This window comes from Streptomyces sp. Root1310 (genome assembly GCF_001426425.1).
Lineage (GTDB): Bacteria > Actinomycetota > Actinomycetes > Streptomycetales > Streptomycetaceae > Streptomyces.
The window spans coordinates 2,027,977-2,084,980 of the sequence record NZ_LMEQ01000001.1 but is presented as its reverse complement, the minus strand read 5'-3'; the positions used below and the strand labels follow the sequence as shown (position 1 = coordinate 2,084,980).

49 protein-coding genes and 3 pseudogenes (2 of these 52 running past the window's edge) are annotated in these 57,004 nt (G+C 72.5%); 29 read left to right on the top strand and 23 right to left on the bottom strand.

The genetic code is table 11. The features are described 5' to 3' along the window. The 4 genes from thrC to groL form a co-directional block, all read left to right on the top strand. A protein-coding gene (gene thrC / locus ASD48_RS09000; protein WP_057600818.1) for a threonine synthase crosses the window boundary here: on the top strand, positions 1-511 show its end. It extends 791 nt beyond the left edge of the window; only the last 511 of its 1,302 coding nucleotides appear in the window; its start codon lies beyond the left edge, outside the window; the stop codon is at positions 509-511. Between the two features lie 134 nt (positions 512-645). Continuing rightward, complete coding sequence (locus ASD48_RS08995) at positions 646-921, top strand: MoaD/ThiS family protein (RefSeq protein ID WP_057600817.1); 276 nt, start codon at positions 646-648, stop codon at positions 919-921. Between the two features lie 453 nt (positions 922-1,374). Next, positions 1,375-1,581, top strand: coding sequence for a cold-shock protein (locus tag ASD48_RS08990; RefSeq protein WP_007493268.1), 207 nt, complete (start codon positions 1,375-1,377; stop codon positions 1,579-1,581). A 378-nt stretch (positions 1,582-1,959) separates the two neighbouring features. Continuing rightward, positions 1,960-3,582, top strand: coding sequence for a chaperonin GroEL (gene groL / locus ASD48_RS08985; protein WP_020130284.1), 1,623 nt, complete (start codon positions 1,960-1,962; stop codon positions 3,580-3,582). A gap of 100 nt (positions 3,583-3,682) precedes the next feature. Here the strand turns inward: groL and ASD48_RS08980 are convergent, their stop codons facing one another. Then, complete coding sequence (locus tag ASD48_RS08980; RefSeq protein WP_057600816.1) at positions 3,683-4,363, bottom strand: methyltransferase domain-containing protein; 681 nt, start codon at positions 4,361-4,363, stop codon at positions 3,683-3,685. Between the two features lie 179 nt (positions 4,364-4,542). Between ASD48_RS08980 and ASD48_RS08975 the strand changes: the two genes are divergently transcribed. The 4 genes from ASD48_RS08975 to ASD48_RS08960 all read left to right on the top strand — a co-directional run bounded on the left by ASD48_RS08975 (position 4,543) and on the right by ASD48_RS08960 (position 9,872). Beyond that, positions 4,543-5,670 (top strand): NADH:flavin oxidoreductase, encoded by a 1,128-nt coding sequence (locus tag ASD48_RS08975; protein WP_057600815.1) that lies wholly within the window; start codon positions 4,543-4,545, stop codon positions 5,668-5,670. Positions 5,671-5,711: 41 nt separating this feature from the next. Next, entirely contained in the window at positions 5,712-6,566 is an 855-nt protein-coding gene (locus ASD48_RS08970; RefSeq protein WP_057601093.1) for a metallophosphoesterase, read from the top strand. A gap of 125 nt (positions 6,567-6,691) precedes the next feature. Then, positions 6,692-8,182, top strand: a complete 1,491-nt coding sequence (locus ASD48_RS08965; RefSeq protein WP_057600814.1) for an MFS transporter — start codon at positions 6,692-6,694, stop codon at positions 8,180-8,182. Positions 8,183-8,297: 115 nt separating this feature from the next. Next, positions 8,298-9,872, top strand: a complete 1,575-nt coding sequence (locus tag ASD48_RS08960) for a carboxylesterase family protein (RefSeq protein ID WP_057600813.1) — start codon at positions 8,298-8,300, stop codon at positions 9,870-9,872. A 23-nt stretch (positions 9,873-9,895) separates the two neighbouring features. On the opposite strand, the gene ASD48_RS08955 is transcribed toward ASD48_RS08960, so the two are convergent. From ASD48_RS08955 to ASD48_RS08940, 4 genes are read right to left on the bottom strand one after another with little or no spacing between them, the layout of a single operon-like run. Next, entirely contained in the window at positions 9,896-10,471 is a 576-nt protein-coding gene (locus ASD48_RS08955) for a hypothetical protein (protein WP_057600812.1), read from the bottom strand. Beyond that, positions 10,468-11,889, bottom strand: coding sequence for a PTS transporter subunit EIIC (locus tag ASD48_RS08950; protein WP_242432533.1), 1,422 nt, complete (start codon positions 11,887-11,889; stop codon positions 10,468-10,470). Before ASD48_RS08950 ends, ASD48_RS08955 begins: the two co-directional genes overlap by 4 nt. Before the next feature lie 16 nt (positions 11,890-11,905). Continuing rightward, entirely contained in the window at positions 11,906-12,841 is a 936-nt protein-coding gene (gene murQ / locus ASD48_RS08945) for an N-acetylmuramic acid 6-phosphate etherase (RefSeq protein WP_057600811.1), read from the bottom strand. A gap of 53 nt (positions 12,842-12,894) precedes the next feature. After that, positions 12,895-13,788 carry a MurR/RpiR family transcriptional regulator gene (locus tag ASD48_RS08940; protein ID WP_063887408.1) on the bottom strand — a complete coding sequence of 298 codons (894 nt, stop codon included), beginning with the start codon at positions 13,786-13,788 and terminating at the stop codon, positions 12,895-12,897. A 55-nt stretch (positions 13,789-13,843) separates the two neighbouring features. Here ASD48_RS08940 and ASD48_RS08935 point away from each other — a divergent pair, with 55 nt between their 5' ends. Both ASD48_RS08935 and ASD48_RS08930 read left to right on the top strand, forming a co-directional pair. Continuing rightward, entirely contained in the window at positions 13,844-14,227 is a 384-nt protein-coding gene (locus tag ASD48_RS08935; RefSeq protein WP_057600809.1) for a hypothetical protein, read from the top strand. A 7-nt stretch (positions 14,228-14,234) separates the two neighbouring features. Beyond that, entirely contained in the window at positions 14,235-14,507 is a 273-nt protein-coding gene (locus tag ASD48_RS08930; protein ID WP_057600808.1) for a DUF4031 domain-containing protein, read from the top strand. 112 nt (positions 14,508-14,619) lie between these two features. Here ASD48_RS08930 and ASD48_RS45095 read toward each other — a convergent pair. Both ASD48_RS45095 and ASD48_RS45090 read right to left on the bottom strand, forming a co-directional pair. Next, a pseudogene (locus ASD48_RS45095) lies at positions 14,620-15,114 on the bottom strand (GNAT family N-acetyltransferase); the annotation flags it as partial. Positions 15,115-15,125: 11 nt separating this feature from the next. Next, positions 15,126-15,770: a hypothetical protein gene (locus ASD48_RS45090; protein WP_057600806.1), complete on the bottom strand. Its 645-nt coding sequence runs from the start codon at positions 15,768-15,770 to the stop codon at positions 15,126-15,128. Between the two features lie 104 nt (positions 15,771-15,874). On the opposite strand from ASD48_RS45090, the gene ASD48_RS08915 reads away from it, so the two are divergent. Further along, positions 15,875-16,585 carry a copper homeostasis protein CutC gene (locus tag ASD48_RS08915; RefSeq protein ID WP_057600805.1) on the top strand — a complete coding sequence of 237 codons (711 nt, stop codon included), beginning with the start codon at positions 15,875-15,877 and terminating at the stop codon, positions 16,583-16,585. 374 nt (positions 16,586-16,959) lie between these two features. Here the strand turns inward: ASD48_RS08915 and ASD48_RS08910 are convergent, their stop codons facing one another. Further along, positions 16,960-19,032 carry a UvrD-helicase domain-containing protein gene (locus tag ASD48_RS08910; RefSeq protein ID WP_057600804.1) on the bottom strand — a complete coding sequence of 691 codons (2,073 nt, stop codon included), beginning with the start codon at positions 19,030-19,032 and terminating at the stop codon, positions 16,960-16,962. A 383-nt stretch (positions 19,033-19,415) separates the two neighbouring features. Between ASD48_RS08910 and ASD48_RS08905 the strand changes: the two genes are divergently transcribed. Continuing rightward, on the top strand, positions 19,416-19,607 hold the full coding sequence (locus ASD48_RS08905) for a hypothetical protein (protein ID WP_057600803.1): 192 nt from the start codon (positions 19,416-19,418) through the stop codon (positions 19,605-19,607). Between the two features lies 1 nt (position 19,608). Here ASD48_RS08905 and ASD48_RS08900 read toward each other — a convergent pair whose 3' ends face one another. After that, entirely contained in the window at positions 19,609-21,255 is a 1,647-nt protein-coding gene (locus tag ASD48_RS08900; protein ID WP_057601091.1) for a DNA repair helicase XPB, read from the bottom strand. Between the two features lie 161 nt (positions 21,256-21,416). On the opposite strand from ASD48_RS08900, the gene ASD48_RS08895 reads away from it, so the two are divergent. Continuing rightward, positions 21,417-21,971 carry a hypothetical protein gene (locus tag ASD48_RS08895; protein WP_199875685.1) on the top strand — a complete coding sequence of 185 codons (555 nt, stop codon included), beginning with the start codon at positions 21,417-21,419 and terminating at the stop codon, positions 21,969-21,971. A gap of 10 nt (positions 21,972-21,981) precedes the next feature. Here the strand turns inward: ASD48_RS08895 and ASD48_RS08890 are convergent, their stop codons facing one another. After that, positions 21,982-24,693, bottom strand: a complete 2,712-nt coding sequence (locus ASD48_RS08890; protein ID WP_057601089.1) for a helicase C-terminal domain-containing protein — start codon at positions 24,691-24,693, stop codon at positions 21,982-21,984. 206 nt (positions 24,694-24,899) lie between these two features. On the opposite strand from ASD48_RS08890, the gene ASD48_RS08885 reads away from it, so the two are divergent. Further along, positions 24,900-25,901 carry a hypothetical protein gene (locus ASD48_RS08885; RefSeq protein WP_057600802.1) on the top strand — a complete coding sequence of 334 codons (1,002 nt, stop codon included), beginning with the start codon at positions 24,900-24,902 and terminating at the stop codon, positions 25,899-25,901. A 23-nt stretch (positions 25,902-25,924) separates the two neighbouring features. After that, the gene (locus tag ASD48_RS08880) at positions 25,925-26,572 is read left to right on the top strand and encodes a haloacid dehalogenase-like hydrolase (RefSeq protein ID WP_057600801.1); all 648 of its coding nucleotides are present in this window, start codon (positions 25,925-25,927) and stop codon (positions 26,570-26,572) included. On the opposite strand, the gene ASD48_RS08875 is transcribed toward ASD48_RS08880, so the two are convergent. After that, positions 26,548-26,799: a hypothetical protein gene (locus ASD48_RS08875; RefSeq protein ID WP_020130261.1), complete on the bottom strand. Its 252-nt coding sequence runs from the start codon at positions 26,797-26,799 to the stop codon at positions 26,548-26,550. The two genes, ASD48_RS08880 and ASD48_RS08875, sit on opposite strands and share 25 nt — an antisense overlap. A 181-nt stretch (positions 26,800-26,980) precedes the next feature. On the opposite strand from ASD48_RS08875, the gene ASD48_RS45920 reads away from it, so the two are divergent. Continuing rightward, positions 26,981-27,364 (top strand): cold-shock protein, encoded by a 384-nt coding sequence (locus tag ASD48_RS45920; RefSeq protein WP_020130260.1) that lies wholly within the window; start codon positions 26,981-26,983, stop codon positions 27,362-27,364. Positions 27,365-27,404: 40 nt separating this feature from the next. Here the strand turns inward: ASD48_RS45920 and ASD48_RS08865 are convergent, their stop codons facing one another. From ASD48_RS08865 to ASD48_RS08850, 4 genes are all read right to left on the bottom strand, one after another. Continuing rightward, a complete protein-coding gene (locus tag ASD48_RS08865) occupies positions 27,405-28,286 on the bottom strand; it encodes a 1,4-dihydroxy-6-naphthoate synthase (RefSeq protein WP_057600800.1) in 882 nt (293 codons plus the stop codon). Continuing rightward, positions 28,276-28,971 (bottom strand): futalosine hydrolase, encoded by a 696-nt coding sequence (locus ASD48_RS08860; protein ID WP_199875683.1) that lies wholly within the window; start codon positions 28,969-28,971, stop codon positions 28,276-28,278. The genes ASD48_RS08865 and ASD48_RS08860 overlap by 11 nt, the downstream gene beginning before the upstream one ends. Before the next feature lie 23 nt (positions 28,972-28,994). Continuing rightward, positions 28,995-29,507: a hypothetical protein gene (locus tag ASD48_RS08855; RefSeq protein WP_057600799.1), complete on the bottom strand. Its 513-nt coding sequence runs from the start codon at positions 29,505-29,507 to the stop codon at positions 28,995-28,997. A gap of 74 nt (positions 29,508-29,581) precedes the next feature. Then, positions 29,582-31,015 (bottom strand): MFS transporter, encoded by a 1,434-nt coding sequence (locus ASD48_RS08850; RefSeq protein ID WP_199875682.1) that lies wholly within the window; start codon positions 31,013-31,015, stop codon positions 29,582-29,584. Positions 31,016-31,402: 387 nt separating this feature from the next. Here ASD48_RS08850 and ASD48_RS08845 point away from each other — a divergent pair, with 387 nt between their 5' ends. The 4 genes and pseudogenes from ASD48_RS08845 to ASD48_RS08830 form a co-directional block, all read left to right on the top strand. Further along, on the top strand, positions 31,403-32,365 hold the full coding sequence (locus ASD48_RS08845) for a DUF3027 domain-containing protein (protein ID WP_057600797.1): 963 nt from the start codon (positions 31,403-31,405) through the stop codon (positions 32,363-32,365). Positions 32,366-33,328: 963 nt separating this feature from the next. Beyond that, complete coding sequence (locus ASD48_RS08840; protein ID WP_057601087.1) at positions 33,329-36,502, top strand: hypothetical protein; 3,174 nt, start codon at positions 33,329-33,331, stop codon at positions 36,500-36,502. 222 nt (positions 36,503-36,724) lie between these two features. Continuing rightward, positions 36,725-37,654 (top strand): hypothetical protein, encoded by a 930-nt coding sequence (locus tag ASD48_RS08835; protein ID WP_057600796.1) that lies wholly within the window; start codon positions 36,725-36,727, stop codon positions 37,652-37,654. Positions 37,655-37,805: 151 nt separating this feature from the next. Beyond that, a pseudogene (locus ASD48_RS08830) lies at positions 37,806-37,988 on the top strand (hypothetical protein); the annotation flags it as partial. A gap of 34 nt (positions 37,989-38,022) precedes the next feature. Here ASD48_RS08830 and ASD48_RS08825 read toward each other — a convergent pair. Together ASD48_RS08825 and ASD48_RS08820 are read right to left on the bottom strand one after the other, a co-directional pair. Continuing rightward, complete coding sequence (locus tag ASD48_RS08825) at positions 38,023-40,389, bottom strand: HAD-IC family P-type ATPase (RefSeq protein WP_057600794.1); 2,367 nt, start codon at positions 40,387-40,389, stop codon at positions 38,023-38,025. Between the two features lie 131 nt (positions 40,390-40,520). Further along, a complete protein-coding gene (locus ASD48_RS08820; RefSeq protein WP_057600793.1) occupies positions 40,521-40,802 on the bottom strand; it encodes a DUF2530 domain-containing protein in 282 nt (93 codons plus the stop codon). A 117-nt stretch (positions 40,803-40,919) separates the two neighbouring features. Here ASD48_RS08820 and ASD48_RS08815 point away from each other — a divergent pair, with 117 nt between their 5' ends. Next, on the top strand, positions 40,920-42,371 hold the full coding sequence (locus tag ASD48_RS08815; protein ID WP_057600792.1) for an NCS2 family permease: 1,452 nt from the start codon (positions 40,920-40,922) through the stop codon (positions 42,369-42,371). A 45-nt stretch (positions 42,372-42,416) separates the two neighbouring features. On the opposite strand, the gene ASD48_RS08810 is transcribed toward ASD48_RS08815, so the two are convergent. Further along, complete coding sequence (locus ASD48_RS08810) at positions 42,417-42,599, bottom strand: ribbon-helix-helix protein, CopG family (RefSeq protein WP_057600791.1); 183 nt, start codon at positions 42,597-42,599, stop codon at positions 42,417-42,419. A 151-nt stretch (positions 42,600-42,750) separates the two neighbouring features. Between ASD48_RS08810 and ASD48_RS08805 the strand changes: the two genes are divergently transcribed. Continuing rightward, complete coding sequence (locus tag ASD48_RS08805) at positions 42,751-43,188, top strand: MarR family transcriptional regulator (protein ID WP_057600790.1); 438 nt, start codon at positions 42,751-42,753, stop codon at positions 43,186-43,188. A gap of 30 nt (positions 43,189-43,218) precedes the next feature. Further along, the gene (locus tag ASD48_RS08800; RefSeq protein ID WP_107104245.1) at positions 43,219-44,583 is read left to right on the top strand and encodes an MFS transporter; all 1,365 of its coding nucleotides are present in this window, start codon (positions 43,219-43,221) and stop codon (positions 44,581-44,583) included. 60 nt (positions 44,584-44,643) lie between these two features. Here the strand turns inward: ASD48_RS08800 and ASD48_RS08795 are convergent, their stop codons facing one another. After that, positions 44,644-45,189 carry a GNAT family N-acetyltransferase gene (locus ASD48_RS08795; RefSeq protein ID WP_057600788.1) on the bottom strand — a complete coding sequence of 182 codons (546 nt, stop codon included), beginning with the start codon at positions 45,187-45,189 and terminating at the stop codon, positions 44,644-44,646. 51 nt (positions 45,190-45,240) lie between these two features. On the opposite strand from ASD48_RS08795, the gene thpR reads away from it, so the two are divergent. After that, positions 45,241-45,813, top strand: coding sequence for an RNA 2',3'-cyclic phosphodiesterase (gene thpR / locus ASD48_RS08790; protein ID WP_057600787.1), 573 nt, complete (start codon positions 45,241-45,243; stop codon positions 45,811-45,813). Positions 45,814-45,941: 128 nt separating this feature from the next. On the opposite strand, the gene ASD48_RS08785 is transcribed toward thpR, so the two are convergent. The 3 genes and pseudogenes from ASD48_RS08785 to ASD48_RS08780 form a co-directional block, all read right to left on the bottom strand. Continuing rightward, on the bottom strand, positions 45,942-46,934 hold the full coding sequence (locus ASD48_RS08785) for an aldo/keto reductase (RefSeq protein WP_057600786.1): 993 nt from the start codon (positions 46,932-46,934) through the stop codon (positions 45,942-45,944). 60 nt (positions 46,935-46,994) lie between these two features. Beyond that, positions 46,995-47,126: pseudogene (locus ASD48_RS44130) on the bottom strand (Uma2 family endonuclease); the annotation flags it as partial. Between the two features lie 50 nt (positions 47,127-47,176). After that, entirely contained in the window at positions 47,177-47,851 is a 675-nt protein-coding gene (locus ASD48_RS08780) for a GDSL-type esterase/lipase family protein (protein ID WP_057600785.1), read from the bottom strand. Between the two features lie 101 nt (positions 47,852-47,952). Between ASD48_RS08780 and ASD48_RS08775 the strand changes: the two genes are divergently transcribed. Continuing rightward, positions 47,953-48,969 carry a hypothetical protein gene (locus ASD48_RS08775; RefSeq protein ID WP_057601086.1) on the top strand — a complete coding sequence of 339 codons (1,017 nt, stop codon included), beginning with the start codon at positions 47,953-47,955 and terminating at the stop codon, positions 48,967-48,969. Positions 48,970-49,141: 172 nt separating this feature from the next. Continuing rightward, positions 49,142-50,668: a cellulase family glycosylhydrolase gene (locus ASD48_RS08770; RefSeq protein ID WP_057600784.1), complete on the top strand. Its 1,527-nt coding sequence runs from the start codon at positions 49,142-49,144 to the stop codon at positions 50,666-50,668. A 149-nt stretch (positions 50,669-50,817) separates the two neighbouring features. On the opposite strand, the gene serC is transcribed toward ASD48_RS08770, so the two are convergent. Then, positions 50,818-51,936 carry a phosphoserine transaminase gene (serC, locus tag ASD48_RS08765; RefSeq protein ID WP_057600783.1) on the bottom strand — a complete coding sequence of 373 codons (1,119 nt, stop codon included), beginning with the start codon at positions 51,934-51,936 and terminating at the stop codon, positions 50,818-50,820. Between the two features lie 249 nt (positions 51,937-52,185). Between serC and ASD48_RS08760 the strand changes: the two genes are divergently transcribed. The 3 genes from ASD48_RS08760 to ASD48_RS08750 form a co-directional block, all read left to right on the top strand. After that, positions 52,186-55,098, top strand: a complete 2,913-nt coding sequence (locus ASD48_RS08760) for an FAD-binding and (Fe-S)-binding domain-containing protein (protein WP_057600782.1) — start codon at positions 52,186-52,188, stop codon at positions 55,096-55,098. A gap of 310 nt (positions 55,099-55,408) precedes the next feature. Next, positions 55,409-56,377: an EamA family transporter gene (locus ASD48_RS08755; RefSeq protein ID WP_057600781.1), complete on the top strand. Its 969-nt coding sequence runs from the start codon at positions 55,409-55,411 to the stop codon at positions 56,375-56,377. Between the two features lie 538 nt (positions 56,378-56,915). After that, positions 56,916-57,004, top strand: the 5' end (the start) of a protein-coding gene (locus ASD48_RS08750) for a TIGR03084 family metal-binding protein (RefSeq protein ID WP_057600780.1). It continues 706 nt past the right edge of the window; only the first 89 of its 795 coding nucleotides appear in the window; its start codon is at positions 56,916-56,918; its stop codon lies off the right edge, out of view.

The window sequence follows — 57,004 nt, the reverse complement described above, 5'->3', positions numbered from 1 at the left end:
CTCCCAGCTCACGAAGATCGACAAGGGCCTGCAGGAGCTGATCAGGCTCGGGCTGGTCGAGGACAAGCCGTACAAGATCTTCGGTGCGCAGGCCGAGGGCTGCTCCCCGGTGTCGGTGGCCTACAAGGCCGGGCACGACGTGGTCCGTCCCCAGAAGCCGGACACCATCGCCAAGTCGCTGGCCATCGGCAACCCGGCGGACGGTCCCTACGTCCTCGACATCGCCCGGCGCACCGGCGGCGCGGTGGAGGACGTGAACGACGAGCAGATCGTCGACGCGATCAAGCTGCTGGCGCGGACCGAGGGCATCTTCGCCGAGACCGCGGGCGGGGTGACGGTGGGCGTGACGCGCAAGCTGATCGAGAACGGTCTTCTCGACCCGTCGAAGACGACCGTCGTCCTCAACACGGGCGACGGACTGAAGACCCTGGACGCGGTGGCCGGCACCGGGCTGACCGCGACCATCCGCCCGAACCTCGAGTCCTTCCGAGAGGCCGGCCTCGCGTCATGAGCGGGGCGCTCCGCCACGAGTCCGTATGTGCGCCGCGGGCGGGCGTGGTCCGGCCGCGCCCAGGCGGCGGCGGTCGCACGATCCAGACAGCCCCGCGTCCCTGAGGCCGACTACCCGACCGGAGATCACCAGACATGAGCGTCAACGTCCGCATCCCCACCATCCTGCGCACCTACACCGGCGGCCAGGCCGAGGTGAAGGCCGAGGGGGCGACCCTCGGTGAGGTCATCGCCGACCTGGAGAGGAACCACACCGGCATCGCCGCCCGGGTCCTGGACGACCAGGGGAAGCTGCGCCGGTTCGTCAACGTGTACGTGAACGACGACGACGTCCGCTTCGAGCAGGGTCTGGAGACGGCGACCCCGGACGGCGCCGGCGTCTCGATCATCCCGGCCGTCGCGGGTGGCTGACCGTAGTTCAGTACCCATCGGTAGTAACCGTCGGTAACAGTGATTACCGAGCGTTCATCGAATTGCCCTCTCCGCGATAGAAGCGGAGGGGGCAATTCAGTGTGGTTGAGCGCGGTACAGTTGGGGAACCCGGTCCGGATCATCGGATCCGGAGTCTTTGCTTTCTGCTCCGCGCCCGACAAGAAGCAGCCAATGTGTGCGCCTCTTTCGTGGCTTTTGCGGCTTATGCAGGGCCCGACTTGCCCTTAATTCAGGCGAATTCTCGCCACATTCCGGATCCCGCGCGTCCGGAATTCTCGTCCGACTGACCTGTTGCAGACGGCAGTTGGACAGATACATTCAGCCGCGGTCGACGCGTTCCGGCGCACGCCCCCAAGCCAACCGGGGGGTGAGGTCTGACCCGGATCCGCGAAGTGTGGATCCGTGCAAGGGCCAGTAATAGGGGAGTTAGGCATGGCTCAGGGCACCGTCAAATGGTTCAACGCGGAGAAGGGGTACGGCTTCATCGCGGTCGACGGTGGTGCGGATGTTTTCGTCCACTACAGCGCGATTCAGATGGACGGCTACCGCACCCTGGAAGAGGGTCAGCGGGTCGATTTCGAGATCTCGCAGGGTCAGAAGGGGCCGCAGGCGGACATGGTCCGGCTCGCGACCGGCTGAAGCACGCGCCGACTGAAAGCGTCGTTCTTCTGTACAACTGACGAAGGGCTCGCACTCCCACGGGGGGCGAGCCCTTCGGTCTGTCCGGGGGCTTCCGCGGGACGCCGGTGGGGCGTCGGTGGGACGTCGGCGGGGCGTCGGTGAGACGGTCGCGAAGGGTGTCCGGAAGGGCACGGGTCCGGCGGAGGCGCTTGCACTCTCATGGGTCGAGTGCTAATCATTGGCGTTAGCACTCTGAAGGTGAGAGTGACAACGAGGACCGGGTCGGTGAGGCCCGCAGGCCAGGTGGGGCAAGGAACCACGAGGCCGGCGAGCCGTCCGTCGCGGGCGCCAGCGCGGTCCGGAGCAATCCACCCCAGTCCGGGAGGACCACTTCACATGGCCAAGATCATCGCGTTCGACGAGGAGGCACGGCGCGGCCTCGAGCGCGGCATGAACCAGCTCGCGGACGCCGTGAAGGTGACGCTCGGCCCCAAGGGCCGCAACGTCGTCCTCGAGAAGAAGTGGGGCGCACCCACGATCACCAACGATGGTGTTTCCATCGCCAAGGAGATCGAGCTCGAGGACCCGTACGAGAAGATCGGCGCCGAGCTGGTCAAGGAAGTCGCCAAGAAGACGGACGACGTCGCCGGTGACGGTACGACCACCGCGACCGTCCTCGCCCAGGCCCTGGTCAAGGAAGGCCTGCGCAACGTAGCCGCCGGCGCCAACCCGATGGCCCTCAAGCGCGGTATCGAGAAGGCCGTCGAGGCCGTCTCCGGTGCCCTGCTCGAGCAGGCCAAGGATGTCGAGACCAAGGAGCAGATCGCTTCCACGGCCTCCATCTCCGCCGCCGACACCCAGATCGGCGAGCTCATCGCCGAGGCGATGGACAAGGTCGGCAAGGAAGGCGTCATCACCGTCGAGGAGTCCCAGACCTTCGGTCTGGAGCTGGAGCTCACCGAGGGTATGCGCTTCGACAAGGGCTACATCTCGGCGTACTTCGCCACCGACATGGAGCGTATGGAGGCCGTCCTCGACGACCCGTACATCCTGATCGCGAACTCCAAGATCGCCAACGTCAAGGACCTGCTGCCGCTCCTCGAGAAGGTCATGCAGGGCGGCAAGCCGCTGCTGATCATCGCCGAGGACGTCGAGGGCGAGGCTCTGTCGACGCTGGTCGTCAACAAGATCCGCGGCACCTTCAAGTCCGTCGCGGTCAAGGCCCCGGGCTTCGGCGACCGCCGCAAGGCGATGCTGAACGACATCGCCATCCTCACCGGTGGCGAGGTCATCTCCGAGGAGGTCGGTCTCAAGCTCGAGAACACGACCATCGACCTGCTCGGCAAGGCCCGCAAGGTCGTCATCACCAAGGACGAGACCACCATCGTCGACGGTGCCGGCTCCTCGGACCAGGTCGCCGGCCGGGTCAACCAGATCCGTGCCGAGATCGAGAACAGCGACTCGGACTACGACCGCGAGAAGCTGCAGGAGCGCCTGGCGAAGCTCGCCGGCGGTGTCGCGGTCATCAAGGCCGGTGCCGCCACCGAGGTGGAGCTCAAGGAGCGCAAGCACCGCATCGAGGACGCCGTCCGCAACGCGAAGGCCGCCGTCGAGGAGGGCATCGTCGCCGGTGGTGGCGTGGCCCTCATCCAGGCGTCCTCCGTCTTCGAGAAGCTGGACCTCGAGGGTGACGAGGCGACCGGCGCCAACGCCGTGCGCATCGCGCTCGAGGCCCCGCTGAAGCAGATCGCCGTCAACGGTGGTCTCGAGGGTGGCGTCGTCGTCGAGAAGGTCCGCAACCTGCCCATCGGTCACGGCCTGAACGCCGCGACGGGTGACTACGTCGACATGATCGCCGAAGGCATCATCGACCCGGCGAAGGTCACGCGCTCTGCCCTGCAGAACGCCGCCTCCATCGCCGCGCTGTTCCTCACCACCGAGGCCGTCATCGCCGACAAGCCGGAGAAGGCCGCCGCGCCCGCCGGCGGCGGCATGCCGGGCGGTGACATGGACTTCTGATCGACCTCTGGTCGATCGCCTGTCCTTCGGACCGAGGGCGGCACCTCCCGGAAACGGGCGGTGCCGCCCTCGGGCGTTCTCGGGGCGCCGCGGCGGAGGGTCAGGTGGCGGTGTAGTAGGAGGCGACGGCGGGCTGGCCCGTGTAGTTGCGGCCGGCGGCCGGGTCGGCGCCGAGGTAGCGGAACGGAAGGCGGACGGCTCGGGGGCCCCGCAGGGTGAGGCGGTGCCGGCGGGGGCTGTAGTCGTAGCCGGCCGCGCGCAGGGCGGACACCGCCGGTCTCGCGGCGGTCGAGCCGTCGGCGTGGCGCACCGACTCCGGGTCGAAGTGCGCTGCCAGCAGGCCGTCCTCGGTCAGCCAGGACGCGGCGCGGGTGAGCAGGCCGAGCTGGTCGCCGACGTAGTGCAGCCCGTGGACGCAGGTGATCAGGTCGTAGGTCCGGGCCGGGGTCCAGGAGGAGACGGAGGCGACTGTCTCCTCCAGGGCGGGCGGGGCGGGTCGCGGGGCGAGCGGGCCCACCAGGTCGACGGCGGTGAGGATCGCCCCGGCCGGCAGGGCGGACGCGGCCTCGCGCAGGGCGCGGCCCTCGCCGCTGCACAGGTCCAGCCAGGAGGGTGCGGGGCGGTGCGCCAGGTGGGCCAGGAGGTCGATGCCCAGTTCGCGGGCGTAGCTGTTCACGCCGGTGAGGCCGCGCTCGCGGTTCATGGTGTTGTTGGCCACCACGCAGGACCGTTCCAGCTCGGAGGAGGAGAGCAGGGAGGGGAGCGGCGGGGGCTTCGGCATGGCGTCATTCTCGCGGCCGGGACGGCAGGCGGGGATGCGCGGTCCGGGCGCGTGGCCGGGATCACAGGGGCTGTCCTCCAGGGCTCGGAATGGCGCGAGGCGCCGGACGGTTTCACTGGGACAGGCACTCAATGCATGTGCACATACCCACTGGTCAATCGTCACGAGGAGCCCCCCACGTGAGCATCACCCCGCCCGCCGCCACGCGCGCCGCCGAGATTCTCGCCCGCCCGGTGTCCATCAACGGACTCACCGTGCCGAACCGCATCGCCATGGCGCCCATGACGCGCATGTTCTCCCCGGGCGGCGTTCCCGGCGAGGACGTCGTGTCGTACTACGGCCGTCGGGCCGCCGCCGGCGTGGGCCTCATCGTCACCGAGGGGACGTACGTCGGGCACGAGTCGGCGGGGCAGAGCGACCGGGTGCCGCGGTTCCACGGTGCGGAGCAGCTCGCGGGCTGGGCGAAGGTCGCGGAGGCCGTGCACGCGGGCGGCGGGACGATCGTGCCGCAGCTGTGGCACATCGGGATGGTGCGCAACCAGGGTGAGCCGCCGTTCGCGGACGCGCCCGCCGTCGGCCCCTCCGGTATCCGTGTCGACGGTACCGAAGGCACCGGCAAGGCGATGACCCAGCGCGACCTGGACGACGTCATCGGCGCGTTCGCCGAGGCCGCGGCCGCCGCCGAGCGCATCGGCTTCGACGGCGTCGAGATCCACGGCGCCCACGGATACCTCGTGGACCAGTTCCTGTGGGCCGGCACCAACCGCCGCACCGACGCCTACGGCGGCGACGCCGTGGCCCGTGCGAAGTTCGCCGCCGAGGTCGTGGCCGCCGTGCGCGAGACCGTGTCGGCCGAGTTCCCGATCATCTTCCGCTACTCGCAGTGGAAGCAGGAGGCGTACGACGCGCGACTCGCCGAGACGCCGGAGGAGCTGGAGGCCATCCTCTCCCCGCTCGCCGCCGCCGGTGTCGACGCCTTCCACGCCTCCACCCGCCGCTACTGGCTCCCGGAGTTCGACGGCTCGGACCTCAACCTCGCGGGCTGGACGAAGAAGCTCACCGGCAAGCCCACCATCACGGTCGGCTCGGTCGGACTCGACGGCGACTTCATCAAGGCCTTCGCGGGCGAGGGCTCCCCGGTCAAGGGCATCGACGACCTCCTCGACCGGCTGGAGCGCGACGAGTTCGACATGGTGGCCGTCGGGCGTGCGCTGCTCCAGGACCCGCAGTGGGCCGCCAAGGTGCTCGAGGGCCGTCTCGACGAGCTGAAGCCGTACGACGCCGCGGCGCTGCGCACCCTCAGCTGAGCGACACCTCCTCGCGTCAACTCGCGGGTATGGTCCGGGAGATGAGAATCCTTCATCTCTCGGACACCCATGTCGGCCGCGTCGACGGGCCCGACGGCCGCCGTGTCGACGCCGCCGACTCCCTGCGGCTGCTGCTCGGCGAACTGCGCCACCTGCGGGCCGTGGACGCGGTCGTCGTCACCGGCGACCTCGCCGACGACGGCTCGGTGGCCGCGTACACGACCGTGCGGGAGCTGATCGGCGCTTTCGCGCACGCTCTCGGCGCGCCCGTGTTCTACACCACCGGCAACCACGACGAGCGGGCCGCCTTCACGAAGGTGCTGGGCAGTGGCCACCCGGATGCCGTCCTCGACTTCCCCGGCGCCGAGCGGGCCGCCGTCAGCACGGTGGGCGGCTTCCGGCTCGTCACCCTCGACTCGCTGGTTCCGGGAGAGGTGTACGGCCGGCTCGGCGCGGGCCAGCTGGAGTGGCTGCGGGACGTGTTGAGCACCCCGGCCGGGCTGGGCACCGTCGTCGCCTTCCACCACCCTCCGATCAGCCTCGGCATCTCGGCGACCCAGCGGGTCTTCGGGCTGCGCGACCCCGAGGGGCTGGCGGAGGTGATCCGGGGGAGTGACGTCCGCGTGCTGCTCACCGGGCACTTCCATCTCCAGCTCTTCGGACTGCTGGCCGGCGTGCCGGTATGGGTGACGCCGGGGGTCGTCAACCGCATCGACCTGACCACCGCGCCCGGCACAGAACGGGCGGTGCGTGGGGCGTCGGCGTCCCTGGTGGAGCTGGGCGGGGCGACGGGGCCGATGTTCCACACCCTGCACGCACGGGATCCGCGTGCCCACGAGACGGTCTACGAACTGGACGAGGAGCGGACCCGGGAGATCATCGCGCGCCACGGCTGAGGCCCCCTCGCCCGGTGGCGGGCTGGCCCGTTTGGGGAATTTAGCTTGCTTAACTCAATCAATCTACATAAGCTTGCTTGAGTCAAGCAGTTCATATCCCTGGTGCATTCGACGGAGGCCCTGTCATGTCCGACGCCCTTGCCCGACCCGCTGCGGCGGGGACATCCGCCCCACCGAGGTCGAACGCCGTGGTGGCGGTGCTGGCCCTGGCCGGGATCGTCGTCTCGCTGATGCAGACGCTGGTCATCCCGATCGTCCCCGAGCTGCCCAAGCTGCTGGACGCGCCCGCCTCCGACACCGCCTGGGCGGTCACCGCCACGCTGCTCGCCGCCGCCGTGGCCACCCCGGTCGTGGGGCGGCTCGGAGACATGGTCGGCAAGCGGCGGATGCTGCTCACCAGCATCGTGCTGCTGGTGTCCGGCTCGGTGGTCTGCGCCCTCGCCGACTCGCTCGTCCCGATGATCGCCGGCCGTGCGCTCCAGGGCCTGTCGGCCGCCGTGGTGCCGCTGGGCATCAGCATCCTGCGGGACACGGTGTCCGCCGAGAGGCTCGCCGGTTCGACGGCGGTGATGAGCGCCTCCCTCGGCGTCGGCGGCGCGCTCGGTCTGCCCACCGCCGCGTTCATCGCGGACAACTGGGACTGGCACATCCTCTTCTGGACCTCCGCCGCCCTCGGCGTCGTCTCCTTCCTGCTCGTGCTGGTGTTCGTCCCGGAATCGCGCAACCGCGTCGGCGGCCGCTTCGACCTCGTCGGCTCGCTCGGCCTGTCGGCCGGTCTGGTCTCCCTGCTGCTGGCCGTGTCCAAGGGCGCCGACTGGGGCTGGACCTCCGGCACGACGCTGGGCCTGGGTGCCGCCGCCGTCCTGATCCTGGCCGCCTGGGGCGGGTGGGAGCTCAGGGCGAAGCAGCCGCTGGTCGACCTGCGCACCACCGCCAAGCCGCAGGTGCTCTTCACCAACCTCGCCTCGATCGCCCTCGGCTTCTCGATGTTCGCGATGTCCCTGGTCCTGCCCCAGCTGCTCCAGCTGCCGGAGCAGACCGGCTACGGCCTGGGCAGGTCGATGCTGACCGTCGGTCTGGTGCTGGCCCCGCAGGGCCTGGTCATGATGGTCATGTCCGCCGCGTCCGCCAGGATCACCAAGGCCAAGGGTCCCAAGGTCACCCTGATGATCGGCGCGCTGATCGTCGCCTCCGGCTACGGCCTCAACATCCTGCTCATGTCCGAGGTCTGGCACCTGATCCTGGTGTCCTGCGTCATCGGCGCCGGTATCGGCTTCACCTACGGCGCGCTCCCGGCCCTGATCATGGGCGCCGTGGACCCCTCCCAGACGGGCGCGGCCAACAGCCTCAACACCCTGATGCGGTCCCTGGGCACCAGCTTCGCCAGCGCCATCGCCGGTGTGATCCTCGCTCAGATCACCACCGACTTCGGCGGCTACGCCCTTCCCTCGGAGAACGGCTTCAAGGTCGTCATGGCCATCGGAGCCGGCGCGGCCCTGGCCGCCTTCCTCCTCGCCACCTTCATCCCGCAGCGCAAGGCCCCGGCCGGGCTCTCGGTGGTGGAGGACGCGGCGGGCACGGACGGCGCCGAGGAGGCCGCCCCGGTCAAGGCGTGAGCCCCAACTGACCTGCCGGAGGCGGCTGTCACCCACACGAGGGGTGACAGCCGCCTCCGGCACTTTCGCCGATCACCGTCCGTTCCCCGAGCAGCCGCCATTTCAGGAGTGATCAATGACGACACCCGACGGAACCGACACCACCGACCGGCTCGTCGCCCGCACCGCCGCCGGCGCCGTACGAGGCCGCCGCGAGGAGGACCTGACGGTCTTCCGCGGTATCCCCTTCGCCGCGCCGCCGGTCGGCGAGGCCCGCTTCCAGGCCCCGCGTCCACCCCGGCCCTGGGAGGGGATACGGGACGCGTACGCCTTCGGCCCGCCACCCCCGCAGGAGGCGGGCATCCAGGGCCGGGCGGGGATCCCGGACGCCCCGGGCGGCGACGACTGGCTGACGGTCAACGTCTGGACCCCGGACACGGCGCCGGACCCGTCGGCCGCCCGGCCGGTCATGGTGTGGATCTACGGCGGGGCCTACAAGCTCGGGCACTCCGGCAGCCCCGGCTACGACGCGCGGCACCTCGCCCGCGCCGGTGACCTGGTCATCGTCACCTTCAACTACCGGGTCGGCATCGAGGGGTTCGCGCGGATCGACGGCGCGCCCGCCAACCGGGGGCTGCTGGACCAGGTCGCCGCGCTGGAATGGGTGCGGGACAACATCACGGCGTTCGGCGGCGACCCCGGCCGGGTGACCGTCTTCGGCGAGTCGGCGGGCGCCGGTTCGGTGGCCTCGCTGCTGGCCATGCCGAGCGCCCGGGGCCTGTTCGGGCGGGCCATCGCGCAGAGCGTGCCCGGCACGTACTTCTCCGACGAACTGGCCCGCGACCTCGCGAGCGCGATCGCCGCGGAGGCCGGCCTGCGTCCGACGGCCGCCGACCTGGCCACCGTGGACCCGCGCACGCTGACCGAGGCCGGCGCGGCGCTGGGCGCGAAGATGGCGCAGCGGGTGGACCGCTGGGGGCAGGTCGCCCCCACCGTCACCCCGTTCTCTCCCGTGGTCGACGGCGAGGTCCTGCCGACGCCCCCCTGGCAGGCGCTGGCGGCCGGCGCCGCCCGGGACGTCGAGCTGATCGTCGGACACAACGCGCAGGAGTTCCGGCTGTTCCTCGTCCTGGGCGGCCTGCTGGGCAAGGTGACCGAGGAACAGGCGACGGCCGTGCTGCGGCTGTTCGCCCCGGGCGGGGGAGCGCAGGGCGAGCAGGCCTACCGCTCGGCCTTCCCGGACGCGGACGCGAGCGAGCTGTACGAGCGGGTGCAGTCGGACTGGCTGTTCCGCATACCCTCCCTGCGGCTGGCCGAGGCGCAGGCGGCGGGCGGCGGCCGGGCCCATGTCTACGAACTGACCTGGCCGGCCCCGGGAGCCGGCGGAACCCTGGGCGCGTGCCACGGCCTGGACATCCCGCTGCTGTTCGGCACCTACGCGGCGGACCTCGGGAACCTGCTGTTCGCGGGGGCGGAGGTGACGGACGAGGCCCGGGCCCTGACGGCGCGGTTCCAGCGGTCGTGGACGTCCTTCGCGCGGACCGGGGACCCGGGCTGGCCGGCGTACGACCCGCAGCGGCGGCTGGTACAGGTGCTGGACGCGGAGCCGGAGGTCCGCCCGTACCCGGAGGAGACGTCCCGTCGGCTGTGGGAGGGCCACGGCTTCCCGCCGCTGCCCCTGCCGGACGGGGGTGTGCGCGACAGGGCCTGAGGGCCGGACGTACGGCGGCGGTCCTAGAGGTTGCCGAGGGGTTCGATGTCGACCTTGACCGGGGTGCCCCAGATCCGCAGCACCTCGTAGTCGGTGAACTCGTGCACCAGACGGTAGGCCATCGCGGCCCGGGACCCGCGGCGCAGGGCGGCGATGTAGAGCTCGGCCTCGCGGCGGTCCCTGCGCGGCGTCCCGCAGAGCTGCCACTCCTGGCCGGTCCACAGCTCCGCCAGCCAGCGCTGCTGGGGCTGCGGGCGGTCGGCGCGGGTGCCGTAACGGGAGGTGGAGGGGGTGGGGGCGGTGTAAGGCGCCTGTGGGGCGGGGCCGTTGAACTCGGCGCGGCGGGCCGCCCGGCGGCGGGTCTCGCAGAGCAGGCACAGGTCGGGGGCCGCCTCGTCGACCGGGCCGTGCGGGTGCTCCGCGCAGCGGGTGGTGGGCGTGGCGCCGACGACACTGTCGTCCAGCAGGTCCAGGGCACGCCGCAGATCGGCCTTGACCTCGTGCAGCCGGGTGTCCGGGGTGTCGCCGGTGAGCGCTTCGCCGTGCTCGCCGAGAAGTCGGAGGGCACGGCCGAGCGCGGTGAGCTGGGCGTGGTTCATGGCTCCAGGGTAGGGCGGGCGCGGCGGGAAGGGGCGCCGGCCGGTGTGCGGTCGGTGACACCGAAGGCGTAGGTCGCCGCGAAGCCGACCGCGTACCCCGTGAGCAGCCCACCGGCGTAGACCGCCGCCGTCAGGCCCAGCCCCCGGTTGCCCGCCAGCAGGGGGAACAGGGCCCAGCCGGACGGGCCGATCGCCGTCGCCCCCACCTTGTCGCCGAGCATCGCGAAGAACCCGACGAAGGCGCCGCCGGCCGCACCGCCCGCGCAGGCGGTGAGGAAGGGACGGCCCAGCGGCAGCGACACCCCGTAGATCAGGGGCTCCCCGACGCCCAGCAGCCCCGCCGGGAGCGCCGACCTGATCGTCGTCCGGACGGACGTGTCGTGCCGCAGCCGGACGTACACCGCCACCGCCGCGCCGACCTGGCCCGCGCCCGCCATCGCCAGGACGGGCAGCAGCACCGTGTACCCCTGCTGGTCGATGAGGGTGGTGTGGATGGGGATGAGGGCCTGGTGCAGGCCGAGCATCACCAGCGGCAGGAAGAGGCCGCCGAGCACCAGACCCGCGAAGGCGCCCGTCGTCGCCAGCAGCCAGTTCGCCCCCGTGCCGATGGCCGAGGACACCAGACCGGCCGCGTACATCAGGCCGTACAGCGTGCCGAGCCCGGCGACCAGGACCGTCAGGGTCGGGGTGAGGAGCACGTCCAGCGCCTCCGGGATCCGGCCGCGGCACCACTTCTCGACCCGGGTCGCGAGCAGCGCGGCCGCCAGTGCGCCGAGGACCCCGCCCTGGCCGGGGGCGAGGGTCACCCCGAACGCCGTCACCTTCGCGACCCCCGGGTAGACGACGATCGCCGCGACCGCACCGCCCAGGACCGGGGTGCCGCCGAACTCCTTCGCCGTGTTGTGGCCGACGAAGACGGCGATCAGCGCCATGAAGGCGGAGGCGACGGCTGCCAGGGCGGGGCGGAGGCCGGGCAGCCACCCGGCGTTGAGCAGCAGACCGTTGATCCCGGCGAGGATCCCGCAGCCGATGAGGGCGGGGATCAGCGGGACGAACACGGCGGCCAGCCGGCGCAGACCGGCCTTGAACGGAGTCGCGTTGTCCCTGCGCCGCCGCTCCCGCAACTCGGCTCCCCGCGCGCCCAGTTCCTCGGCGGTGGACGGCCGGGCGAGCAGCTGCTCGAAGTCGGCCGTCACCCGTGTCACCACGCCCGGCCCGAGGACCACCTGGTACGAGCCGTCGTCCACGACGACCCCGAGCACCCCGGGGAGCGCCCGCAGCGCCTCCTCGTCCGCGCGGGACGGATCGGCGAGGCCCAGCCGCAGCCGGGTCATGCAGTGGGCGACGGACGTGACGTTCGCCGGGCCGCCCACCAGGGGCAGGATCGCGGCGGCTGTGGAGGAGGAGTCGATACGCACCCCCCGAGCGTGCGGCTCAGCCGCGCGCCGCACCGAGCGCGGCGCGCAGATGTCCCCCGGACTCCTCCAGAAGGCGGGCGGCCGCCGGCCCGTCCACGCCGGCCAGCAGGGCGAGGATCGCGTTCTTCACCTCGCCGTCGGTGGCCGCGAGGGCGGCCTCGATCTCCGGTTCGTCCGCCCCGGTCGCCAGCGCCACGATCCGCCGGGAGCGGGCGCGCAGCTTCTCGTTCGAGGCACGGACGTCGACCATCAGGTTCCCGTACGTCTTGCCCAGCCGGATCATCGTGATCGTCGAGATCATGTTCAGGACCAGCTTCTGCGCCGTGCCCGCCTTCAGCCGGGTGGAGCCGGTGAGCAGCTCCGGCCCCACGACCACCTCGATCCCGTGCTCGGCGGCGGCCGCCAGCGCGCTGCCCGCATTGCAGGCCAGCCCGACGGTCAGGGCGCCCCGGGCCCGCGCGTACCGCACGGCGCCGACGGCGTACGGGGTGCGACCGGAGGCGGAGACGCCGATCACGGTGTCGTCGGGGGTGAGCGCGAGGGCGGCCAGATCCGCTTCCGCGAGTTCCGCGGAGTCCTCGGCGCCCTCGACGGAGGTGACCACGGCCGACGGGCCGCCGGCGATCAGTCCGACGACCTGGCCGGGCGCGGTGTTGAAGGTCGGCGGGCACTCGGAGGCGTCGAGCACCCCGAGCCGCCCGGCGGTACCGGCACCGGCGTAGACCAGCCGCCCGCCGCGTGCCATGCGTGCGGCGACCGCGTCGATGACGGCGGCGATCTGCGGAAGCCGCACACCGACGGCGGCGGGGACGTCGGCGTCCTCCTCGTTCATGAGGTGGGCGATGTCGAGGGTGGGGAGCCGGTCGATCTCGGCGAGGTCGGGACGGAACGCCTCGGTGGTGAGGGATTCGAGCGCGGCGCGCAGCTCACTGGGGTCGGGCTGGGAGGTCATCGGGGAGAGCTCTTTCCGGTGCGGGGCGGGACAACTGTCTGCACCTCCACGGTCTACCGGTGCCGGTGCGCCAACGCCTCGTACGACGCGGCCAACGCCGGCGCGGCCGTCGCGTAGGTCCGCTGGGCCACGCCCACGAACAGGCAGTCGACCACCAGCAGCTGACTCGTCCGGGACGACATCGCCGCCGGACGCAGCTCGCTCTCCCGCGCCGTCGAGGTGGCCAGCACATGATCGGCGTACTGCGTCACCGCGCTCCTGGGCCGTCCGGTGAGGGCGACGGTGGTGGCCCCGTGCTCGAACGCCACCCGCAGCGGTTCGACGACGTCCCGCGTCGCACCGGAGTGCGTGATGGCGATCGCCAGGTCACCGGAGGCCAGCTGGACCGCGTTCGTCACCGCGAGGTGGGTGTCGCTGTGGGCGTGCGCGATGAGCCCTATGCGCAGCAGTTTCTGGGTGAGGTCCTGGGCGACGAGCCCGGACGCCCCGACGCCGTACACGTCGATCCGCCGCGCGGCCGCCGCGGCGGTGACGGCCGCCTCGAGCTGGGCGGTGTCGAGGGCGGCGGCGGTGTCGGCGAGGGTCTGCCGTTCGTCGTGGGCGAGTTTGGCGACCACGTCCGCCAGCGGATCGTCGACCGCGATGTCGGTGGTGAGGGCGGGCGCCCGCCCGGACCGCTGCTGCGCCGCCAGCCCGGCCAGGGCGAGCCGCAGATCGCGGTAGCCGGGGTAGCCGAGCAGGCGGGCGGTGCGCACGACGGTCGCCTCGCTGGTGCCGGTGAGTCCGGCGAGGCCGGTGACGGTGAGGGCCGCGCAGCCCGCCGGGTCGTTCGCGACGGCTTCGGCGACGCGTCGCATGGAGCGGGTCAGGGAGGGCGCGAGGGTGCGGACCTTGGCCGCGAGGGCGGCAGGATCGGGACTGAAGGTTTCCTTCACTGCCTTGGTCACCCCTGAAAGCTATTTTCTGTTCGGGCTCGGGGTCAAGCGTGCGCACAATGGGTGCATGGACCCCATCAGCCCTCTGGAACAGGCGTTGCACACGGCACGCGCCCTCGTGCTGGCCGATCTGGCCTCCGGCGAGGTCGCCGCGGCGGATGTGGTGTCGCTGGTCGAGGACTCCGTGGTGCAGCGGCGCTGGTGGGTCGAGCAGTGGCCGGACGGCGTCGCGTTCGTGGCGGGACTGGTGGCGCAGGACGTGCAGGACGCGCTGCTGGAGCGGTACGGGCGCTGGCCGATCTGCCCGGTCTGCGGCTCGGGAGACCCGCACGCGCTCGAGGTCGAGCCCGAACTCGGTCCCGACCCGCACTGGGTGTGCCACAAGGCGGGCGTGAAGGTCGCCTCGGTGGGCTCGCTGGGGCCTGCCCTGGGAGGCGACCCGTCCGCGTGAGGCTCTCGTGACCGTCTACATCGATCCGCCGGACTGGCCGGGCCACGGCCGTATGTGGTCCCACCTCGTGAGCGACCTCTCGTACGGCGAACTGCACGTCTTCGCCGAGAAGTTGGGCGTCCCGCGACGCGCCTTCGAGCGCGATCACTACGACATCCCGTCGCACCGCTACGCCGAGGTGGTGGCGGCCGGCGCGGTCGAGGTGAGCAGCCGCGAGGTGGTGCGCCTGCTGACGGCGGCCGGCCTGCGCAGACGCAAGGGCGCGGGCCGGGAGGGGTAGGGCGGCGGAGGCAGGCACGGCGGGGCACGGCGCACGGCCGACAGGGCGGCCGGGGCGGCCGGGGCGGACACGGCAGCCGGGGAGAGCGGGCAGGGAGGGCGGGCGGGCGTATCTACGTCAGGTGCTCCCGCCCGCGCAGCTCGTACGCGTCCTCCGTGTCGCCCGCGGCGACCTTGACGAACCCGGCCCGTTCCAGCACGCCGCGGGAGGGGGCGTTGGCGCGCTCGACGACCGCGAACAGGCGTCGTACGTCGTCGCGCGCCAGCGCCCAGCCGGCCAGCGCGCGCAGCGCCTCGGTCGCGTAGCCGTGGCCGCGGGCGGCCTCGACCAGGTCGTAGCCGATCTCGGTGCGGCCGTCCTCGTCCGGAGCCGTGTGGAAGCACACGCTGCCGACGGCCCGGCCGTCCGCCCGCCGTACGAGGACGTACATGCCGAACTCCGGCCGGTGCACGCCGGACACGAACGCCCGCACCATCATTCCCGCGGCGTCCCGCGTCCCCTCGAACGGTCCGCCGTCGAGCCACGTGAAGCCTCCGCCGCCGCCCGCCCGCAGTCCGGCGGCGGCGCTGGGTGTGACGCCCTCCAGGGTGAGGCGTTCGGCGGGGATGCGCGGGGTGCTCACGAGGCGAGCAGTTCCAGTTCGCCCCGCAGGTTGTAGCGGGCCGTGGCCTCCCACCGCTCGTTCGCGTACGACGTCCTGAACAGCCTCGGCAGGGCGAGGAGTTGGCGCAGGATGTCCGCCCGGCCGGCCCGGAAGGCGTCGCTGGGGACGAAGTGGTACTCCTCGCGGACGGCGGCGGTGTAGGCGGCGTAGGCGGACGGCGGCGAGGCGAGGATCGAGAGGTCGGCGTCGCACAGGACCTGGCCGTCGAGGTCGTCGTCGGCCGGATCGTGGGTGACGGTGAGTCGGACGAGCCTCGCGACCTCGGCGGTCCGCTCGGGCGACACACCCGCCTCGGGCAGCGCCCGCTCGGCGAGGCGGGCGGAGCGCTCCTCGTTCTCGGACCGGTCGGGCAGATACACGGCGTCGTGGAACCAGGCGGCCAGCCGGACGACGTCCGGGTCGGCGGCGTACTCCGCGAGGACGTCGACGCGGTCGAGGACCTCGGTGAGGTGCGTGAGCGTGTGGTAGCGGCGCTGCGGCTCCTGCCAGCGGGCGAGGAGGTCGTCGGCGTACGGCTCCGGGTCCGGGCCACCGGCCGGGCCCCGGGTCCTGTCCAGGGTGTGGCTGAAACGGGTGCGCAGGGCGTCGAGATCGGCCATGGGCCCATTGTCGCGCGTACGGGCGGGGTTCTCCGGCGTATTCTTGAATTGGACTAGACCTGTAGTCGCCCGATGAAGCCGACGTAGCCGATGAATGGGGTGCCATGAGCAAGCGTGCAGTTCTGGAGGTGATCGCCCTCGACGCCGAGGACGCCGTCGCCGCCCAGAGGGGAGGCGCGGACCGCCTCGAGCTGGTCACCGACATGGCCGCCGACGGGCTCACCCCGCCGGTCGCGGTCTTCGCCGGGATCCGGGCCGCCGTCGACCTCTCCCTGCGCGTGATGCTCAGACGCTCCGAAGGCTTCGCGGCGGGGGCCGCCGCGGAGGTCGACTCCCTGGTACGGGTCGCCGGTGAGCTGCGGGCGGCCGGCGCGGACGAGTTCGTGCTCGGGTTCCTCGACGCGGAGGGCGGGGTGGACCTGGCCGCGGTGGAGCGGGTCGTCGCCGAACTGGACGGCTGCCGCTGGACCTTCCACCGCGCCCTGGACCACTCCGGCGACCGCGACGCCCTGCGCAAGCAGCTGGACGGCCTGCCCGGCCTGGACACCTATCTCACGGCCGGTTCCGCCACCGGCGTCGACACCGGCCTGCCCACCCTGCTCGCGGAGGCCGCACGGCAGGGGGAGCAGGGCTACGAGCAGCAGCTCCTCGTCGGCGGCGGGCTGCGCCTCGACCATGTGCCGGTGCTGAGGTCCGTCGGCATCGACGCCTTCCACATCGGCGGCGCGGCCCGACCGGACGGCTGGACCGGGCCCGTGTCGGCGGAGGCCGTGAGGCAGTGGCGACGCACGGTGGACGGCGAACCGGCCGCGTAGGGCGAGCAGGCCGCGGCCCGGCCCGGCGTCGGTGCTGCGGGGGCCGGTGCCGGCCGGTCCCTGCCGGTGCCGGGGCCTGCCGGCCGAACGGCCCGGCCGCCCCGGCCCCGAGGCCGTGCACGGCACGATGAGTCCCCGCTACCGGTCGGTCGAGTGGGCCGACGGCGGTGCCTCGCGGGCCCGGGGCCCGGTCCCCGGTCGGTCGGGGTGGGCCGACGGCGGTGAGGCTGTGCGTCCGGGGCCCGGTCCCGGGGGTCGGTCCCGGGGGTCGGGTGTCGCGGGTCCGGGGGTCGGCCTCGGGCCGGGCACCTGAGCTGGGGTGGCCGTGGGGCCGGGTGGGGCGCGTCAGCTGGGTGGCCGTGGGGCCGGGTGGGTCAGGTGAGCTGGGGTGGCAGTGGGGCCGTGTGGGTCACGATCAGGCCGGAGACCGCTCGGGTCAGGGCCACGTACAGCCGCCGCAGGCCGGTCCGCTCGTCCGGTTCGCCGTCGACCACCGCCTGGGGTTCGTCCAGGACGACGTAGTCGTACTCCAGGCCCTTGGCCAGTGAGGCCGGGACCAGGGTGAGGCGGGTCTCGGCCGTGGTCTCCTCGCCGGGGGCCAGGTGGCCGATGCCCGACGCGGTCAGCGCTTCGGCCAGTGCCGGGATCCGGGCATCGGCCGCGATCAGCCCCGTCGAGCCCTCGTTGCGCAGCAACTCCTCGCAGGCCTCGACGGTTTCGGCGACGCCGGCGACCGGCCGGAGGTCGAAGAAGCCGGGGTTCTCGCGGACCGAGGCGACGGGCGTCAGGCCCGGCGCGATGTGCGGGAGCAGCCGGGAGGCGTAGGTGATGACATCCGTCGGCACGCGGAAACCGGCCGTCAGTTCCTCGATCACCGCGTCCGCCTTGCCCAGGTGAAGGAGAGCCTCCTGCCAGCTCCGGGTGGCCCACGGGGTGGTGCCCTGCGCCAGGTCGCCGAGCACGGTCGCCGAACCCGTCGTGCAGCGACGGCCGACCGCCCGGTACTGCATGGGGGACAGATCCTGCGCCTCGTCCAGGACCACATGCCCGAGGGAGGGGGTGCGCTCGACGATGTCGGTCGCCTCGTCGATCAGCACCGCGTCCGCAGCCGACCATCTCGCCGCCTTCACGGACCGGGCCGGCCTTCTGCCCGAGCCCGCCGACCCCCACAGGATCGTCTTCTGCTCGTCCTCGCTCAGCACACCCTTCGCGTGCTCGGCGAGGAAGTCCGCGTCCGTGAGCAGCCGCAGCACCAGCTTCGCCGGATCGACGGCCGGCCAGACCTCCTTCACGGCCGCCTTCACCGCGCTGTTGCGGGCGACGGCGTCCTGCACCCGGTCGTCCGGGGCCTCCCCCGAGCGTTCCATCTGCACCAGGACGGCGTGCGCGATGCGCTGCGGCAGAGCCTCGCGGGCGGCGCCGTAGCGGATGTCCCGGTCCAGCAACTCCCGCACCATCTCCTCGAGTTCGTACGCCGGAAGCCGCCACCGCCGCGAGCCGCGCACGACGACGAGCGGTTCGCTCGGCATGGCGACGTGCGAGTACACGGCACGCCGCAGCACCTCCGCCATCCTCGCGTCACCCTTGACGACCGCCGCGGCCGCCTCGTCCGTGCCGCGCACCTCCACATGGGCCACCAGGTCGTCGACCGTGCCTTGGCGCACCGCCAACTCACCCAGTGCGGGCAGCACTTGCTCGATGTAGTGGAGGAAGGACCGGTTCGGCCCGATGACCAGCGTGCCGGTGCGGGCGAGCCGCTCGCGGTGGGCGTACAGCAGATACGCCACCCGGTGCAGACCGACGGCCGTCTTACCGGTCCCCGGCCCTCCCTGGACACAGACGGTGCCGCCCAGCCCGCTGCGCACGATCTCGTCCTGCTCGGGCTGGATGGTGGCGACGATGTCCCGCATCGGTCCGACACGGGGCCGCTCGATCTCCCGCTGGAGCAGCTTGCTGGTCCGCGCCGCCTCCGCCGGGTCGGACAGGTGCTCGTCCTCGTAGGCGGTGAGGTCGCCACCGGTGTAACCGAAGCGCCGACGCAGGCCGACGTCCATCGGATCCTTCTTCGAGGCCCGGTAGAACGGCTGCGAGACCGGCGCCCGCCAGTCGATGACCATCGGGTCGCCGTCGCCGTCGTGCACATGCCGACGCCCGATGTAGAACTGCTCCCCCTCCGCGCCCTCCGCCTGCTCGGCGCCGGGAGCGTGCAGGTAGTCGAGCCGGCCGAAGAACAGCGGGGTGTCGCTGAGGTCGGCCAGCGCCTTGATCCGCTCTCCGATCTGGCGCTCCAGGATCTGGGCGTTGACCCAGTTCGCGGTGACGTCGCTGATGTCGAGGGACTCGGCGTCCTCGCGCATGGCACGCAGGGCAGCCCGGGAGGAGGCGAGGTGGGCGCGTTCGCGGGCGAGCGGATCGTCGTCGACAGGCGTGGACGGCGTGGACGGCATGGACGGCGTGGACGGCGTGGACAAGGGGGTGCCTCCGGACCGGCTGAGGGGGGCGCTGCGGTGGGTCCGTCCGGTTTCCGTCCGGACGGCGGCACTCCGGGAAGGGAGGCGGGCAAGAGCGGAGATTGTAGGTGAACGGCGGAGGGGCGTGCCAACGCATTTATCCGCTCGAGCCCCCGAGGGGACTCGCTCGCGCCCCCGAGGGGACCCGCCCGAGCTCCGGGGTGGGGATCCTCGCCGAGCCCGTGGAAGCGCTTCGTACCCCTACCCGACCTCGCCCGTCCCGTAGGGGAGACCCCCGCCCACAGGTGTACCGGAGTAGTACGCCGAAAGGGGACCTGGGACCGATGCCCGCTTTATGCCCCGGAGTCCATCATGGAGACATGAGTGCAGCGACCCTCACCCCGGCCCCCGGTCGCCCGTCCGGCGCGACCTCCCTGTCCGACACGCCAGACCTGCACCGCCACCGGCTCGGCGACGCCCTGCGCGCCGTGAAGGTCTTCGCGGGCGCCGCCTTCGACGTGATCATCCTGGGCGAGTACGGCGAGGAAGCGGGCGTCCGCCGCCGCAGGTGACTCAGGCCTCACCCGCGAGCAGCTCGTCCGCGTCCATGATCCGGTACGCGTAGCCCTGTTCGGCCAGGAAGCGCTGGCGGTGCGCGGCGAAGTCCTGGTCGAGGGTGTCCCGTGCCACCACCGAGTAGAAGTGGGCCTGGTGGCCGTCCGCCTTGGGGCGCAGGACACGGCCCAGACGCTGGGCCTCCTCCTGGCGGGAGCCGAAGGTGCCCGAGACCTGGATGGCGACCGTGGCCTCCGGCAGGTCGATCGAGAAGTTCGCGACCTTGGACACCACCAGCACGCTGATCTCGCCCTCCCGGAAGGCGTCGAAGAGCTTCTCGCGCTGGGCGTTGGAGGTCTCGCCCTTGATCACGGGGGCGTTCAGGTGCTCGCCCAGCTCGTCCAGCTGGTCGATGTACTGGCCGATGACCAGGATCTGCTGTCCCGCGAAGCGGCGGACGAGCGCCTCCGTCACCTTCCGCTTCGTTGCCGTCGTCGCGCAGAAGCGGTACTTCTCCTCCGCCTCGGCGGTCGCGTACGCCAGCCGCTCGGAGTCCGTCAGGTTGACGCGGACCTCGACGCAGTCGGCGGGCGCGATGTAGCCCTGCGCCTCGATCTCCTTCCACGGCGCGTCGAACCGCTTCGGCCCGATCAGGGAGAACACGTCCGACTCGCGGCCGTCCTCGCGCACGAGCGTCGCGGTCAGCCCGAGGCGGCGGCGCGCCTGGAGATCCGCCGTGAACTTGAAGACCGGCGCCGGCAGCAGATGCACCTCGTCGTAGAGGATGAGCCCCCAGTCCCGGGAGTCGAACAGCTCCAGGTGCGGGTAGACGCCCTTCCGCCGGGTCGTCAGCACCTGGTAGGTGGCGATCGTGACCGGCCGGATCTCCTTGCGCGTACCGCTGTACTCGCCGATCTCCTCCTCGGTCAGCGACGTCCGCTTCACCAGCTCGTGCTTCCACTGCCGCGCGGACACGGTGTTCGTGACGAGGATCAGGGTGGTCGACTTCGCCTGGGCCATCGCCCCGGCGCCGACGAGGGTCTTGCCCGCACCGCACGGCAGCACCACGACCCCGCTGCCGCCGTGCCAGAAGTTCTCCACCGCCTGCTTCTGGTAGGGCCGCAGCGCCCAGCCGTCCTCGTCCAGCTCGATCGGGTGCGCCTCGCCGTCGACGTACCCCGCGAGGTCCTCGGCCGGCCAGCCCAGCTTCAGCAGCGTCTGCTTGATCTGCCCGCGCTCGGAGGGGTGCACGGCGACGCTGTCCGGGTCGATCCGCACGCCGACCAGCGGAGCGACCCGCTTGGAGCGCAGGATCTCCTCCAGTACCGGCCGGTCGGTGGTGGTGAGCACGAGCCCGTGCGCCGGGTGCTTGCTCAGGGTCAGACGGCCGTAACGGTCCATCGTCTCGGCGATGTCGACGAGCAGCGCGTGCGGTACCGGGTAGCGGCTGTACTGCACGAGCGCGTCCACGACCTGCTCGGCGTCGTGGCCGGCGGCCCGCGCGTTCCACAGGCCCAGCGGGGTCAGCCGGTAGGTGTGGATGTGCTCCGGCGCCCGCTCCAGCTCCGCGAACGGCGCGATGGCGCGACGGCAGTCGTCCGCCTGCTCATGGTCGACCTCCAGGAGCAGAGTCTTGTCCGACTGGACGATCAGCGGTCCGTTCACGTACGCCATCCCTTCCGCACGGGCCAAACCTCCAGTGTGCCGTACGGCGCGCCGTAGCGGTGGCGCGCTTCTTCCCGGCGGCCCCGCGCAACCCTGACCTGCGTTCGTGGGTCTGACCGGGGGAGCAGCGCGATGGGCGCGACGCGGTGGGGAGTCACGGTATGTCGGTCCTGTCGTTCCGCAGGGGTGCGGTCGGCGTGGGAGCCGCGGCGGTGCTGGCGGCCACGGGCACCTGGGTGATGTGGCCCGCGGACATCGACGGGCGGCTGTGGAGCGAGGTACGGCCGGTGATCGAGGCCAGGATCGCGGCGGAGTCCTCGGGGAGCGGTTACGGCGAGACCGTGCCCGCGCTCGAGGCGCGCTGGTTCTGCCGGGCGGAGGCGCTCGAACTGGAGGAGCACGCGGGCGTGGTCCGGGCCGGCGTCAACACGCTGTGCGTCGAGTACGGGGTGCGGGACGACAGCCTCGTCGAGTGCGGGGCCGGACAGTATCCGCAGGTGGTGCGGCTGGAGCGGGACGAGGCGGCGGCCGGGGGCTACCGGGTCGTCGCCCGGGAGGAGCCGCCGGACGGCGACGGATACGGGCGGTGGACGGAGTCCCACTTCGGGGTCTTCACCCGGTCCTCCCTCCAGGACCCGATGTCGTCCCACGCCCTGGAGGCCACGGCCCGCGCCCACTTCGGCCTGCCGGCGGACGCCTCGATCGGCGAGTGCTGACCGGCCGGGTTCAGTCGTCCGCCAGTTCCGCCACGCCGGTGATCCGGTGCAGTGGATAGGTGCGGACCTCGTCCGCCGTGTGGTCGTACGCCGTCACGAAGCCGCCCTCCACCCGGACCGGGGCGATGACGCGCTGGCTCGAGGTGCCCTCGGCGTTGACGTAGCCGATCCACAGGGCCTCGCCGGTGAGGACGGCGGCCTGCATGGTGGCGAGGGTCTCGGCGGAGCTGGTCCGGGGGAGTTCGCCGGGGGCGAGCGGGGCGGCGTCCTCCGTCGGCTTGCGGGGGGTCGTGGCGGCCAGGTCGCCGGCCCTGATCGCGCGGATCGCCGCGGTGAGCAGCGTGCTGTCGGGCACCGGCGGACCGTCCGGCACCGGCTCGGGGGCCGTGCGGGGCGGGGTGCGGTGGGCATGGGCGCGGGTGATCAGGACGTCCCCCTCGGCCGACTCGGCGGCGGGCGCGAAGCCCATCGCGCGCAGGCCCTCGAGGAGGGCCGCCGGGTCGGCCTGGGTCGCGAGCACCGTCGGCGCCAGGCGGCGCAGGCGCAGGGCGGCGGCGCGCTTGTCGGCGAGGATCTCGTTCAGCAGGGCGTCGTCGTCGCAGCGGACGTAGGCCGAGGCCGCGCCCACCCGCAGATGCCCGTGCCGACGGGCCACGTCGTCGATCAGGTACGTCAGTGGCTGCGGCACCGGCGTACGGGAGTGCTCGGCGAGGAAGGCGTGCAGGTCGGAGGCGCTGCGTCCGGCGTCCAGAGCGCGGCGCACCGAGCCGGGGGTGAAGCGGTAGACGGTCGCGCCGCCCTTGGACTCGACGTCCGCGAGGACACTCAGCACGTCGGCCAGCGGGCGCCGCAGCGGGCCGGGGGCGACCGCGGTCAGGTCGGCCTGGAGCAGGACGTGGTCCAGCGGCTCGGGGAGCAGCGGGGCGAGCAGACGGGCGGCCGCCGCGGTGGCGACGGCCTGCTCGGGAGGTGAGAGGGGCGTGGCCGGGGATCCGGCGGCGGCCGCGCGGTGCCGTGCGGGCAGCTTGTCGCCGGGGCCGAGCTCCTGGGCGTGACCGGCCGGGTCGTCCTGCGCGGCGGGAGTGAAGGTGGGGGTAGGGGTGGTGGCGGCCCCGGCGGTGGCCGGTTCGGGCGCGGGCCTCGCCCCCAGCAGGGCCCGTCCGTGCGCCGACAGCGCGCCCCGGCCGGTCACGCCCAGGAGTTCGGCCTCCGTCAGGGTCCAGCGGGCCAGCCGGGAGCGCAGGTCGTCGTCGCCCTGAGCGCCCTGAGTGCCCTGCACACCTTGCTGTCCCTGCCCCTGCTGGGCCTGCTGGGCCTGCTGCCCCTGCTGTGCCTGCGCACCCTGGGGGCTCTGCCGGCCCTGCGGTCCGCGCAGCGGGCGCTCCCAGCGCAGCCGGGCCAGCACCGCCTCCGGGTCCGGGACGGCACCCTCGGGCAGCCCGGCCAGCAGGGTCAGCACCCGATGGCGCACCTCGGGCGCGGCCGACCGGTCCAGGCCCGGTCCCAGCGCCGACAGGGCCCGCTCCTTGAGGTCACGGCCGCCGACCACCCCGGACGTCCGGGTCGCCGACAGCCACGCCTGCGCGAGCTGCGCCCACCGGTCGGCGGGCGGCCGCTGCAGCCACTCGTCGTACTCCGGGGTGGCCGCGTACCGCTCGTCGGCCTCCCCGTCGGAGGCGAGCAGCCCGGCCGCGTACGCCAGCTCGACCCAGAACGCGGCCATCGGCTCGGACACGTCGAGGGCGACGGCCGTCCGCTTCAGGTCGCGCACGCTCAGCCCGCCGGCCCGCAGGACCGCGGGGCCGCCCTCGTGCCAGTCCTTCAGCAGCTCCTCCACGGTCGCCAGCGTCGTGTACGCCTGCCCGGCGGCCGTCGCGTCCACCACCTGGGGGCGATGCGTGGCGACCGCCTCGACGGTGGGCGGCACGGGTTCGGCCGTGCGGTGGGCCCGGCCCTCGCGCAGATGCAGGGCGACCTCGCGGGGCAGTACGACGGTCCCGGGCGCCGTCGGCAGCAGCAGCCCGCGATCGAGCAGCCAGCGCAGTCGCGCCGCCGGATCGGCCGTGATCTGCCCGTACGGTGGCCCCCACATCAGCCGTCTCAGGACGTCGACGGAGTCGGCGGGCGCCTTCGCGAGCAGGGCGGTCATCTTCTTGCGGTGCGTGAACAGGGCGGTGAGCGCGCCGACGGCGGACACCGAGTCGTGCGTGGACGGCAGCCCGGCGGTCGCCACCAGCTCCTGGATCCGGCCCGGCGACATGCCCGCGGTCGCCTCCCGCACGCTCGGCCCGAGCCCGGTGGGGGACGGGTGCTGCGCGGACGGCGCGAGCAGTTCACGGGCGGTGCGGACGAGGCGGAGGCTGCCTTCGTCGCCCCAGACCAGGGCCTGTTCCCGCAGGGCCGTCAGGGCGCCGGGCAGGGCGTCGGCGACCGCCTGGTCGCCGTCGTCGCCGGCCATCAGCCCGAGCAGTTCGGTGTACGTCGCCGGGTCGCCGGCCACGGCCAGCGCCTCCGCGGTCTGGAGGGCGAACCGGTCGAGCCGTTCCAGCGCGCGGACGACGGAGGCGCGGGTGCCGGCGCGGGTGGCGAGCTGGGTGAGGTCGGTGGGGACCGGGGTGATGAGGTCGGGGCGGGCGCGCAGCAGTGCGGCAAGGGAAGTGTCGTCCCGGGCGCGGAGCGCTGCCGCTAGGGAGCGGGGGGCCCGCTGGTCCTCGGTGCTCATCTTGCCCACGGTAGCGGTTGGCGTCCCCCGGGGGCTCCGCCCCCAGACCCCGGTATCGGCCCTGAGCGGGCCTCGTCCGCGATCGCCGGACGGGCTGGAAGGTCCGGACCCGTGCTCGACCGCGGGCGTTCCGCCTCTCCTCGACCCCCGGGGCCTGTCGGTCCGGAGGAAGCGGTGGGAGTGAGGGGAAGCGGTAGCTTCTTCCCGTGGGGATCGAGAGCGACCAAGTCGTCTACGAGTATCTGAGCCGGGTCGGGGACGTCGCGCAGCAGCGGCAGTTGTCGTCGGCCGCGCGGATGCGGCTCGTCTCCGAGCTGCGCAACGAGATCGACCGGCGCCGCGCGAAGGCGGTCGTCGACTCGCCCGCCGCCGTGCGCCGCATCATCGACCGCCTCGGCAGCCCGGACGACATCGTCGCGGCCGCGGCCGACCGCGCCGGCGACGCGCCGCAGACGCCGGCGCCCTCCGTGCCCGCGCAGCGCGACCGCGAGGAGGAGCCGGAGCGGCCGAAGGGGATCCGGCGGGTCGTGCCGCGGCCCCGGACCGGCGCGCCGCCTCCCGCCGCCCCCTCCGACGTGGCGTCCCCGCCGCACCGCGCCCCCGCGCACGAGTTGGGCGACAGCCGTGAGACGCCCGACTGGTGGCTGAACGAACCGACTCCGCTGGGCATCGGCGAGGACGTGCCGGGGTTCGTCGGCGGAGTGGAGATCCCGGACCTGCTCAAGCCTCCGCGGCCCGGGAAACCGGAGGAGGAGCGGGAGGTACCGGAGGAGGACGAGGGCGAGGGGGAGCCGGGGGCGGACGAGGGCGACGCCAGGCCTCGGCGGCGTCGGTTCCGTGTCCTTCGGCGCTCGCCCTCCGGTGAGCGGGCCCGCTGGAGCAACCCCCTGCTGCTGATCGCCGCCGGCTGTCTGATCGTCGGCGCGGTGCTCGGTAACTGGTTCGGGCTGATCCTGGGGTGGCTCCTCGCCTACGCCTCGCGCCGGCTGACCGAACGGGAGACGAAGTTCGCCGTCATGTGGCTGCCGGGGCTCGCGCTCACGGCCGGGCTCGTCTGGCTGTGGGGGCGGTCCGAGGGACGCTGGGGCGACCCCATCGCGGACGGGCACATGAACGACGCCGTCGCGCAGACCTGGCCGTGGGTGATCCGGGGCGCGGCCGTGGCGTCGGCGCTGTTCCTGGTCTGGCGGTCACAGAAGCCGAGGTAGGACGGATGTAGCGGCCAGGCAGAATGGGCCGCATGACGTCACCCGTGATCACCGTCGGCTTCGACCTCGACATGACCCTCATCGACTCCCGGGCCGGTATCCGCGCCACCTATGTGGCGCTCGCCGAGCGTACGGGGACGTACATCGACGCCGACCTGGTGGTCACCCGGCTCGGGCCGCCGCCCGAGACCGAGCTGGCCCACTGGTACCCGGCGGAGCGGGTCGCGGCCGTCGCCGACCTGTACCGCTCGCTGTACCCCGAGCACGGCGTCACCGGCGCGACCGCGCTGCCAGGCGCCCGCGAGTCGATCGCGGCGGTGCGGGCGGCGGGCGGGCGGGCGATCGTCGTCACGGCCAAGCACGAGCCCAACGCCAAGCTCCAGGTGGAGCATCTGCGCCTCGATCCCGACGCGGTCATCGGCAACCTGTGGGCCGAACAGAAGGCGGAGGCGCTGCGTGAGCACGGCGCGAGCGTCTACGTCGGCGACCACGTGGGCGACGTACGGGGCGCGCGCGCCGCCGGGGCGCTGTCGGTGACCGTGCCGACCGGGCCGATCGATGCGGAGGAACTGCGGACGGCCGGTGCGGATGTGGTGCTCGCCGACCTCACCGAATTCCCGGCCTGGCTCACCGGTCACCTGAAGGCCTACCGCGCGGCACCCCGCGCCTGACGACGGCCCGCGGCGACCGATTGCAGGACGCCGGCGCCCGCGACGAGGAATCCGACGCCCATGAGCATGCTCAAGCCGAACATGTACGTCGGAAAAGGCGTCGTATCGAGGAGGAGTGGGGCGACTGTGACCAGTGTGGCCACGGCGCCCACGAAGAACACGATGGCGCCGGCACGGATCAGCCGGTCACCGGGGGCGGCGGAATTCGTTTGGGTTTTGTCACGCACCGGACCAGGGTAGTTCCCTGCGCGAAGGAACAACCGGGGGACGTCTTGTCACCGGCCCGAAGACCATTAGCCTTGGTACCGGCGGGTCGTGGTCGACCCGCCCGAGTGCTATCCAGAGCCGTTCAGAGCTGTTTCGGTGTCGAGAAGCAGCTTTCCGACGAGTACGAGGACGAGGACAGACGTGCCTACCGGCAAGGTCAAGTGGTTCAACAGCGAGAAGGGCTTCGGCTTTCTCTCCCGTGACGACGGCGGTGACGTCTTCGTCCATTCCTCCGTCCTGCCTGCCGGAGTCGAGGCACTGAAGCCGGGTCAGCGAGTGGAGTTCGGCGTCGTCGCCGGACAGCGCGGCGACCAGGCCCTCTCCGTCGTCATTCTCGACCCGACCCCTTCGGTCGCCGCCGCACAGCGCAAGAAGCCCGACGAACTGGCCTCCATCGTCCAGGACTTGACCACCCTCCTCGAGAACATCACACCGATGCTCGAGAAGGGCCGTTACCCGGAGAAGACCTCCGGCAAGCAGATTGCCGGACTGCTGCGCGCGGTCGCCGACCAGTTGGACGTCTGACCGGTACCGGCCGACGGAAAATCGCTATCCGCCGAGGGCGTTACGGGAAATCGAGTGCATCCGGGCCGAGGGGCGGCAACAGCCCCTCGGCCGCCGCGCGTGTCAGCAATCCCCTGACCGCCGCATAGCCGTCCTCGCCCAGGTCCGCCGTGAACTCGTTGACGTACAGACCGATGTGCTGGTCGGCGACGGACGGGTCCATTTCCTGGGCGTGTTCCATGACGTACGGGCGGGACACCTCGGGGGCGTCCCAGGCGGCGCGCACGGAGGTACGGATCGAGTCGGCGAGCCGGGTGAGGGTCCGCGTGCCCAGTGAGCGCTTGGCGATGATGGCGCCGAGCGGGATCGGCAGGCCGGTCGTGGACTCCCAGTGCTCGCCCATGTCCGCGAGCTTGTGCAGCCCGTAGTCGCGGTAGGTGAAGCGGGCCTCGTGGATCACCAGCCCCGCGTCGACCTTTCCGTCCCGCACGGCCGGCATGATCTCGTGGAACGGCATGACCACGATCTCGCCGACGCCACCCGGCACCCGCTCCGCCGCCCAGAGCCGGAACAGCAGGTACGCCGTCGACCTCTCGCTCGGCACGGCGACCTTGCGGCCGGTCAGCACCCCACCGCCGGCGGCGTCGGAGGCGCCCCCGTCCTCACCGCCCTCCCGCGTCAGCACCAGCGGGCCGCAGCCCCGGCCCAGCGCGCCCCCGCAGGGCAGCAGCGCGTACTCGTCGAGGACGTACGGCAGCACGGCGTACGACACCTTCAGCACGTCGAACTCACCGCGCTCGGCCATGCCGTTGGTGATGTCGATGTCCGCGAACGTCACGTCGAATCCGGGCGCGCCCGGCACCCGGCCGTGGGCGAGGGCGTCGAAGACGAACGTGTCGTTCGGGCAGGGCGAGTACGCGATCTTCAGATCGTCACCGGTCATGCGGGTTCCAACTCTCCAGGACGGGTGTGAGCTTCCCGAAGGCCGTGGTCAGGGCGGCGAGCGCGGCGCCGATGCGCCAGGCGTCGCGGTCGCGCGGGCCGACGGGGTTGGAGACCGCGCGGATCTCCAGCACGGGCACGCCGTGCGCGGCGGCGGCCTCGGCGACCCCGAAGCCCTCCATCGCCTCGGCGAGGGCACGCGGGTGCAGCGCGCGCAGGGCGGCGGCCCGGGCGGCGGTCCCGGTGACCGTCGAGACGGTCAGGACGACGCCGGTCAGCGCTCCGGTGGCGGCCGCGGTCTCTCGTACGAGGGACTCGGGCGGACGGTGGGTGACGGTGCCGAAGCCCAGCTCGGTGACGGGCAGGAAGCCGTCGGCGGTCTCGGCGCCCAGGTCGGCGGCGGTGATCTCGTCGGCGAGGACCAGGGAGCCGACCGGAGCGGCGGGCGCGAAGCCGCCGGCGATGCCCGCCGAGACGACCAGGCCGTAGGGGTCGCCGCTCAGCGCGGCGGCCGTGAGGGCGGCCGAGACGGAGGCGGCGGCCAGGGCCGGGCCGACCCCGGCGGCGAGGAGGTCACAGGGCTCGTCCGCGCGGTGCAGGGTCACCCCGGGCAGCCGTACCTCACGGCCGGGCCCGGACAGCGCCCCTGCCACCGCGTCCCGTTCGGCGGGGACCGCGGTGGCCACGAGGACACGGTTGCCGGACGTGGTCAGTCGTCCTTCTTGAGCTTGAACGACCACAGGCCGGTCACCGCCTGGCTGTCCTTCTTCCCGTCGCCGGCCTTGATGGAGACGAGGGTGGAGTCGCCCTGGGCGCCGTACTGGGCGTTGAAGAACACGCTGCCCGGGATCGTGCGGTAGGTCTTGTCGCTGTCCTCGGTGAGCGGCTGACCGTTCATCAGGATCGTCCAGCGCTTGTCGGCCACATCGGGGTCGACGCCGAAGCGGACGGTCTCGTCCGGGTCGACGGTGATCGACTTGATGTCCTTGTCCGCGAGGCACTTGGTCAGCGCGGCGGCCTGGAGGGTGTCACCCTCCCCGCCACAGGTGGCCTCGGAGCTGACGGAGGTACGGCCGACGGTGATCGTGGAGAGCGGCGTCGGCTTGTCGCAGGCCGCCAGGACGAGCAGTCCGGCGGAAACGGCGCCGGCGGCGGCGACGACGCGGCGGCGTCGCGCAACGCCAGGTACATCAGCGGCTCCGCCGCGGGGCATCGTGGTCATGGCGGAAGGCTATCGGGCACGCCCGGCCGTCTCTTTACGTGGGGGGCGGCGTGGCTGTGTGTTACGCCACGCGGTTACGCCACGCGGGGCTTCGCACCGCTCCCGTGACGCGCCGAGGACAGCAGACCGCGGACCGTCGTCAGCCAGCCCAGCGCGATCACCGCGGCGGCCACCGACAGGCCCAGCGTGCCGTTCAGCGGCATCACGATGCCGACCGCGCCGCCGAACACCCAGCACACCTGGAGCAGCGTCTCCGAGCGGGCGAACGCCGAGGTGCGCACCAGCTCCGGCACGTCCCGCTGGATCAGCGCGTCCAGCGACAGCTTGGCCAGGGCCTGCGAGAACCCGGCGATCGCCGCCATGCACGCCACCAGGAACGCCCCGAAGAACACCGCGGCGGTGATCGCAGCGCCCAGCACGACGGCGACGACCGTCACGATGATCAGCTCCGGCGCCTTGGAACGCAGCCACGCCCCCACCGCCGTACCGAGCGCGTTGCCCACACCCGCCGACACCGCCACCATGCCCAGCGACACCGCCGCGCTCTGCCCGGTCAGCGGGTGCTCGCGCAGCAGGAACGCCAGGAAGAAGGTCAGGAACCCGGACAGCCAGCGCAGCGCCGCGTTGGCCGCCAGGGCGTGGGTGACGGCGATGCCGACGGTCCTGAGGCCCGGCCGCTTCACCGGCTGCCGGTGCGGGCCGTGCAGATGCTGCTCGTCGGCGGCGAGCAGCGCCACGGCCTCGCCCTTGGCGGAGTCCACCTTGCGGGGCAGCGAGAAGGACAGGAACGTACCGGCCACGAAGATCAGGAAGGCGCCGTAGAGCGGATAGCGCGGTCCGAGGGCCTGCAGTCCGGCCCCGACGGGCGCGGCGATACCGGTGGCGAGCAGACCGCCGAGGGTGACCCGTGAGTTGGCCTTGACCAGGGAGAACCTGGGCGGCAGCAGCCGGGGCACCACGGCGCTTCTGACCACCCCGTACGCCTTGGAGGAGACGAGCACGCCGAGGGCCGCCGGATACATCTCGATGCTGCCGGTGGCCACGGCCCCGGACAGCACGAGCGCGAGGAGCGCCCGGGCGAGCATGGACCCGGCCATGGCCGCGCGCCGCCCGTGCGGGAGCCGGTCCAGCAGGGGGCCGATCACCGGAGCGAGGACCGTGAAGGGGGCCATGGTGATCGCGAGGTACAACGCGACGCGCCCGCGGGCCTCGTCGGTGGGCACCGAGAAGAACACGGTGGAGGCCAGCGCGATGGTGATCATGACATCGCCGGCGCCGTTCACGCCGTGCAGCTCGATCAGCTTGCCGAGGCCGGACTCGCCGGCGCCGTGCGCGTGGGTGGCCTTCCGGATCCCGCGGGCGGTACCGGTGAACGGGAAGTGCAGGGCACGGCCGACCGCGCGGACGGACCCGCTCATCCGGCCCGAACCGCTCACCCGGCTCCTCCCCTTGTTCCCCTTCGTCGCACCGATCCCGGTGGCGCCCTGGGGTGTCCTCGCGGCTGCCACCCCGTCATAGTGCCCCGTAAAAGCGGTACGTAGTGCGGTTACCGCGCGTATGGGCGTGTGATCGTCGCCGTGCCGGGCCGGTCGGGAGAGGGTTCGGCGGTGGTTCGGCGGCTTCTGTGAGCGGGAAACGTCCCGTCGGTGTAGGCCGAGCGTCCGCGAGCAGGTAGCGTGCGTAGCGCGCCGTGGCGATTGTTCTCGGCCGCGCGCCTCCCGGCCATCCCGCAGAATGGATGACAGCAGGTGCGCCCGAGCGCGATCGGGCGCGGACGTCGACGCGGCACTCCCCCAGTGCTTGAAGAGCCTGGGAGGTAACCCCAGCCGCTCCGTCCGCACCCGCCGCCTTCAGGCCGGCGCACCGAGAGACGGCGTAGGAGAGAAGCGATACCTGTGAGCGCAGCGACCACGCGAAGCCGCACCCCCGACCGCCTGTGCGCCGAGGCCGTCGACCTCGCACGCGCCGCAGCCGAGGAGGCAGCCGCCCCCGGCGTGGTCGGCGAGCATGCGGGGCTTGTCTCCGAGGGCGACCGGGTGGTCACCCACTACTTCGAGTGCAAGGAACTGGGCTACCGCGGCTGGCGCTGGGCGGCGACGGTGGCACGGGCCTCGCGCGCCAAGGTCGTCACGCTCGACGAGGTGGTCCTGCTGCCCGGCCCGGACGCGGTCCTGGCCCCCGAATGGGTTCCGTGGAGCGACCGTCTGCGCCCCGGCGACATGGGCCCCGGCGATCTCCTCCCCACGGACGCGGAGGACCTGCGTCTGGAGCCCGGCTACACCGGTGAGGACGATCCGCGCCTCCAGCCGGGTTACTTCGACTCGGACGAGCCGACGCCGAACTCGCCCCTCTCCGAGGAGATGGCCGAGCTGGTGGAGGCGGAGGACGCGGAGGTCACGCCGGCCCCGCCCGCGGCCCTGCCGTCGGCTCCGCGCCGGGGCACCATCGCCGCGGTGGCCGAGGAACTGGGCCTGCGTCGTGCCCGGGTCCTGTCCCGCTACGGTCTGCACACCGCGGCCGACCGCTGGGAGGACGGCTTCGGCCCCAAGACGCCCATGGCCCAGGCAGCCCCCGCGTCCTGTGTGAGCTGCGGTTTCCTCACTCCGATCGGCGGCTCCCTCGGGCAGGCCTTCGGCGTCTGCGCCAACGAGTTCTCCCCGGCCGACGGCCGGGTGGTCTCCCTGGCGTACGGCTGCGGCGGCCACTCGGAGGCGGCGGTCATGCCGACGCCCCCGCGGCCCGCTCCGCCGGTGATCGACGAGACCCGGGTCGACCCGTTCCCCCTCCGCCCGGCGGCGGACTCGGGTTCGGTCCCGGAGAAAACGGACGAGGACACCGCGGAACTGGGCCACTCCTAGCCCTCCCACCCCACCATCCGGAGCCCTCCCGGCGCCTGCCGGAACCTGGTCTCGGCGTCGCCTCCCGGCGCCCGCCGGGTCCGTTCCTGATCCCTGCGGGGCCTCCCGGACCCTGCAGGGCCGCTGGCTCTGCGAGCCTCCCGGCCGGGTCGGTGCGCGGCTCTGCGGCGTCCCGGACGGATCCGTGCCCGGCTCTGCGGGGTCGTACCGGAACCCGCCGGGTCCGTGCCCGGCTCTGCGGGATCGGTTGCCGGCTGTGCAGGCCTGCCGGACCCTGGCCGGACCCCTCCCGGGGGGCCATCCCGGACCCTTGCCGGTTCCCGGCTCTGTGGGGTCTCCGGCCCACGTCGGGTCTGTGGCCGGTCTCTGCGGGGTTGTTCCGGCCCCTGCCGGACCCGTGCCCGGCTCCGCGGGTCTCCCCGCCTCCGCCGGGGTGCCCGGTCTCCGTCGGGTCCGTGCCGGGCCTCCGTCGGGCGGTCCCGGGCGGCTGTCCGGGGCGTGTCCGGTCCCTTCTGCTGTGCCTGGTTCCTTCCTCGGACATTCCGGTCCCCTCCGGGGCCGCCAGCCCCGGTCTCTCCTGGGGCCGATTCCGGCCGCTCACCGCTGAACGCCGTCCCTTTACGGGGGCGCGTCGCCGCCGACCTCCGCGCGTCGGCGTCGAGCTTGTCCTTCGACCCTCCCCGGACGGAAGCGGCCCCAGGGCCCCCGGCGCCCCCCTCGGGCCGTACGAGGATCGTCCCGGCGCCTCTCGTGGCCACCGGGATCACCCCGGCGCTCCCTCGGGGCACAGGGGTCGTCCAGGGGTCCCGGCCGGGACCGAACCCGGCCCTCAGGGGCGACGGCGTGCCTGCCCAGGGCTTCCCGGGGTCAGTTGTTGTGTGATTGTGATGTGGCCTTGCGGGACGGTCCGGCGGTGCTTCGGCTCGCGGTACCTTCGAGCCCACGCCGATGAGGAGAGTGAACGTGAGCAAGTTCGTGCGGCCGGCACCCGAGGGCGCGGACCCCTTCGGCACGGCCCGCCTGCGTCGCGGAGTGCTGGATGCCTGGGCCACCAGCCCCGCCCGGTTCCGGGAGGACGCCAACGCCGAGGAGGACCTCGTCCTCGGCGGGTACCGGGACCGGCTCGTCGTCGAGCTCGCTCAGAACGCCGCCGACGCCGCGGCCAGGGCCGACGTGCCCGGACGGCTGCGGCTCACCCTCCGGGACGGCGTCCTCGTCGCCGCCAACACCGGCGCACCCCTGGACGCCGCCGGTGTGGAGTCCCTCGCCACCCTCCGCGCCTCCGCCAAGCGTGAGGCCCGGCAGTCGGCCGTGGCCGTCGGGCGGTTCGGTGTCGGCTTCGCCGCCGTCCTCGCCGTCACCGACGAGCCCGCCGTCGTCGGACGGCACGGAGGTGTCCGCTGGGACCTGGCCGAGGCCCGCGCGCTCGCCTCCGAGACCGCCCGGCACAGCCCGGGGCTCGGCGACGAGATCCGGCGGCGGGACGGGCATGTGCCCCTGCTCCGGCTCCCCTTCGCCGCCCAGGGCACCGCCCCCGACCCGTACGACACGGCCGTCATCCTGCCCCTGCGGGACGCCGCCGCCGCCGACCTCGCCGAACGCCTCCTCACCGCCGTCGACGACGCCCTGCTGCTCGCCCTCCCGGGCCTGGAGGAGGTCGTGATCGAGATCGGCGACGAGGCGCCCCGCGTCCTGCGCCGGGACACCGACGCCGACGACGACGCCCTCACCGTCGTCGCGGACACCCGGGACGGGACCACCCGCTGGCGCGTCGCCGCCGCGCACGGCCCTCTCACGCCCGACCTCCTCGTCGACCGCCCGGTGGAGGAGCGGCTGCGCCCCCACTGGTCGGTCACCTGGGCCGTGCCGGTCGACGACGACGGTTCGCCCGCCCGGCCCCGCACCACCCCCGTCGTGCACGCCCCCACCCCCAGCGACGAGCCCCTCGGCGTCCCCGCCCTGCTCATCGCCTCCTTCCCGCTCGACACCACCCGCCGGCACGCCGCCCCGGGCCCGCTCACCGACCACCTGGTGCGGCGCGCGGCCGACGCGTACGCCGAACTCCTCGCCGACTGGCGGCCGGTGGGCGCCGGGATCATCGACCTCGTGCCCGGGCCGCTCGGCAAGGGGGAGCTCGACGGGGCGCTGCGCCAGGCGATCCTGGAGCGGCTGCCGCGGACCGCGTTCCTGCCGCCCGCCGTCCGGCCCGTCCCGGAGGACGGGGAAGGCGACGGGGCCGACGGGGTCGACGTGGTCGAGCTTCCGCAGGCGCTGCGCCCCCGGGACGCCGAGGTCGTCGAGGGCGCCGGCGCCGACACCGTGCGGGTGCTGGCCGAGGTGCTGCCCACCCTGCTGCCCGCCGGGCTGGAGCGGCGCGTCGAGCTGCGCACGCTCGGCGTCGCCCGGATGCCGCTGGCCGACGCGGTGGACCGGCTGGCCGGCCTGGAGAAGGACCCGGAGTGGTGGTACCGGCTCTACGACAGCCTGGCCGGTGTCGACCCGGAGCGGCTCTCCGGGCTGCCCGTGCCGCTTGCCGACGGGCGGACCACCATCGGTCCCCGGCAGGTGCTGCTGCCCACCGCGGACGCGGCCGGTCCCGACCCGGAGGTCCTCGCCCGTCTCGGCCTCAAGGTCGCCCACCAGGACGCCGCGCACCCCCTCCTGGAGAAGCTCGGCGCGCTGCCCGCGACGCCGCGTGCCGTGCTGACCACCCCGCAGGTGCGGGCCGCGGTCGCCGCGTCCCTGGACGACGACCGCGGCGCCTGGGACGAGCAGGACACCCCGGACGCCGAGGAACTCGCCGACACGGTGCTCGCGTTGGTCCGGGACGCGGGCCTGGAGCCCGGTGACGAACCGTGGCTCGGCGCCCTCGCACTGCCCGACGAGGAGGGGGAACTGGTCCCCGCCGGTGAACTGGTGCTGCCGGGCAGCCCGTTCGCCTCCGTCGTCCGGGAGGACGAACTCGCCTTCGTCGACGTCGAACTGGCGGACCGGTGGGGCGAGCAGCCCCTCGCCGCCTGTGGCGTCCTCGCGAACTTCGCGCTCGTCCGCGCCACCGATGTCGTCCTCGACCCGGACGAACTGGAGCCCCGCGAAGGGGACTTCGCCGAGCCCGACGACGCGGGCCTGCTGGACGCCGTCGACGTGTGGTGCGAGGACATCCTCGACCGGTTCCCCGACAGCCCGGTGCCGCCGGTCGCCACCGAGCTGGTCGCCGTCCGCGACCTCGACCTCGTGGACGAGGACCGCTGGCCGCAGGCGCTCGCGCTGCTCGCCCGGCCGCCGCTGCGGGACGCCCTCACCCAGCCCGTCCGGATCCTGCTGCCGGACGGCACCCACGAGGTCGTCCGGCCGTACACGGCTTGGTGGCTGCGCGGGAACCCGGTGCTCGACGGCCGCCGTCCGGCCGGTCTGCTGGCGGCCGGCGGGGATCCGCTGCTGCGCGGGCTGTACGAGGAGGCCGACGCCACCGGCTTCGACGACGAGCAGGTGCTGCGCGCCCTCGGCGTGCGGACCTCCGTGGCCGCGCTGGTCGAGGAACCCGGCGGCGCCGCCGAACTCCTCGACCGCCTCGCCGACCCGGAGCGCCTCGTCACCGCTGCCCAACTGCACGGGCTCTACGGCGCGTTGGCCGAGCTGGATCCCGAGCAGGTGACCCTCCCGGACGAGCTGCGGGCGGTCGTCGACGGGCGGGTGGAGGTCGTGGACGCGGCCGAGGCCGTCGTCGTCGACTCGCCCGATCTGCTGCCCTTCACGGAGGGTGTGCCGCTGCTTCCGGTACGGCCGTCCCTGGCCGCCGAACTCGCCGAGTTGTTCCAGGTGCGGCGGCTGAGCGAGTCCGTCACCGGGCAGGTCGACTCCGAGGGTGTCGAGCACGACGTACCGGAGTCGGTGCGGGTGCTGCTCGGGCCGCGCACGCCCGGCACGTACGTCGAGCACGAGGAACTCCTCGTCGACGGCGTGGAGATCGACTGGCGGCTGACCGACGACGGCGTCCTGCACGCCGCGACCGTGGAGGGCGTGGCCGCCGGACTCGCCTGGGCGGCGAGGCAGTGGCCGCGCCGCTTCGAGGTCGCCGCCCTGCTGGAGGACCCTTCACGGACCGCGGAGTTGGCCCGCGACCGCTGGTTCGACTGACGCGGGACCCGGCCGCGGGGGCGGGCGGCGACCGGCTGGGGGCGGGGCCGGGCGGATGTGAAGATTCCTTCCACGAATTTCACACCGTTCGTACAACCATCCGCCCCCAGCAGGCATCTGATCACATGAGTCAAGAGACTCCACGATCACTTTGGGCCCCGGATGCTACGACGAGCCGTGCGAACGGCCACCGTCCGGGCCCCTCTCCTCAGGGGGAACGCAATGCGCATACGAGCCACCGTGGCCGCCGTCACCGGCGCCCTGGCCCTGTCCGCCTTCGCCGTGCCGGCCGCGCAGGCCACCGGCAGCGACTCGCACAACCCCGTGGACACCCTGAAGGCCCTCCACGCGGCCACCTCCGGCAAGAGCGCCTTCACCGGTTCCACCGCCGCCGACACCGGCACCCCGTACGCGCTGGACGCCAAGTTCGGCAACGTCAAGATCAACAAGGGCTTCCCGATCGTCGCCGGCACCACCGGCAAGGTCACGGTCCCGGTCACCTTCACGGTCACGCACGGCGCGGGCGTCGACGTCACCGCGGGCGACACCGAGCTGGACCTGGTCATCTACCGCGGCGCCTACGAAGACCCGGCCAACATCCTCGTCGGCGACGACTGGCCGACCTGCACCAACACCTCGGCCACGGTCGCCTCCTGCAAGGGCACGATCGACATCCTCCCGGGCGAGGAGCTCTACAACGCCGACGCCACCACCTGGAAGGCGCTCGGCTACGTCATCGACTGGAACGACGTCGACCCGTACAGCGACGACGACATCGACTGGACCAAGGTCGGTTACGCCGAGGGCGACGCCCTGGCCACCACCAAGCTCCAGCGTTTCTCCAAGCTGACGGTCAACGCCGCGCCGGAGCCGGTGAAGAAGGGCAAGACCCTCACCGTCACGGGCAAGCTGTCCCGCGCCAACTGGGACACCGGCCTGTACGGCGGCGTCTCCACCCAGTCGGTGAAGCTGCAGTTCCGCAAGAAGGGCAGCAGCACCTACAGCACCGTCAAGACCATCAAGAGCAGCACCACCGGCGGCCTGAAGACGACGGTCACGGCCTCCGTGGACGGTTACTACCGCTTCGTCTTCGCGGGCAACCCGACGACCCCGGCGGTCAACGCCGCGGGTGACTTCGTCGACGTGAAGTAGGGCACCGAAGCGGAGCGCCCCAGGAGAAACGGCCGGCCCCGGGAAGTCCGGGGCCGGCCGTTCGCCGCTCATGCGCGGCTCTTACCTCCCGCCGCACAACCGGCTCCGTCCGTCATGGATCTCACCCGACGAGTCAACGGACTCCGAGATGCTCCAGTTCAAGAAGAAGGGCAGCACCACCTACACCACGGTCAAGACCGTGAAGACCAGCTCGACCGGCGCCCTGAAGACCACGGTCAAGGCGGCCGCCGACGGTTACTACCGCTACAGCTTCGCCGGCACCACGACGACCCCGGCGGTCAGCGCGGCGGGCGACTTCGTCGACGTCAAGTAGGCGGGCACGCGCGGCACATGAGGCACGCGCGCAGCTAGGCCGGGAAGCGGCGGTCGACCCATTTCCAGGAGAACTCCAGGGCGACCGCCGCCACCGCCGCGACCCCGACCGCGATCCACGGCATGGTCATGCCGATCAGCTTCAGCGCGAAGAAGTCCTGCAGCCACGGGACCACCAGGACCAGGACGAACGCCGCGCCCATCGAGGCCACCAGCAGCACCCGCCACCAGGTGTAGGGGCGGGCGATGATCGCCAGCACCCACATCGAGATCAGGAACAGCGTGAGGGTCGCGGCGCTGGTCTCGGCCTCCAAGGAGCCCGCGCCGGTGTAGTGGTGACGGGCGACCAGATAGGTGACGAAGGTCGCTGCTCCGGCCACCACCCCGCCCGGGATCGAGTACCGCATCACCCGTCGTACGAAGTGCGGCCGGGCCCGTTCCTTGTTGGGTGCGAGGGCGAGGAAGAAGGCCGGGATGCCGATGGTGAGGGTGGACAGCAGCGTCAGGTGCCGGGGCAGGAAGGGGTATTCGACCTGCCAGCAGACCACCAGCAGGGCCAGCAGCACCGAGTAGACGGTCTTCACCAGGAACAGGGTGGCCACGCGGGTGATGTTGCCGATGACCCGCCGGCCCTCCGCCACCACCGACGGCAGGGTCGCGAAGCTGTTGTTCAGCAGCACGATCTGCGCGACCGCCCGGGTGGCCTCGGATCCCGAGCCCATCGCGACGCCGATGTCGGCGTCCTTGAGCGCGAGGACGTCGTTGACGCCGTCCCCGGTCATCGCGACCGTGTGCCCGCGTGACTGGAGCGCGCCGACCATGTCCCGCTTCTGCTGCGGGGTGACCCGGCCGAACACCGTGCCCTCGTCCAGCGCCCGGCCCATGCCCTCCTGCTCGGCGGGCAGCCGGCGCGCGTCGACCGTACGCCCGTCCAGCCCGAGCTTGGCGGCCACCGCCCCCACCGACACCGCGTTGTCGCCGGAGATGACCTTGGCGTGGACGTCCTGCTCGGCGAAGTAGCGCAGGGTGTCGGCGGCGTCCGGCCGCAGCCGCTGTTCGAGTACGACGAGAGCGGCCGGCTTGGCGCCGCGTGCCGGTTCGGGGTCGTCGAGGTCGCGGGCGGCGCGGGCCAGCAGCAGCACCCGCAGGCCCTGCTCGTTGAGCCGCTCGGTCTCGGCGAGGGCGGGATCGCCGTCGGCCAGCAGCACGTCCGGCGCCCCGAGCAGCCAGGTGCCGTTCTCCCCGTTGCCCTCGCTGAAGCTGGCGCCGCTGTACTTGCGGGCGGAGGAGAAGGGCAGGGATTCGGTGCAGCGCCAGTCCTCGGCGTCCGGGTAGGCGTCGATGATCGCCTGGAGGGAGGCGTTGGGCCTCGGGTCGGACTCGCCGAGGGCCCCGAGGACCCGGCGGACGTACGACTCGTCGTAGCCGTCGAGCGTGCTGAGCCCGGTGACGTCCATGCCGCCCTCGGTGAGCGTGCCGGTCTTGTCCAGGCAGACGGTGTCGACGCGGGCGAGGCCCTCGATGGCCGGCAGCTCCTGCACCAGGCACTGTTTTCGGCCGAGTCGGATGACGCCGATCGCGAAGGCGACCGAGGTGAGCAGGACGAGTCCTTCGGGCACCATCGGGACGATGCCTCCGACGGTGCGGGCGATGGACTCCTTGAGGTCGTTGTTCTTGACGAAGAGCTGCGTGACGACCAGGCCGATCGCGGCCGGGACCATCATCCAGGTCACGTACTTGAGGATCGTGGAGATGCCGGAGCGCAGTTCGGAGTGGACGAGCGTGAAGCGGGAGGCCTCCTCGGCGAGCTGGGCGGCGTAGGCCTCCCGGCCGACCTTCGTGGCCTGGAAGGCGCCGCCGCCGGCCACCACGAAGCTGCCCGACATGACCTGGTCGCCCGGCCGCTTGACGACGGGGTCGGCCTCGCCGGTGAGCAGTGACTCGTCGATCTCCAGGCCGTCCGCCTCGACGCACACCCCGTCCACGGCGACCTTGTCCCCGGGGCCGATCTCGATGAGGTCGTCCAGGACGAGTGCGGCGGTGGGGACCTCGACGGCCGTGCCGTCGCGGCGGACGGTGGGCCGGGCCTCGCCGACGACCGCGAGGGAGTCCAGGGTCTGCTTCGCCCGCCATTCCTGGATGATGCCGATGCCGGTGTTGGCGAGGATCACGAAGCCGAACAGGCCGTCCTGGATGGGGGCGACGAACAGCATGACCACCCACAGGACGCCGATGATCGCGTTGAACCGGGTGAAGACGTTCGCCCGGACGATCTCGCCGACGGAGCGGCTGCTGCGGACGGGTACGTCGTTCACCTGGCCACGCGCGACCCGCTCCGCGACCTCGGCGGCGGTGAGGCCGGTCGCCGTCGGCACGGAGGCGGGGGCGTCGGTGTGGGCCATGGGATCGACGGTACGTGCGGATGTGGGGGTTCACCCCCCGAGGACGCCGAAGATCCGACTTCGGGAGGACGGGCGTGGTGCCGTCCGGTACCTCGGTAGTAGCGGCCCGGGACCGGTCTGGGGGACAGCCCCTAGTCGGTGACCGGGTCCGCGGGCCCGGCCGGCCCGCCGGCCGCGTCCCGCTTGATCGCCGCGTCCCGTCTGCGGACGTACCAGATGCCGATGAGGCCGAGTCCGGCGCCGGCGAGGCAGGTCCAGATCCACCACAGATGGCCGTGGTCGTCGTACCAGCCGTAGAAGGGGAGCTGGAGGAGGAAGAGGGCGAACCAGAGGATCGTGCCGCCGGTGACGGTGGCGACCACGGGGCCTTCCAGGGGCTCCGGCGCCTCGTGTTCAGGGATCCACTTCTTCATGGTGCTCAGCTTACGAGGCGGACGGGTCTACGCGCGGAGATGGCCGATCCGAACGTTATATGTTCATACTGAAACGGTTTGGTACTGACCACTTCTCTTCGTAGGAAACGCCAAAAGATGCCCACGTCGGCCCCCGCCAAGGTCCCCGCCCCTGAACAGCCGGGAGCCACGCCCCTCTTCGGCGCCCTCGACCGCTACTTCAGGATCACCGAACGGGGCAGCAGCCTGCCCCGCGAGATCCGGGGCGGTTTCGCCACCTTCTTCGCGATGGCGTACATCATCGTGCTGAACCCGATCATCCTCGGCAGCGCGAAGGACATGTACGGGCACCAGCTCGACAACGGTCAGCTGGTCACCGCCACCTGTGTCACCGCCGCCTTCACCACGCTCCTCATGGGCGTCATCGGCAACGTGCCCATCGCCCTCGCCGCCGGACTCGGCGTGAACTCGGTGGTCGCGCTCCAGCTCGCCCCCCGGATGTCCTGGGCGGACGCCATGGGCATGGTCGTGCTCGCGGGCTTCGTGGTCATGCTCCTGGTCGCCACCGGTCTGCGTGAGCGCGTCATGAACGCGGTGCCGTTCGGCCTGCGCAAGGCGATCAGCATCGGTATCGGCCTGTTCATCATGCTGATCGGGCTCGTCGACTCCGGCTTCGTCAGCCGCATCCCGGACGCCGCCCACACCACCGTCCCGCTCCAGCTCGGCGCCGACGGTCACCTGAACGGCTGGCCGGTCCTCGTCTTCATCCTGGGCGCCCTGCTCACGCTGGCCCTGATCACCCGCAAGGTGCCCGGCGCGATCCTCATCTCGATCGTCGCGATGACCGTCCTGGCGCTGATCATCAACGCGGTCGCGACGATCCCGTCCTGGGGCCTCACCACCCCCGAGTGGCCCGGCAACCCCGTCGCCACCCCCGACTTCGGGCTCATCGGCGAGTTCAGCCTGTTCGGCGGCTTCGGCAAGGTCGGCGTCCTGACCGGCATCCTCTTCGTCTTCACGGTCCTGCTGTCGTGCTTCTTCGACGCCATGGGCACGATCATGGGCGTCAGCGACGAGGCCAAGCTGACCAACGCCAAGGGCGAGATGCCCGGCATCAACAAGGTCCTCTTCGTCGACGGCCTCGCGGTCGCCGCGGGCGGCGCCAGCTCCTCCTCCGCCACCACCGCCTTCGTGGAGTCCACGGCCGGAGTCGGCGAGGGCGCCCGCACCGGCCTCGCGAACATCGTCACCGGCGGCCTCTTCACCGTCGCGCTGTTCCTCACGCCGGTCGCCACGATGGTCCCGTCCCAGGCCGCCACCCCGGCCCTGCTGGCGGTGGGATTCCTGATCCTGGCCGGTTCGGTCAAGGAGATCGACTGGGCCGACCTCACCATCGCCATCCCGGCCTTCATCACCATGGTGATGATGCCGTTCACCTACTCGATCACCAACGGCATCGGCATGGGCTTCATCACCTTCGTGCTGCTGCGCCTGGCGGCCGGGCGCGGCCGCGAGGTCCCGGTGCCCATGTACGTGGTCTCCGCCGTCTTCGCCTTCTACTACCTGATGCCGGCCCTCGGCCTCACCTGATGCCGGCCCCCGGGCTCACCTGGTCCCCGCTCGTGCGGCGGCGGTTCAGGTGAGCCCGTAGAACTTCTCCGTCTCCTCGACGGCGGTCTGGAACCGCTCGTCGAAGTCATCACGAATGAGCGTCTGGACGACATAGTCCTGGACGCTCATTCCCCTTTTCGCGGCATGCTGCCGGAGCCGTTCGAGCAGCTCCCCGTCTATCCGCAGGCTGAGCACACTGGTCCCCATGAGACGAGGGTCGCGGGCACGTACCGCAGTCCGGTCACTTTCGCTGCCTCCTCACTCGTTCGAGTGATGACGAGGTTTCCGTGGCCGGGCTCACGGGGAATCCCGGCACCCCCCAGCTTGTTTAGCCAGAGTAATGAGTTACCCTAAAGAGATGCCTGACCTCACCCATGGCGACAACGCTGCCGCCGTGAACTCCCTGCGTTCAGCCGTGATGCGGCTGTCCCGTCGGCTCAAGCACCAGCGGGTCGACGAGTCGCTGAGCCCGACCGAGATGTCGGTGCTCGGCACCCTCTCCCTCTGCGGCAGTGCCACCCCGGGCGAGCTCGCCCGCAAGGAGCACGTGCAGCCGCCCTCGATGACCCGCATCGTGGCGCTGCTGGAGGCCAAGGGTCTGGTCCGGCTGGAGCCGCACCCCGAGGACCGGCGCCAGAAGGTCGTCACCAAGACCGAGCAGGCCGAGGCCATGCTCGAGGAGAGCCGCGCCAAGCGGAACGCCTTCCTGGCCACCCTGGTCGACGGCCTCGACGAGGACGAGTGGGCGAAACTGCGCGCCGCCGCCCCCGTGCTGGAGAAACTCGCACACCTGTAGACAGCCGTCAGCCACGAGGAGGCGACCCTTTTGAGTTCGGGATCCGGAGCAGACTCCGCCCCCGCACCGACCACCCACGAGACCCTTGCCGGGAAGCCCGCCACGGGCGCCCGCAAGTCGTCGATGTTCAGCTCTCTGAAGGTCAGGAACTACCGCCTGTTCTTCATGGGCCAGGTCGTGTCCAACATCGGCACCTGGATGCAGCGCATCGCCCAGGACTGGCTGGTCCTCAGCCTCACCGGCTCCGCGACCGCCGTCGGCGTCACGACGGCCCTGCAGTTCCTGCCCATGCTGCTCTTCGGCCTCTACGGCGGCGTGCTCGTCGACCGGCTGCCCAAGCGCCGGACGCTGCTGTTCACCCAGTCCGCGATGGCCCTCACCGGCATCGCGCTCGCCGTCCTCACCCTCTCCGGCCACGTCCAGGTCTGGCACGTCTACGTAGCCGCCTTCGCCGTGGGCCTCGCGACGGTCCTGGACAACCCCGCCCGCCAGACCTTCGTCTCCGAGATGGTCGGCCCCGACCAGCTCCAGAACGCGGTCAGCCTCAACTCCGCGAACTTCCAGTCCGCCCGGCTGGTCGGCCCCGCCGTGGCCGGCGTGATGATCACCGGCGTCGGGACCGGCTGGGCGTTCCTCTTCAACGGGCTGTCCTTCGTCGCCCCCCTCGCCGGCCTGCTGCTGATGCGCTCGCGCGACCTGCACGCCGTCGAGCGCGCCCCGCGCGGCAAGGGCCAGCTGCGCGAGGGGCTCCAGTACGTCGCCGGGCGCCCCGAGCTGATCTGGACGATCGTCCTGGTCGGGTTCGTCAGCACCTTCGGCTTCAACTTCCCCGTGTACCTCTCGGCCTTCGCCGACGACGTCTTCCACGCCGGCGCGGGCTCCTACAGCCTCTTCAACACGCTGATGGCGGTGGGCTCCCTGGCGGGAGCCCTGCTCGCGGCCCGCCGCGGCACCGCCCGGATGCGGGTGCTGGTCGCCGGGGCGGTGGCCTTCGGCACGATGGAGATCGTGGCCTCCATGGCTCCCTCGCTGTGGCTGTTCGCCCTGCTCATGGCCCCGATCGGCATGTTCGGCATGACGGTCAACGTCACCGCCAACAGCAGCGTCCAGATGAGCACCGACCCGGCCATGCGCGGCCGGGTGATGGCCCTCTACATGATGGTGTTCATGGGCGGTGCCCCGATCGGCGCGCCGATCGCCGGCTGGATCACCGACGCGTACGGCGTCCGGGCGGGCCTGGCGGCGGGCGGCGCCGTGTCGGCCGCCGCGGCCGTCGTCATCGGCCTGGTCCTGGCCCGGATGGGCAACCTGCGCCTGGCGGTGGGCTGGAACCACGGCCACCCGAGCGTGCGGTTCGTGCCCCGGGAGACCCGGGAACTCGCCGCGGTGGCCTGACGGCGTACGACGTCACCCGTCACCCGTCACCCACATCCGGCCACCCGTCATCGTCACCCGTCACCCGGAGGATGCGGCGGGGGGCCGAACACTCCGGGCCAGCACCTGGCCCGGCCACGCGTGTGCGCCGACGGTGTAGGCCTCGGTCGAGGTGAAGCCGTTGGCCTCGTAGTACGCGACGAGCTTGCGGTCGTCCCCCGCGTAGCAGTCCACCCGCAGCAGGCCGACGCCCGCCCGCCGGGTCTCCTCGGCGGCGTGCGCGAGCAGGGCGCTGCCCACCCCGTGGCCCTTGAAGCGGCGGTCGGAGGCGAGCCAGTGGATGTACCGCTCGGGCTCCCCGGGCGGCGGGAGGTGCGCCAGATACGCGCCGGGCGAGTCGGTCAGGGTGAGGGTGGCGGCCGGCACGCCGTCGGCCTCGGCCACGAACACCCAGCCCTCGTCCATGTACCGGACGACCGACTCCAGCGTCTTCGGGCTCCGGGACAGCGGCTCCGTCCCCCACTGGCCGGGCCGCCCCTGCGCGACCAGCCACTCCACGCTGCTGTCGAGCATGCCGAGTATCACGGGGACGTCGTCGGGCCCGCCGTCTCTGATGGTGATCCGCATGACGCCCATCATGCCGGGCGGACGGCCCCGCCGACCGGGAAAATCGGGGGCATGAGACTCTTCGCCGCCGTGCTGCCCCCGGACGACATCGCCGACGAACTCGCCGCCGAGGTCGCCCGGTTGCGCACGCTGCCCGGTGCGGACGGGCTGCGCTGGACGGGCCGCCCCGGCTGGCACTTCACCCTCGCCTTCTACGGCGAGGTCGACGACGACCTCGTACCGGAGCTGTCGGCACGGCTGGGGCGGGCAGCGCACCGCGGCACCCCCTTCGCGCTGGCCGTGCGGGGCGGGGGACAGTTCGGCCACGGGCGGGCGCTGTGGGCCGGGGCCGCCGGGGATGTTCCGGCGCTGCGCCTGCTGGCCGACCGGGCGGAGGCGGCGGCCCGCAAGGCGGGCGTGGAGATGGGGGAGCACCGCCGCTACAAGGCCCACCTCACGCTGGCCCGCAGCCGCGAGGCGGTCGACGTGCAGGCGTACGTCGAGGCACTGGACGCCTTCGAGGGCCGCACCTGGACGGTGGGGGAACTGGTGCTGGTGCGCAGCAGCCTGCCGAAGTCCGGCGTTCCCGGGGAGCAGCCCCGGTACGAGCCGGTCGGGCGCTGGGCGCTCGGCGGGGCCGGTTAGGCTCCACCCGTGGACCCGAAGACCAGGAACCGGATCATGGCCGGTGCGCTCGTGTTGTTGTTCGTCGTGGTGGCCCTGGCGGCCGCGCTCGGTAGATAGGCCGAGCGGGGCCGCCGAGGCGCACCCCGCTACCAGGCGAAGGCCTCCGGGGAAGGGCCCGGGCCGGGGAAGATCTCGTCCAGGCCGGACAGCAGTTCCTCGCTCAGCTCCAGTTCGACCGCGCGCAGGGCGGAGTCGAGCTGCTCGGCGGTGCGCGGACCGACGATCGGGCCGGTCACGCCGGGCCGGGTGAGCAGCCAGGCCAGGCCGGCCTCCCCGGGCTCCACGCCGTGCTTGTCGAGCAGGTCCTCGTAGGCCTGGATCTGCGCGCGTGCTGTGGGATCGGCGAGGGTGTCGGCGGCCCGTCCGGAGGCGCGGCGCCCGCCCTCCGCCTGCTTCTTGATGACCCCGCCGAGCAGACCGCCGTGCAGCGGCGACCAGGGGATGACTCCGAGGCCGTACTCCTGCGCGGCCGGGATGACCTCCATCTCGGCGCGCCGCTCGGCCAGGTTGTACAGGCACTGCTCGCTGACCAGCCCGATGGTGCCGCCGCGGCGGGCCGCGGTCTCGTTGGCCTGGGCGATCTTGTAGCCGGGGAAGTTGGACGACCCCGCGTAGAGGATCTTGCCCTGCTGGACCAGTACGTCGACGGCCTGCCAGATCTCCTCGAAGGGAGTGCTGCGGTCGATGTGGTGGAACTGGTAGAGGTCGATGTGGTCGGTGCCGAGCCGCTTGAGGCTGGCGTCGACGGCCCGCCGGATGTTCAGCGCGGACAGCTTGTCGTGGTTCGGCCAGGCGTCGCCGTCGGCGGCCATGTTGCCGTACACCTTGGTGGCGAGGACGACCTGGTCACGGCGCCCGCCGCCCTTCGCGAACCAGCTGCCGATGATCTCCTCGGTACGGCCCTTGTTCTCACCCCAGCCGTACACGTTCGCGGTGTCGAAGACGTTGATGCCCGCGCCGAGCGCCGCGTCCATGATCGCGTGGCTGTCTGTCTCGTCGGTCTGCGGGCCGAAGTTCATGGTGCCGAGGACGAGGCGGCTGACCTTGAGTCCGGTACGTCCGAGCTGCGTGTACTTCATGGGACTCAAGCCAACGACTTGGAGTGCGCTCCAGGCAAGGGGGACCGGCCGGGGAACAGGTCAGTCGCGGGGGAACTCGTCGGTCTTGAGGGTGAGGCCGAGGGGGGTGGTGGTCAGGTCGATGTCCGTACCGAACGTGACAGACAGTTCACTGACGTACTCGCCGCCCTTGGGTTGGGTGTAGAGGTGGCACCAGGGCACGGCGCGGAGCGCATATGCCAGAACCGGGTGAGGCGCGTCCCTCAGCCCGCGTACTCCCCGCCCAGCCCCCACCCCTGGTGCATCGCCTCCGCGAAGGCCGACGCCAGCCGGTGTTCGCCGTTCGCGTTCGGGTGGGTGCCGTCGTAGGTGTCGGTGCCGATGTCCCAGGACTCCGGGACCGAGGCCAGGAGGAGGGGGGAGCCCGGCTCGTCCAGGTCGGCGGCCGTCTTCGCCAGGAGCTCGTTGAAGCGGGCGACCTGGGCGGCGAAGGGCGCGTCGTCCGCGGCGCGGATGTTGGGGATGACCGGCAGCCACACCATGGCGATCCGCGGGTTCGCCGCGCGGGCCTCTGCGGCGAAGACGCGGGCGTTCTCCGCGGTCTGCTCGGCGTTCGTGTAGAAGCCCAGGTCGATCAGGCCGAGCGAGACCAGCAGGACGTCCGCCCCCGTCTCGCGGACCGCGTCGCCGATCAGCGGAGCCATGTGCAGCCAGCCCTCGCCCCAGCCCGCCAGATGACCGCGCGGGAAGTCGGGGTCGGCGTAGGCGTGCGAGGCGGCGGAGTCCGTCGTCTTGTCGTAGAGCGTCTCGCGGGGGCCGGTCAGCGTGAACGGGCCGCCGTACGTGGCGCACAGGTGCCGCCACATGCGGTAACGCCAGGTGTGCTCGCCCGAGCTGCCGATCGTCATCGAGTCGCCTACGGGCATGAACCTGAGCATCCGCTCATGATGAGGGATCGGCAAAGGATCACCCCCTCCGGGGGCGTGTGAGACCGGCCACGAATCCGTGAACGGCGGGGCGGGATGGCAGGCTTGTGGGCATGCGCCGATCTTTCGCCGTCCGGGCCGGAGCCCTTCTCGCCGGGGTCCTCCTCTCGGGTGCCTTCACCGTGCTCACCGCGTCCACCGCGCCCTCCGCGTACGCGGCCGACGGCGACAGGGGATTCACCATCGAGGATCCGCGTATCACCGAGTCCAGCGGTCTCGCCGCCTCGCGTCGGCACCCGGGCGTCTACTGGACCCACAACGACAGCGACGACGGCCCCTATCTCTACGCCGTGGACAGCGCGACCGGGAAGACCGTCGCCCGGCTCACCCTGACCGGCGTTGGCACGCCCCGCGACGTCGAGGCGATCTCCATCGGGCCGGGCAACGAGATCTGGGTCGGCGACATCGGCGACAACCTCGGCGGCACCTGGCAGTACGTGTGGATCTACCGGCTGCCCGAGCCGGAGAAGCTCGTCGACCAGACCGTCAAGGCCACCCAGTACGTCGTGAAGTACTCCGACGGCGCCCGCGACGCCGAGTCGCTCCTCGTGCACCCCAAGACCGGGCGGGTCTACATCATCGACAAGAAGGAGGACGGCGGGCACCTCTACGAGGGGCCGGCGAACCTCTCCGCCTCCGGGGCGAACATCTTCAAGCCCGTCGCCGCCGTCGACCTCTGGGCCACCGACGCCGCCTTCTCGCCGGACGGCGCCCAGCTCGCCGTCCGCGGCTACTTCGGCGGTATCTCCTACGCCTGGAACGGCGGGAAGATCAAGCGCGAGGGGCGGCTCGACGTGCCGCTCCAGCGGCAGGGGGAGTCCGTCAGCTACTCCGCCGACGGCACCAGGCTCCTGTACGGGAGCGAGGGCGCCGGTAGCTCCGTGGTGGCGGAGGACGCGCCCGAGGGCTCTGCTGCGGGTGCCAAGTCGCCGTCCGGGAGCGGGAGTTCGAGCGCCTCGGAGGAGGGCGACGGGCCCTCGGCCACCGGCAGCGTGAAGTTCGGCGCGCTGGCGGTCGCCGCGGTGTGCGTCGCCTTCTTCGGCCTCCGACGGCTGCTGCGCCGCAACTGAGCGCTTTCGGCTGCTGCCGCTGCCGCTGCCGCTGCCGCTGCCGTCGCCGTCGTCGCCGCCCTTGCCGCGCTTCTTGACGTGGTCATGGTGTGTCAGTTTCCTGGGGGGTGCGCGGTGTATGGGAGCGCTCCCATGTGTTTCGGGCCCGCGCCTCCCGAGAGGAAGCAGCGAATTGTTCCGCAGCTTGCGAAGAGTGCTGTGCGGCCTGGCCGCCGCGCTACTGATACCGCTGGGAGCCGGAGCGCAGACGGCCCGCGCGACGGACGCCGCCGTCGCGGCCGAGGCCGGAGCCGGCTACTGGCACACCAGCGGCCGGCAGATCCTGGACGCCGCCGGACAGCCGGTCCGGATCGCCGGGATCAACTGGTTCGGCTTCGAGACCGGCAACTACGTCGTCCACGGACTCTGGTCCCGTGACTACAAGAGCATGATCGACCAGATGAGGACGCTGGGCTACAACACGATCCGCATCCCCTACAGCGACGACATCTTCAAGAGCACGACCGTCCCCAACAGCATCGACTTCAGCGGCGGCAAGAACGCCGACCTCCAGGGCCTGAACTCGCTCCAGATCCTGGACAGGATCGTCTCGTACGCCGGTCAGGACGGTCTGAAGGTCATCCTCGACCGGCACCGGCCGGACGGGGGCGGGCAGTCCGCGCTCTGGTACACGGCCGCGGTCCCCGAGTCGACGTGGATCACCAACCTCAAGGCCCTCGCGGCCCGCTACCAGGGCCAGGACACCGTCGTCGGCATCGACCTGCACAACGAACCCCACGATCCCGCCTGCTGGGGCTGCGGGGACACCGCGACCGACTGGCGGCTGGCCGCGCAGCGGGCGGGCAACGCCGTCCTCTCCGTCAACCCCGCGCTCCTGATCTTCGTCGAGGGGGTGCAGACCTTCAACGGTGTCTCCGGCTGGTGGGGCGGCAACCTCATGGGCGTCGGCCAGTACCCGGTACAGCTCGACGTGGCGAACCGGGTCGTGTACTCGGCCCACGACTACGCGACGAGCGTCGCCCAGCAGAGCTGGTTCGGCGACCCGGCCTTCCCCGCGAACATGCCGGGGATCTGGGACAAGTACTGGGGCTACATCTTCAAGCAGAACATCGCGCCCGTGTGGGTGGGCGAGTTCGGCACCACGCTCCAGTCGACGGTGGACCAGAAGTGGCTTGCGGCCCTGGTGAGTTACCTCCGGCCGACGTCGACGTACGGCGCCGACTCCTTCCACTGGACCTTCTGGTCCTGGAACCCCAACTCCGGTGACACGGGCGGCATCCTCAAGGACGACTGGCAGAGCGTCGACACCGTGAAGGACGGCTACCTGGCGAGCGTCAAGGCGCCCGGCTTCCCGGGGACCGGCGGCGGTGGCGGCGGAGGGGGCGGTGGTGGCGGTACGGCCTCCTGCGCCGCCGCCTACACCGTCAGCAGCGACTGGGGCGGCGGCTTCAACGCCGAGGTGAAGGTCACCAACACCGGGACCACGGCGATCGGTTCCTGGAAGGTGACCTGGACCTGGAGCGGCGCGCAGCAGATCACCAGCATGTGGAACGCCTCGTACACCCAGAGCGGGGCCGACGTGACCGCGGTGAACGCCTCGCACAACGGGGCGGTCCCGGCGGGCGGTTCGGCGAGCTTCGGGTTCGGGGGTACGCCCGGGGGCGGGGGTGTGCCGAGCCTGAGCTGCACGGCGGCGTGAGCCGCACGCCGATGTGAGCCGCACGGCGGTGTGAGATGCCCTGTGGAGTGAGCCGCCCGGCGGTGTGAGACGCGACGAAGGGCGCCCGGTGTGCACCGGGCGCCCTTCGTCCTCATACCTGAGGAGTACTCACGCGAGCACCGAAGCGGTCAGAGCTTCTCGATCACGTAGTCGATGCTCTTGGTGAGCGCCTCGACGTCGGCCGGGTCGACCGCCGGGAACATCGCGACCCGCAGCTGGTTGCGGCCGAGCTTGCGGTAGGGCTCGGTGTCGACGATGCCGTTGGCGCGCAGCACCTTGGCGACGGCGGCCGCGTCCACGTCGTCGGAGAAGTCGATCGTGCCGATGACCTGGGAGCGCTTCGCCGGGTCGGTGACGAACGGGTTGGCGTACTTCACGTCCTCGGCCCAGCCGTACAGCGTGCGCGCGGAGGTGGCGGTGCGGCGCACCGACCAGTCCAGGCCGCCCTGGCCGTTGATCCACTCCAGCTGCTGGTTCAGCAGGAAGAGGGTGGAGAGCGCCGGGGTGTTGTACGTCTGGTTCTTGCGGGAGTTGTCGATCGCCGTCGGCAGGCTGAAGAACTCGGGGATGTGCCGGCCGGACGCGTGGATCCGCTCGGCGCGCTCGATCGCGGCCGGGGAGAACACGCCGATCCACAGGCCGCCGTCGGAGGCGAAGGACTTCTGCGGGGCGAAGTAGTAGACGTCCGTCTCGGCGATGTCGACCGGGAGGCCGCCGGCGCCGGACGTGGCGTCCACCAGGACGAGGGATCCCTCGTCGGCGCCCGGCACGCGCTTGACCGGGGCGGCGACACCGGTGGAGGTCTCGTTGTGGGTGAAGGCGTAGACGTCGACACCCGCCTCGGCCGCGGGCTCGGGGTGCGTCCCGGGGTCGGCGGAGACCACGGTCGGCTCGGCCAGCCACGGGGCCAGCTTGGCGGCCTTCGCGAACTTGGACGAGAACTCGCCGAACGTGAGGTGCTGCGACTTGTTCTCGATCAGGCCGTGGGTCGCGATGTCCCAGAACGCGGTGGAGCCGCCGTTGCCGAGGACGACCTCGTAGCCCTCGGGCAGGGAGAACAGCTCGGAGATGCCCTCGCGTACCTGGCCGACCAGGTTCTTGACCGGGGCCTGGCGGTGGGAGGTGCCGAGGAGGGACGTGCCGGTGGCGGCCAGGGCGTCCAGCGCCTCCACCCGCACCTTGGAGGGGCCCGCGCCGAATCGACCGTCGGCGGGCTTGATGTCAGCAGGAATCCGGATCTCAGCCACGGAAGCGAGGTTAGCCGGTGGGGGAAACCTGGGTGAAACCTGGTCCGTCGGGTGAGACGGGTGCGTGTCGTGGCGCCTGGGGCCGTACCCGGGCGCCTGTGGCCGTGTCCGGGGGCGCCTGGGGCCGTACCCGGGGCGCCGGGGGCTGGGCCCGGCGTCTCCCGTTCCCTTCACCTTCGGCCTGGACGGCCTCGTCCTCGAACGCCGGACGGGCTGTGGGAGGCGGACGCATGCTGGTTTGCTGAAACCATGACGGATCTTGAGGCCGAGCTGCGCAAGGCCGTCCGGGGTGACGTCCGCTTCGATGTCACCTCCCGGGCGCTCGTGACCATGGACGCGTCGAACTACCGCCGCGTTCCCCTGGGCGTGGTGGCACCCCGGGACGGTGACGACGTGGCGGCCGCGCTGGAGGTGTGCCGGGCGGCCGGGGTCCCGGTGGTGGCGCGGGGCGGCGGGACGTCCATCGCGGGCCAGGCCACCGGCACCGGCGTGGTGCTGGACTTCACGCGCCACATGAACCGGTTGGTCGCCCTGGATCCGGGGACGCGGACCGCCGTCGTCCAGCCGGGGCTGGTTCTCGACCGGCTCCAGGAGGCGGCCGCCCCGCACGGGCTGCGCTTCGGTCCCGACCCCTCCACCCACAGCCGCTGCACGCTCGGCGGGATGATCGGCAACAACTCGTGCGGCTCCCACTCCGTGGCCTGGGGGACGACGGCGGACGGGGTGCGCGAGCTGGAGGTCGTCACCGCGCGCGGGGGGCGGCTGCGGCTCGGGCAGGGGTGGACGGGGGCGCCGGACGGCCTGCGCGCACTGGTCGACGGCGAACTCGCCCGGCTGCGGACCGGCTTTCCCGAACTGCCCCGCCGTATCTCGGGGTACGCCCTGGACGCGCTGCTGCCGGAGAACGGCGCCGACGTGGCCCGTTCCTTCTGCGGCAGCGAAGGCACCCTGGGTGTGCTCACGGAGGCCGTCGTACGGCTCGTCGAGGCTCCCCGCGCGCGGGTGCTCGCGGTGCTCGGGTACGCCGACGAGGGCGCCGCCGCCGAGGCCGCAGCCGGGCTGCTGCCGTTCGGACCGCTGACCGTGGAGGGGATGGCGGCCGACCTGGTGCCGTCGGACGCGGCGGCCGGGCTGCCGAGGGGCGGGGCCTGGCTGTTCGTGGAGACGGGCGGTGAGTCGGAGGGCGAGGCACGCGCGCGTGCGGAGGCCGTCGTGCGCGCGGCGGACGTCCTGGACGCGCGGATCGTGCGGGACCCCGCCGGGCAGCGGGCGCTGTGGCGGATCCGCGAGGACGCGAGCGGGACGGCTACCCGCATGCCGGACGGCACGGAGGCCTGGCCCGGCTGGGAGGACTGCGCGGTGCCGCCGGCCCGGCTCGGCGCGTATCTGCGGGACTTCCGGGCGCTGCTCACCGGCCACGGCCTGCGCGGCACGCCGTACGGGCACTTCGGGGACGGCTGCATCCACGTCCGCATCGACTTCGACCTGCTGACGGCGCCGGGGATCGCCCGCTTCCGCCGGTTCTCCGAGGAACTGGCCGAACTGGTCGTGTCCCACGGCGGCTCCCTCTCCGGCGAACACGGTGACGGACAGGCCCGGGCCGAGCTGCTGCCGAAGATGTACGGGCAGGACATGGTCGCCCTGTTCGAGCGGGCCAAGGCGGTCTGGGACCCGGACGACCTCCTCAACCCGGGGATGCTGGTGCGTCCCGCGCCCCTCGACGGCAACCTGCGCTTCGCCGTGCTCCCGCGCGAGCCGGTCGACGTCGTCTTCGGCTACCCGTCCGACGGCGGTGACTTCTCGGCGGCGGTGCGCCGGTGCGTCGGCGTCGCGAAGTGCCGTACGACGACCGCGCCGGGGGCCGTGCCCGGGGCGGGAGCGGGGCCGGGGGTGATGTGCCCGTCGTTCCGGGCCACGGGCCGGGAGGAGCACTCCACGCGCGGGCGTGCCCGGCTGCTGCACGAGATGCTGGCCGGTGAGCTGGTGACCGACGGCTGGCGCTCCACCGAGGTCCGGGACGCGCTCGACCTGTGCCTGTCCTGCAAGGGCTGCCGTTCCGACTGCCCCGTCGAGGTCGACATGGCCACCTACAAGGCGGAGTTCCTGCACCACCACTACGCGGGCCGTCGGCGTCCGGCCGCCCACTACAGCATGGGGTGGCTGCCGGTGTGGCTGCGGTGGGTGAGCCGGCTGCGGGCGGCCGCCGCGCTCAACGCGCTCGCCTCGGTCGGCCCGCTGACGGGCCTCGCCAAGCGGCTGGGCGGGATCGCGCCCGAGCGGGACATCCCGCGGCTGGCGCGGCAGACGTTCAGCGGGTGGTGGCGGCGCAGGGAACCCGTCCTCGCCGGCCCGGGGCAGGGCGGTGACCTGGTCGTCCTGTGGCCCGACACCTTCACCGAGCATCTCTCGCCGTCCGTGGGCCGGTCCGCCGTACGGGTCCTGGAGGCGGCGGGGCTGCGGGTGGCGCTGCCACCGACCCTGCGGATGCGGGGCCGGCCGGTGGGCGACGGCCGGTCGAGGAGCGCGGCCGCGCTGCTGACCGCCCGCCGGGGCCGGGTCTGCTGCGGGCTGACGTACGTCTCCACCGGCCAGCTCGACCACGCGCGCGTGGTGCTGCGCCGCACGCTCGACCTGATGGAACCGGTGCTGGAGACGGCCGTGCCGGTCGTCGTCCTGGAGCCGAGCTGCGCGGCCGCCCTGCGCACCGACCTGCCCGAGCTGCTGCACGACGACCCGCGCGCGGCCCGTCTCGCCGCCCGTGTCCTCACCTTCGCGGAGGCCCTGGAGCGGCACGCACCCGACTGGACCCCGCCCCGCCTGGACCGTCCGGCGGTCGGCCAGACCCACTGCCACCAGCACGCGGTCCTGGGCGACGCGGCCGAGCGGCGGCTGCGCGAGGCCGCGGGTCTCGGCGGGGACCTGAGCGGCGGGTGCTGCGGCCTCGCCGGGAACTTCGGCTTCGAGAAGGGCCACTTCGAGGTGTCGGCGGCCTGTGCGCGGGAGCAGCTCCTGCCCGCCGTGCGGGACGCCCCCGAGGGAGCGGTGGTCCTGGCGGACGGCTTCTCCTGCCGCACCCAGTTGGAGCAGCTGGCGGGGACCCGGGGGAGACACCTCGCGGAGGTACTGGCAGAGCACCTGGAGGACGACGGACGCGCGCAGTGAGGGGCCGCGTCTGGGGGGAGTCCCTGAGGAGCGCCGAGGAGCGCCGACGTGCGCCGAGGGGGCCTGGGGGCGCCGGGGGAGCCCTGACGGGCGCCGAGGCGGCACCGAAGGGAGGTGGTCCGCGCGGGCGGCGCCGGGCGTGGCTGCCGAAAGGGTGGGCCCGGCCGTACGGACCGGGCCGGGCGGGCGGCCGACGTCTCACAGCCCGAGACAGTGGCATAACGGGTTCACACGCCTGACGAAGTCCATTACCCTGGACTTGAAAGTGCAGCGTGATGTACGCACCTCGAGCCGAGCCCCAGGACCGCCCGTGACTGCCCCCGACACCGCCGCCACACCCCAGCTCGCCCCCACCGCCACAGCGACCGGCGGCCCCGGGGTCCCGGGCCGGCTGGGCGCCCTCGGCCCGGTCGGCCTCGTCCTCGCCGGAGGCGTCTCGGTGCAGTTCGGCGGCGCGCTGGCGGTGACGCTGATGCCGCGGGCGGGCGCCCTGGGCGTGGTGGCGCTGCGGTTGCTGGTGGCGGCGGTGGTCCTGCTGGTGATCTGCCGGCCCCGGCTGCGCGGCCACTCCCGCACCGACTGGGGCACGGTCGTCGTCTTCGGCGTCACGATGGCCGCGATGAACGGCCTCTTCTACCAGGCGGTCGACCGCATCCCGCTGGGCGCGGCGGTGACGCTGGAGGTCCTCGGCCCCCTCGCGCTGTCCGTGGTGGTCTCGCGCCGCGCGCTGAACCTGGTCTGGGCCGGCCTGGCCCTCGTGGGCGTCTTCCTGCTCAGCGGGGGCGGCGGGCACGGCGGGGACGGTGGCGGGCTGGACGGCGGCCTCGACCTGGTAGGTGTCGCCTTCGCGCTGGGAGCGGGGGCCATGTGGGCGGCGTACATCGTCTTCAGCGCCCGCACCGGCCGCCGTTTCCCGCAGGCGGACGGCCTGGCCCTGGCGATGGCGGTGGGCGCCCTGCTCTTCCTCCCCCTGGGGCTCGCGGAGTCGGGCAGCAAACTGGCCGACCCGGTGACACTGGGCCTCGGGGCGGCGGTGGCCCTGCTCTCCTCGGTCCTGCCCTACACCCTCGAACTTCTCGCCCTGCGCCGTATGCCCGCCTCCACCTTCGCGATCCTGATGAGTCTGGAACCGGCCGTCGCCGCCACCGCGGGCTTCCTCATCCTCGACCAGGCGCTGACCACGATCCAGGCGGCCGCGATCGCCCTGGTCGTCGCGGCGAGCATGGGCGCGGTCCGGACGCAGGTGGGGCGGCCGAAGTCGGCGGTCCCGGAAGCCTGACGGGCACGTCGGCCGGGGCCGCCGGAGCCCGATCGCACCCTGCCCGTGCGGGCAGCATCCACGAGTACCGCGGTACGCCCGACGCCTCGGCGCTCCGGACAGCCCGCACGGCGCCGCCGCGAGGAGCGGGCGACTCCGTGCGGACAGAGAAACGGTGAGCCGAGACGGCCGGGAAGACCAGCCGTCACCGTCGCCCCGTCGCCCCGTCGCCCCGTCGCCCCGTCGCTCCGTCGCCCCGTGCCCCCGTCGGCCCGTCGGCTTCACCGCGAGCCTGGTCCTCCGGGAACGCCTGGACCTCCGGAACGCCTGGACCTCCGGGAACGCCTGATGTCCCTCGCGTCTGGTGCCCCTCGCCCCTGATGCCACGAAGTCGGCGGGCGCGAGGGGCCTTCGCCACCGCGCGAACCGATCTGGCCGTCGGCGGCGAGGATCCCTTGAACCGGTCGAAGGGGCGCTCGCGGTCCGGGCGCGAGGGGCCTCGCGGAAATTCATGCAAGCATGCTTGATTGTTTCTTGGCCCGCTGCCATGCTCCACCCCATGGCCGACCCGACGCCCGTGCTCGACGACCTCCGTGCCGAAAGCGACGAACTCGACCGGCTGGTGGCCGGGTTGAGTCCCGAGCGGTG

Coding starts and splice junctions, on each gene's coding strand:
- ASD48_RS08820 (WP_057600793.1), bottom strand. CDS start 40,802: ATGAAGAAGTGGATCCCTGAACACGAGGCGCCGGAGCCCCTGGAAGGC.
- groL (WP_020130284.1), top strand. CDS start 1,960: ATGGCCAAGATCATCGCGTTCGACGAGGAGGCACGGCGCGGCCTCGAG.
- ASD48_RS08775 (WP_057601086.1), top strand. CDS start 47,953: ATGCGCCGATCTTTCGCCGTCCGGGCCGGAGCCCTTCTCGCCGGGGTC.
- murQ (WP_057600811.1), bottom strand. CDS start 12,841: ATGACCTCCCAGCCCGACCCCAGTGAGCTGCGCGCCGCGCTCGAATCC.
- ASD48_RS08910 (WP_057600804.1), bottom strand. CDS start 19,032: ATGCCGTCCACGCCGTCCACGCCTGTCGACGACGATCCGCTCGCCCGC.
- ASD48_RS08905 (WP_057600803.1), top strand. CDS start 19,416: ATGAGTGCAGCGACCCTCACCCCGGCCCCCGGTCGCCCGTCCGGCGCG.
- ASD48_RS08785 (WP_057600786.1), bottom strand. CDS start 46,934: ATGAAGTACACGCAGCTCGGACGTACCGGACTCAAGGTCAGCCGCCTC.
- ASD48_RS08835 (WP_057600796.1), top strand. CDS start 36,725: ATGCGCATACGAGCCACCGTGGCCGCCGTCACCGGCGCCCTGGCCCTG.
- ASD48_RS08990 (WP_007493268.1), top strand. CDS start 1,375: ATGGCTCAGGGCACCGTCAAATGGTTCAACGCGGAGAAGGGGTACGGC.
- ASD48_RS08810 (WP_057600791.1), bottom strand. CDS start 42,599: ATGGGGACCAGTGTGCTCAGCCTGCGGATAGACGGGGAGCTGCTCGAA.
- ASD48_RS08895 (WP_199875685.1), top strand. CDS start 21,417: ATGTCGGTCCTGTCGTTCCGCAGGGGTGCGGTCGGCGTGGGAGCCGCG.
- ASD48_RS08805 (WP_057600790.1), top strand. CDS start 42,751: ATGCCTGACCTCACCCATGGCGACAACGCTGCCGCCGTGAACTCCCTG.
- ASD48_RS08855 (WP_057600799.1), bottom strand. CDS start 29,507: ATGACCACGATGCCCCGCGGCGGAGCCGCTGATGTACCTGGCGTTGCG.
- ASD48_RS08995 (WP_057600817.1), top strand. CDS start 646: ATGAGCGTCAACGTCCGCATCCCCACCATCCTGCGCACCTACACCGGC.
- ASD48_RS45090 (WP_057600806.1), bottom strand. CDS start 15,770: ATGGCCGATCTCGACGCCCTGCGCACCCGTTTCAGCCACACCCTGGAC.
- ASD48_RS08955 (WP_057600812.1), bottom strand. CDS start 10,471: ATGAACCACGCCCAGCTCACCGCGCTCGGCCGTGCCCTCCGACTTCTC.
- ASD48_RS08780 (WP_057600785.1), bottom strand. CDS start 47,851: ATGCTCAGGTTCATGCCCGTAGGCGACTCGATGACGATCGGCAGCTCG.
- ASD48_RS08825 (WP_057600794.1), bottom strand. CDS start 40,389: ATGGCCCACACCGACGCCCCCGCCTCCGTGCCGACGGCGACCGGCCTC.
- ASD48_RS08890 (WP_057601089.1), bottom strand. CDS start 24,693: ATGAGCACCGAGGACCAGCGGGCCCCCCGCTCCCTAGCGGCAGCGCTC.
- ASD48_RS08935 (WP_057600809.1), top strand. CDS start 13,844: ATGGACCCCATCAGCCCTCTGGAACAGGCGTTGCACACGGCACGCGCC.
- ASD48_RS08865 (WP_057600800.1), bottom strand. CDS start 28,286: ATGACCGGTGACGATCTGAAGATCGCGTACTCGCCCTGCCCGAACGAC.
- ASD48_RS08915 (WP_057600805.1), top strand. CDS start 15,875: ATGAGCAAGCGTGCAGTTCTGGAGGTGATCGCCCTCGACGCCGAGGAC.
- ASD48_RS08960 (WP_057600813.1), top strand. CDS start 8,298: ATGACGACACCCGACGGAACCGACACCACCGACCGGCTCGTCGCCCGC.
- thpR (WP_057600787.1), top strand. CDS start 45,241: ATGAGACTCTTCGCCGCCGTGCTGCCCCCGGACGACATCGCCGACGAA.
- ASD48_RS08760 (WP_057600782.1), top strand. CDS start 52,186: ATGACGGATCTTGAGGCCGAGCTGCGCAAGGCCGTCCGGGGTGACGTC.
- ASD48_RS08965 (WP_057600814.1), top strand. CDS start 6,692: ATGTCCGACGCCCTTGCCCGACCCGCTGCGGCGGGGACATCCGCCCCA.
- ASD48_RS08815 (WP_057600792.1), top strand. CDS start 40,920: ATGCCCACGTCGGCCCCCGCCAAGGTCCCCGCCCCTGAACAGCCGGGA.
- ASD48_RS08970 (WP_057601093.1), top strand. CDS start 5,712: ATGAGAATCCTTCATCTCTCGGACACCCATGTCGGCCGCGTCGACGGG.
- ASD48_RS08880 (WP_057600801.1), top strand. CDS start 25,925: ATGGGCCGCATGACGTCACCCGTGATCACCGTCGGCTTCGACCTCGAC.
- ASD48_RS08980 (WP_057600816.1), bottom strand. CDS start 4,363: ATGCCGAAGCCCCCGCCGCTCCCCTCCCTGCTCTCCTCCTCCGAGCTG.
- ASD48_RS08795 (WP_057600788.1), bottom strand. CDS start 45,189: ATGCGGATCACCATCAGAGACGGCGGGCCCGACGACGTCCCCGTGATA.